General features: G+C 57.3%; 56 protein-coding genes, 1 tRNA gene and 1 pseudogene (1 of these 58 running past the window's edge). 39 read left to right on the forward strand and 19 right to left on the reverse strand.

Translation table 11 applies throughout. The features are described from left to right. Positions 1–91: 91 nt before the first annotated feature. Positions 92–424, forward strand: a pseudogene (locus C8N45_RS09820) (recombinase family protein); the annotation flags it as partial. A 155-nt stretch (positions 425–579) separates the two neighbouring features. Here the strand turns inward: C8N45_RS09820 and C8N45_RS09825 are convergent. The 5 genes from C8N45_RS09825 to C8N45_RS09845 all read right to left on the reverse strand — a co-directional run bounded on the left by C8N45_RS09825 (position 580) and on the right by C8N45_RS09845 (position 9,423). Continuing rightward, positions 580–3,837 (reverse strand): type I restriction endonuclease subunit R, encoded by a 3,258-nt coding sequence (locus C8N45_RS09825; RefSeq protein ID WP_211095464.1) that lies wholly within the window; start codon positions 3,835–3,837, stop codon positions 580–582. Then, entirely contained in the window at positions 3,834–5,258 is a 1,425-nt protein-coding gene (locus C8N45_RS09830) for a restriction endonuclease subunit S (protein WP_108386086.1), read from the reverse strand. The genes C8N45_RS09825 and C8N45_RS09830 overlap by 4 nt, the downstream gene beginning before the upstream one ends. Beyond that, positions 5,258–7,561, reverse strand: a complete 2,304-nt coding sequence (locus C8N45_RS09835; protein ID WP_108386345.1) for a type I restriction-modification system subunit M — start codon at positions 7,559–7,561, stop codon at positions 5,258–5,260. The genes C8N45_RS09830 and C8N45_RS09835 overlap by 1 nt, the downstream gene beginning before the upstream one ends. A 174-nt stretch (positions 7,562–7,735) precedes the next feature. Further along, complete coding sequence (locus C8N45_RS09840) at positions 7,736–9,265, reverse strand: DUF6538 domain-containing protein (protein ID WP_108386346.1); 1,530 nt, start codon at positions 9,263–9,265, stop codon at positions 7,736–7,738. An 83-nt stretch (positions 9,266–9,348) separates the two neighbouring features. Then, a tRNA-Thr gene (locus C8N45_RS09845) sits at positions 9,349–9,423 on the reverse strand. Between the two features lie 87 nt (positions 9,424–9,510). Between C8N45_RS09845 and C8N45_RS23215 the strand changes: the two genes are divergently transcribed. The 23 genes from C8N45_RS23215 (at position 9,511) to bluB (ending at position 27,015) form a co-directional block, all read left to right on the forward strand. After that, on the forward strand, positions 9,511–9,672 hold the full coding sequence (locus C8N45_RS23215) for a hypothetical protein (RefSeq protein ID WP_168769446.1): 162 nt from the start codon (positions 9,511–9,513) through the stop codon (positions 9,670–9,672). A 6-nt stretch (positions 9,673–9,678) separates the two neighbouring features. Beyond that, positions 9,679–10,944, forward strand: a complete 1,266-nt coding sequence (murA, locus tag C8N45_RS09850) for a UDP-N-acetylglucosamine 1-carboxyvinyltransferase (protein WP_108386087.1) — start codon at positions 9,679–9,681, stop codon at positions 10,942–10,944. Next, a complete protein-coding gene (locus C8N45_RS09855; RefSeq protein ID WP_108386088.1) occupies positions 10,941–11,420 on the forward strand; it encodes a DUF2948 family protein in 480 nt (159 codons plus the stop codon). The genes murA and C8N45_RS09855 overlap by 4 nt, the downstream gene beginning before the upstream one ends. A gap of 137 nt (positions 11,421–11,557) precedes the next feature. Then, positions 11,558–12,868 carry a histidinol dehydrogenase gene (gene hisD / locus C8N45_RS09860; protein ID WP_108386089.1) on the forward strand — a complete coding sequence of 437 codons (1,311 nt, stop codon included), beginning with the start codon at positions 11,558–11,560 and terminating at the stop codon, positions 12,866–12,868. Then, a complete protein-coding gene (locus C8N45_RS09865; protein ID WP_108386090.1) occupies positions 12,865–13,344 on the forward strand; it encodes a UPF0262 family protein in 480 nt (159 codons plus the stop codon). Before hisD ends, C8N45_RS09865 begins: the two co-directional genes overlap by 4 nt. A 2-nt stretch (positions 13,345–13,346) precedes the next feature. Continuing rightward, positions 13,347–13,826, forward strand: coding sequence for an arsenate-mycothiol transferase ArsC (locus C8N45_RS09870; protein WP_108386091.1), 480 nt, complete (start codon positions 13,347–13,349; stop codon positions 13,824–13,826). 175 nt (positions 13,827–14,001) lie between these two features. Next, positions 14,002–14,220 carry a translation initiation factor IF-1 gene (gene infA / locus C8N45_RS09875; RefSeq protein WP_007205486.1) on the forward strand — a complete coding sequence of 73 codons (219 nt, stop codon included), beginning with the start codon at positions 14,002–14,004 and terminating at the stop codon, positions 14,218–14,220. 91 nt (positions 14,221–14,311) lie between these two features. Continuing rightward, on the forward strand, positions 14,312–14,917 hold the full coding sequence (locus C8N45_RS09880; RefSeq protein WP_108386092.1) for a Maf family protein: 606 nt from the start codon (positions 14,312–14,314) through the stop codon (positions 14,915–14,917). Next, a complete protein-coding gene (locus C8N45_RS09885) occupies positions 14,914–15,948 on the forward strand; it encodes a ribonuclease E/G (protein ID WP_108386093.1) in 1,035 nt (344 codons plus the stop codon). The genes C8N45_RS09880 and C8N45_RS09885 overlap by 4 nt, the downstream gene beginning before the upstream one ends. Next, positions 15,948–16,121 (forward strand): DNA gyrase inhibitor YacG, encoded by a 174-nt coding sequence (locus C8N45_RS09890; RefSeq protein WP_108386094.1) that lies wholly within the window; start codon positions 15,948–15,950, stop codon positions 16,119–16,121. The genes C8N45_RS09885 and C8N45_RS09890 overlap by 1 nt, the downstream gene beginning before the upstream one ends. Before the next feature lie 175 nt (positions 16,122–16,296). Next, entirely contained in the window at positions 16,297–17,037 is a 741-nt protein-coding gene (fnrL, locus tag C8N45_RS09895; RefSeq protein ID WP_245882624.1) for a transcriptional regulator FnrL, read from the forward strand. Positions 17,038–17,140: 103 nt separating this feature from the next. Further along, on the forward strand, positions 17,141–18,745 hold the full coding sequence (gene ccoN / locus C8N45_RS09900) for a cytochrome-c oxidase, cbb3-type subunit I (RefSeq protein WP_181868932.1): 1,605 nt from the start codon (positions 17,141–17,143) through the stop codon (positions 18,743–18,745). A gap of 12 nt (positions 18,746–18,757) precedes the next feature. Beyond that, a complete protein-coding gene (gene ccoO / locus C8N45_RS09905) occupies positions 18,758–19,483 on the forward strand; it encodes a cytochrome-c oxidase, cbb3-type subunit II (RefSeq protein WP_108386096.1) in 726 nt (241 codons plus the stop codon). A gap of 11 nt (positions 19,484–19,494) precedes the next feature. Beyond that, positions 19,495–19,719: a cbb3-type cytochrome c oxidase subunit 3 gene (locus C8N45_RS09910; protein ID WP_108386097.1), complete on the forward strand. Its 225-nt coding sequence runs from the start codon at positions 19,495–19,497 to the stop codon at positions 19,717–19,719. Beyond that, positions 19,712–20,575, forward strand: a complete 864-nt coding sequence (gene ccoP / locus C8N45_RS09915; RefSeq protein WP_108386098.1) for a cytochrome-c oxidase, cbb3-type subunit III — start codon at positions 19,712–19,714, stop codon at positions 20,573–20,575. The genes C8N45_RS09910 and ccoP overlap by 8 nt, the downstream gene beginning before the upstream one ends. A gap of 151 nt (positions 20,576–20,726) precedes the next feature. Next, on the forward strand, positions 20,727–22,133 hold the full coding sequence (gene ccoG / locus C8N45_RS09920) for a cytochrome c oxidase accessory protein CcoG (RefSeq protein WP_108386099.1): 1,407 nt from the start codon (positions 20,727–20,729) through the stop codon (positions 22,131–22,133). Then, positions 22,133–22,582 (forward strand): FixH family protein, encoded by a 450-nt coding sequence (locus C8N45_RS09925; RefSeq protein ID WP_108386100.1) that lies wholly within the window; start codon positions 22,133–22,135, stop codon positions 22,580–22,582. Before ccoG ends, C8N45_RS09925 begins: the two co-directional genes overlap by 1 nt. Further along, positions 22,579–24,693, forward strand: coding sequence for a heavy metal translocating P-type ATPase (locus tag C8N45_RS09930; RefSeq protein WP_108386101.1), 2,115 nt, complete (start codon positions 22,579–22,581; stop codon positions 24,691–24,693). The genes C8N45_RS09925 and C8N45_RS09930 overlap by 4 nt, the downstream gene beginning before the upstream one ends. After that, the gene (gene ccoS / locus C8N45_RS09935; protein WP_108386102.1) at positions 24,694–24,831 is read left to right on the forward strand and encodes a cbb3-type cytochrome oxidase assembly protein CcoS; all 138 of its coding nucleotides are present in this window, start codon (positions 24,694–24,696) and stop codon (positions 24,829–24,831) included. It begins immediately after the preceding gene. Positions 24,832–24,928: 97 nt separating this feature from the next. Further along, positions 24,929–25,624, forward strand: coding sequence for a YrbL family protein (locus C8N45_RS09940; RefSeq protein ID WP_108386103.1), 696 nt, complete (start codon positions 24,929–24,931; stop codon positions 25,622–25,624). Between the two features lie 63 nt (positions 25,625–25,687). Next, complete coding sequence (locus C8N45_RS09945) at positions 25,688–26,032, forward strand: Lin0512 family protein (protein ID WP_108386104.1); 345 nt, start codon at positions 25,688–25,690, stop codon at positions 26,030–26,032. After that, positions 26,029–26,391 carry a Lin0512 family protein gene (locus C8N45_RS09950; RefSeq protein WP_375342467.1) on the forward strand — a complete coding sequence of 121 codons (363 nt, stop codon included), beginning with the start codon at positions 26,029–26,031 and terminating at the stop codon, positions 26,389–26,391. The genes C8N45_RS09945 and C8N45_RS09950 overlap by 4 nt, the downstream gene beginning before the upstream one ends. Then, the gene (bluB, locus tag C8N45_RS09955; protein WP_108386106.1) at positions 26,392–27,015 is read left to right on the forward strand and encodes a 5,6-dimethylbenzimidazole synthase; all 624 of its coding nucleotides are present in this window, start codon (positions 26,392–26,394) and stop codon (positions 27,013–27,015) included. A 107-nt stretch (positions 27,016–27,122) separates the two neighbouring features. Here bluB and C8N45_RS09960 read toward each other — a convergent pair whose 3' ends face one another. Further along, entirely contained in the window at positions 27,123–28,787 is a 1,665-nt protein-coding gene (locus tag C8N45_RS09960; RefSeq protein WP_108386107.1) for a thiamine pyrophosphate-binding protein, read from the reverse strand. A 100-nt stretch (positions 28,788–28,887) separates the two neighbouring features. Between C8N45_RS09960 and C8N45_RS09965 the strand changes: the two genes are divergently transcribed. Next, positions 28,888–29,418, forward strand: a complete 531-nt coding sequence (locus C8N45_RS09965) for an NADPH-dependent FMN reductase (protein ID WP_108386108.1) — start codon at positions 28,888–28,890, stop codon at positions 29,416–29,418. On the opposite strand, the gene C8N45_RS09970 is transcribed toward C8N45_RS09965, so the two are convergent. Continuing rightward, the gene (locus C8N45_RS09970) at positions 29,415–29,810 is read right to left on the reverse strand and encodes a VOC family protein (RefSeq protein WP_108386109.1); all 396 of its coding nucleotides are present in this window, start codon (positions 29,808–29,810) and stop codon (positions 29,415–29,417) included. The two genes, C8N45_RS09965 and C8N45_RS09970, sit on opposite strands and share 4 nt — an antisense overlap. A gap of 35 nt (positions 29,811–29,845) precedes the next feature. Here C8N45_RS09970 and C8N45_RS09975 point away from each other — a divergent pair, with 35 nt between their 5' ends. The 4 genes from C8N45_RS09975 to C8N45_RS09990 all read left to right on the forward strand — a co-directional run bounded on the left by C8N45_RS09975 (position 29,846) and on the right by C8N45_RS09990 (position 32,535). Then, positions 29,846–30,634 carry an HTD2 family dehydratase gene (locus C8N45_RS09975; protein WP_108386110.1) on the forward strand — a complete coding sequence of 263 codons (789 nt, stop codon included), beginning with the start codon at positions 29,846–29,848 and terminating at the stop codon, positions 30,632–30,634. 82 nt (positions 30,635–30,716) lie between these two features. Further along, complete coding sequence (gene ppk2, locus C8N45_RS09980) at positions 30,717–31,616, forward strand: polyphosphate kinase 2 (protein ID WP_108386111.1); 900 nt, start codon at positions 30,717–30,719, stop codon at positions 31,614–31,616. Between the two features lie 4 nt (positions 31,617–31,620). Beyond that, positions 31,621–31,869 carry an HP1242/YdcH family protein gene (locus C8N45_RS09985; RefSeq protein ID WP_108386112.1) on the forward strand — a complete coding sequence of 83 codons (249 nt, stop codon included), beginning with the start codon at positions 31,621–31,623 and terminating at the stop codon, positions 31,867–31,869. A gap of 42 nt (positions 31,870–31,911) precedes the next feature. Beyond that, the gene (locus tag C8N45_RS09990; protein ID WP_108386113.1) at positions 31,912–32,535 is read left to right on the forward strand and encodes a TIGR02466 family protein; all 624 of its coding nucleotides are present in this window, start codon (positions 31,912–31,914) and stop codon (positions 32,533–32,535) included. 39 nt (positions 32,536–32,574) lie between these two features. Here C8N45_RS09990 and C8N45_RS09995 read toward each other — a convergent pair whose 3' ends face one another. After that, on the reverse strand, positions 32,575–33,630 hold the full coding sequence (locus C8N45_RS09995) for a YeeE/YedE family protein (RefSeq protein ID WP_108386114.1): 1,056 nt from the start codon (positions 33,628–33,630) through the stop codon (positions 32,575–32,577). Positions 33,631–33,970: 340 nt separating this feature from the next. Between C8N45_RS09995 and C8N45_RS10000 the strand changes: the two genes are divergently transcribed. Beyond that, a complete protein-coding gene (locus tag C8N45_RS10000) occupies positions 33,971–35,131 on the forward strand; it encodes an aromatic ring-hydroxylating oxygenase subunit alpha (protein ID WP_108386348.1) in 1,161 nt (386 codons plus the stop codon). Then, positions 35,131–35,367 carry a hypothetical protein gene (locus C8N45_RS10005; RefSeq protein ID WP_108386115.1) on the forward strand — a complete coding sequence of 79 codons (237 nt, stop codon included), beginning with the start codon at positions 35,131–35,133 and terminating at the stop codon, positions 35,365–35,367. Before C8N45_RS10000 ends, C8N45_RS10005 begins: the two co-directional genes overlap by 1 nt. A gap of 2 nt (positions 35,368–35,369) precedes the next feature. Here C8N45_RS10005 and C8N45_RS10010 read toward each other — a convergent pair whose 3' ends face one another. The 6 genes from C8N45_RS10010 to C8N45_RS10035 are packed head-to-tail and all read right to left on the reverse strand — an operon-like array spanning position 35,370 to position 43,764. After that, positions 35,370–36,206, reverse strand: a complete 837-nt coding sequence (locus C8N45_RS10010; RefSeq protein ID WP_181868933.1) for an NAD-dependent epimerase/dehydratase family protein — start codon at positions 36,204–36,206, stop codon at positions 35,370–35,372. Between the two features lie 2 nt (positions 36,207–36,208). After that, positions 36,209–36,979: an HpcH/HpaI aldolase family protein gene (locus C8N45_RS10015; RefSeq protein ID WP_108386116.1), complete on the reverse strand. Its 771-nt coding sequence runs from the start codon at positions 36,977–36,979 to the stop codon at positions 36,209–36,211. After that, positions 36,979–38,178 carry an NAD(P)/FAD-dependent oxidoreductase gene (locus tag C8N45_RS10020; protein WP_108386117.1) on the reverse strand — a complete coding sequence of 400 codons (1,200 nt, stop codon included), beginning with the start codon at positions 38,176–38,178 and terminating at the stop codon, positions 36,979–36,981. Before C8N45_RS10020 ends, C8N45_RS10015 begins: the two co-directional genes overlap by 1 nt. Next, positions 38,178–39,875: a hydantoinase B/oxoprolinase family protein gene (locus C8N45_RS10025; protein ID WP_108386118.1), complete on the reverse strand. Its 1,698-nt coding sequence runs from the start codon at positions 39,873–39,875 to the stop codon at positions 38,178–38,180. Before C8N45_RS10025 ends, C8N45_RS10020 begins: the two co-directional genes overlap by 1 nt. After that, entirely contained in the window at positions 39,875–41,959 is a 2,085-nt protein-coding gene (locus tag C8N45_RS10030) for a hydantoinase/oxoprolinase family protein (RefSeq protein ID WP_108386119.1), read from the reverse strand. Before C8N45_RS10030 ends, C8N45_RS10025 begins: the two co-directional genes overlap by 1 nt. A gap of 8 nt (positions 41,960–41,967) precedes the next feature. After that, positions 41,968–43,764, reverse strand: a complete 1,797-nt coding sequence (locus tag C8N45_RS10035; RefSeq protein WP_108386350.1) for an IlvD/Edd family dehydratase — start codon at positions 43,762–43,764, stop codon at positions 41,968–41,970. Positions 43,765–44,007: 243 nt separating this feature from the next. Here C8N45_RS10035 and sseA point away from each other — a divergent pair, with 243 nt between their 5' ends. The 7 genes from sseA to C8N45_RS10070 all read left to right on the forward strand — a co-directional run bounded on the left by sseA (position 44,008) and on the right by C8N45_RS10070 (position 50,306). After that, the gene (sseA, locus tag C8N45_RS10040; RefSeq protein ID WP_108386351.1) at positions 44,008–44,874 is read left to right on the forward strand and encodes a 3-mercaptopyruvate sulfurtransferase; all 867 of its coding nucleotides are present in this window, start codon (positions 44,008–44,010) and stop codon (positions 44,872–44,874) included. Continuing rightward, a complete protein-coding gene (locus C8N45_RS10045; protein ID WP_108386120.1) occupies positions 44,874–46,058 on the forward strand; it encodes an amino acid aminotransferase in 1,185 nt (394 codons plus the stop codon). The genes sseA and C8N45_RS10045 overlap by 1 nt, the downstream gene beginning before the upstream one ends. Before the next feature lie 122 nt (positions 46,059–46,180). After that, complete coding sequence (locus tag C8N45_RS10050) at positions 46,181–47,137, forward strand: L-malyl-CoA/beta-methylmalyl-CoA lyase (RefSeq protein ID WP_108386121.1); 957 nt, start codon at positions 46,181–46,183, stop codon at positions 47,135–47,137. A 68-nt stretch (positions 47,138–47,205) separates the two neighbouring features. Continuing rightward, positions 47,206–48,168: an acetyl-CoA carboxylase carboxyltransferase subunit alpha gene (locus tag C8N45_RS10055; RefSeq protein ID WP_108386122.1), complete on the forward strand. Its 963-nt coding sequence runs from the start codon at positions 47,206–47,208 to the stop codon at positions 48,166–48,168. 256 nt (positions 48,169–48,424) lie between these two features. Further along, complete coding sequence (locus tag C8N45_RS10060; RefSeq protein ID WP_133175965.1) at positions 48,425–49,081, forward strand: hypothetical protein; 657 nt, start codon at positions 48,425–48,427, stop codon at positions 49,079–49,081. Next, positions 49,078–49,761: a hypothetical protein gene (locus C8N45_RS10065; protein WP_108386124.1), complete on the forward strand. Its 684-nt coding sequence runs from the start codon at positions 49,078–49,080 to the stop codon at positions 49,759–49,761. The genes C8N45_RS10060 and C8N45_RS10065 overlap by 4 nt, the downstream gene beginning before the upstream one ends. Next, complete coding sequence (locus tag C8N45_RS10070) at positions 49,704–50,306, forward strand: EAL domain-containing protein (protein ID WP_108386125.1); 603 nt, start codon at positions 49,704–49,706, stop codon at positions 50,304–50,306. Before C8N45_RS10065 ends, C8N45_RS10070 begins: the two co-directional genes overlap by 58 nt. A 212-nt stretch (positions 50,307–50,518) precedes the next feature. On the opposite strand, the gene C8N45_RS10075 is transcribed toward C8N45_RS10070, so the two are convergent. Genes C8N45_RS10075 through C8N45_RS10090 form a run of 4 tightly spaced genes read right to left on the reverse strand, consistent with a single transcriptional unit; the run spans position 50,519 to position 53,403 of the window. Next, positions 50,519–51,130, reverse strand: coding sequence for a pyridoxamine 5'-phosphate oxidase family protein (locus tag C8N45_RS10075; RefSeq protein ID WP_181868927.1), 612 nt, complete (start codon positions 51,128–51,130; stop codon positions 50,519–50,521). Then, positions 51,117–51,848: a lysophospholipid acyltransferase family protein gene (locus C8N45_RS10080; RefSeq protein ID WP_108386126.1), complete on the reverse strand. Its 732-nt coding sequence runs from the start codon at positions 51,846–51,848 to the stop codon at positions 51,117–51,119. The genes C8N45_RS10075 and C8N45_RS10080 overlap by 14 nt, the downstream gene beginning before the upstream one ends. Beyond that, positions 51,845–52,732, reverse strand: a complete 888-nt coding sequence (locus tag C8N45_RS10085; RefSeq protein WP_108386127.1) for a cell division protein FtsX — start codon at positions 52,730–52,732, stop codon at positions 51,845–51,847. Before C8N45_RS10085 ends, C8N45_RS10080 begins: the two co-directional genes overlap by 4 nt. Then, the gene (locus C8N45_RS10090; protein WP_108386128.1) at positions 52,729–53,403 is read right to left on the reverse strand and encodes a cell division ATP-binding protein FtsE; all 675 of its coding nucleotides are present in this window, start codon (positions 53,401–53,403) and stop codon (positions 52,729–52,731) included. Before C8N45_RS10090 ends, C8N45_RS10085 begins: the two co-directional genes overlap by 4 nt. Positions 53,404–53,571: 168 nt before the next feature. On the opposite strand from C8N45_RS10090, the gene C8N45_RS10095 reads away from it, so the two are divergent. Then, a complete protein-coding gene (locus C8N45_RS10095; RefSeq protein WP_108386353.1) occupies positions 53,572–54,435 on the forward strand; it encodes a zinc-ribbon domain-containing protein in 864 nt (287 codons plus the stop codon). A 9-nt stretch (positions 54,436–54,444) separates the two neighbouring features. Here the strand turns inward: C8N45_RS10095 and C8N45_RS10100 are convergent, their stop codons facing one another. Then, positions 54,445–56,849, reverse strand: the 3' portion of a protein-coding gene (locus tag C8N45_RS10100; RefSeq protein WP_108386129.1) for a DUF4175 domain-containing protein. The gene runs 220 nt beyond the window's last position; only the last 2,405 of its 2,625 coding nucleotides appear in the window; its start codon lies off the right edge, out of view; its stop codon occupies positions 54,445–54,447.

Below are 56,849 nucleotides of genomic sequence, written 5' to 3' on the forward strand. Positions count from 1 at the left end.
CTTTCTCATCGTCCACTCCTCAGTGGCTACGATGAGCAACAAACCCTCCCTTAGCAAATACAGCTATTTGGACCCATAGGCGCTGACGTCAGACATACTTAAGACCATAGAGGCCAAGGGCGCATCCCTTCGCATTCTCGATATGGCTATAGATACCAGCACTCCGAATGGTCGCTTGATGCTGAATATCCTTGGCAGCGTTGCGCAGTTCGAGCGGGAAATAATGCTTGAGCGGCAGCGTGAAGGGATTGCTAAAGCCAAAGCTGAAGGGAAGTACAAGGGCCGCAAACCGACTGCGAAGGCCAAAGCTGAGGACGTCTTGAAGATGCATGGCGGAGGAGCTGGAGCTACTGAGATAGCCAAACAACTCAACATTGGCAGAGCATCGGTCTATCGCATTCTCAATGAAGTCCGGCCTTCGTAGGGTCTCAGGCCAATCCCTTGCAGCCATATCCAAGGGTGTCGGCGGTCAAGCCTACCGGACCCGCGCAGAAGCGGGGACACGTGCTGTCCAATCTGGGCGATATAACAAGCTCAGGCGTTTGTCCTAGGATGTATATCTGTTTTTTCTTTGCAGATTCAGTGCTCGGCATCGTTTTGCATCATGTCGTAGATCGTATTGATGAAATCAGTGAACTTGTCCGACATTGAAAGAAGCTTCAGCATCTGTTTTTGTTGAGCTTCGTTGCTATTTAAGATCGCATCCTCAACCGCCTTTGGAAAGTCCCCCAAAAGGGCTTGTTCACGCGTATTGTTTGCGATCTGAGTGACCACCTTTTGATTCTCCTGAACTTTGTCTTTGATCGTCCGTGCATAGTTGATCATGTCATCTTCGGTCAGGCCATCGCCCGCGAATATCTCGTTGAGGCGTTCGATGATCTGGGAGAGGAACTCTTCCTGCTTGTCCCTTGCTTTACCACTCCCCAAGCCGCTCCCCGGCTGAAGACCCTCGGCAGCGTCAGAGGCAAGCCTAAGGTTTTGCTGCTTGATCTTTGACAGGCGATAATGGCTCAGCGCTACATCACCTAGGTCCAGTTCATCTTCATCAATGTTTGCTTCTCGCAGAAGTGGACCCAATTGCCGCGCGTAGAGGCTCAGTTTCTCGAGTTCCTTATCGTCGTAGTCAACGATTTGAGAAATGAACTCGTAGAACCGAACAAATGTCCCGAGGTCCTTCTTGAAAAGTTCAAGCGCGTCTTTCTCCGTTTTGCATTCCTTCAGGGTGTCATCCGTATTTGCTATCAGGACAGCATCACCGCTCTTCTTGGCTCTCTCAAACATGTCGATGGCGGACTTGTAGGCTTCAATTGCTGACCGGTAGCGCGACGTCCAGCGATCAACTGCTGGCTTGCAGATATTGGCAACGGCAGCGTTGCTCATTGTCTGCTTCAAGAAGGCCTCGCAGAACCTTTCCACCTCTGACCATGTGAAGATACCAAACGCACGAAGCTTTTCAGACAAGTCAAAAACGAGGTCAGGGTTTGACACGTCGATCAACTCGGCAGTCTGGTAGTATTCCTGAAACGCGGCCAGCACCTCCTCTGGCTCGTTGAAGAAGTCCAACACATAAGTTCCGCTGACTTCTTTGCCGGGATAGGTCCGGTTCAATCGAGACAAGGTCTGAACGCATTCGACACCGGCCAGCTTCTTATCGACGTACATCGCGCAAAGCTTGGGCTGGTCGAAGCCTGTCTGGAACTTATTGGCAACAATCATCACCTGATAGTCATCGCTATCAAATGCCTTGCGCATGTCGCGACCTTTAAGGCGCGGGTTCATGCTGGCTTCTGTGAACTTCTCCTCAAGCAGTCCCTCTGTATTCGGGTCGCCCGTGCCAAACTCGACCTCACCCGAAAAGGCCACCATCGCATGCACCTTATCATAGCCCATTTCGGTGATGTATTTATCAAACGACAGCTTGTAGCGAACAGCCTCTTTGCGGGAACTGGTGACAACCATCGCCTTCGCCTGCCCCCCTAACAAGCCCGCTATGTTGTCCTTGAAGTGTTCAACGATCACGCGCACCTTTTGGGAAATGTTGTAGTCGTGCAGCCGCACCCATTGGTTCAGCTTGACCTTGGCCTTTTTGCTATCGACCTCGGCGTCCGCTTCCTTCGCCTTCAGGGCAAGATTATAGGCCACCTTATAGCTCGTGTAGTTGCGCAACACGTCTAGGATGAAGCCCTCTTCAATCGCTTGCCGCATCGAATAAACGTGATAGGCCACTGGCAGGTTGGTTGTTGAAGGTGGCTCATCAGGGTTCAGAACGCGGCCAAATAGCTCAAGCGTCTTGGTCTTTGGGGTCGCAGTGAAGGCAAAGTAGCTCAGGTTAGTGGCCACCCGTCTTGCCGCCACAGCAGCATCCAGAATATCCTCAGAACTCAGCTCCGCGTCATCGTCGCGCCCTTCCATCATCAGCACTTCTTTGAGCTGCCGAGCGGTGGAACCGGTCTGGGAAGAGTGCGCCTCATCCGCGATGATCGCATAACTGCGCTCTTTCAGACTGGTGCTGTTCTCAATGGCCTTGAGGACGTGGGGAAAGGTCTGAATGGTGACAATGATGATAGGCTGCGAACTCTCCAAAGCAGCGGCCAGCTTTTCAGATTTGGACCCGTCGCCCTCTTCACGGTTGATGCGCCCGACGACCCCGTCCACATGCTCGAACTGGTAAATCGTTTCCTGCAGCTGATCATCGAGAACGGTGCGGTCTGTGACGATGATGACGCTATCGAATACCTTCTTGGGGCCATCATAAAGCGACGAGAGTTGATGCGCCGTCCACGCGATTGAGTTCGACTTGCCTGACCCGGCGCTGTGCTGGATTAAATACTTGTTGCCCGGTCCTTCGGCTCTGCCCGCCGCGACCAGTTTCCCGACCACATCCCATTGATGATAGCGGGGAAAGATCATCGTTTCTTTCTTGGACTTCCGGCCCTCAAAGTCTTCCTTTTCCTCGATCTGCAAATGCATGAACCGGGCCAAGATATTCAGCAGCGCATCAGGCTGAAGCACCTCTTGCCACAGATAGCTGGTGGCGTAGCTGTTCTCATCCTCGGGCACGTCGTTACCTGCCCCGCCCTCCTTGGTGCCTTTGTTGAAGGGCAGAAAGAGCGTCTCATTGCCTGCCAGACGGGTGGCCATGTGGACCTCGAACTGGCTGGCTGCGAAATGCACCAAGGCACCGCGCTTGAAGGTCAACAGCGGCTCTGGCTTTTTGGTTGCCGGGTCGATGGGCAGGCGCGTGCGCTTGTATTGTTTGATCGCGTTTTGCACGGATTGCTTAAACTCTGATTTCAGCTCGAGTGTAACCACCGGCAGGCCGTTCACGAACAACACCAGATCAATGCGCCATTTCTTGGCCTGCGTGCCCGTCTCGGCCATATGGGCGTCAGTGGCATAGGGGCTATAGACCAGCTCTGGCACGATGCGCAGGCGGTTTTGTTCATAGCGCGCCAGCGTGTCGGGGTTCAGGTCGTGTTCGGGCTTGAACTGGCACAGTTTGAACTTGGCGTTGCGGTCTTTGACACCGTGGCGCAGCACACCCAGCGTGCCAAAGGTGCGCAACTGTTTGCCCGTGGCATTGGGGTCGGCCTTGTCAAGCTGGCTGGCAACACGGGCCAACAGCTTGGCCTCAGCGTCGCTGGGATAATTCTTGCGGTGCTTTTGCCACGCAGCATCTTGGGTCTCTTTGACAAAGCCGATCAGGTCTTCGGAATAAAGCGCCAGTTTGCGGTCATATCCTGCTGGCGTGCCAAGCTGCCAACCGCTGGCCACCATCTGGGCAATCATCTCATTTTGAAAAATAACTTCTTGGGTCACGCCGTGGGAAATGCTCACGCGAGGGCCTCCTCGGGCTGGTCAATATCTTGGGGGTAACTTTCAGAGGTCCCCTCGGGAGGATGCCAATCGCGCAGATCAATCTTGCCTGTGACAGCGGCAGAGATCAGGGCGGTGCGGCGTTCTTTGAGGAGGACGATGGCGGATTGCGCTTTGGTATCCAGCAGGTAGAACTGTTCAAGTTGTTTTTTGATAAACACGACAATTTCTGTTTGCTCATTCCGCGATGGCAAGGAGAAATAATAGTTCGCAACAAAGAAGTCAGCGACCCTTTTTTGCCCCCCTGCTCCATACATTGAACCTTCTGCTGTCTTATTGAACGGTGCTGATACCAATAAAAAGTATAGGAAATGGGGCAAAATCTTGCTTGAGCAACGCATTGGAATAAGCTCTGTTGTTCCAAATGCAATCGAGTTTTTCAGGCCAGTCATGACCGCACCCTTACCATTCTCAAAGCAAGGCGTTATCTTTGCGATGCAAACATCGTTTTCCCGAACATAGGTGTATCCGCTGCGAACTTCTCTCAGTTCCCGTTCAGCACTCGTATTCAGCTCACCACGATCTCCAATCGCTTCCATCGGCAGGAACGTGACCTTGGTTTGGCCACTCCAATTTTGGAGTTCGCTTTTAGACGGATTCAGGGCCGCAACCTGCTTTACGCGCTTCACCTCCCAATGCGCAGGTACATCGCCGAGCCATTCGATGCCGGAGGGGCGCAAGGGGGCGGTGGGGTCGAGGCCCTTTGTCACCGCATGGCTGATCACCGCTTGACGCTTTTCCTCCAAAAGCGCAATCAACCGCTGCTGCTTGGCAATCAACCCATCAATCTTGGCCGTCTCATAATCCAAAAACGCCGCGATTTTGGTTTGTTCGGGGAGGGGGGGGAGTGAAAGGTGTGTTTCTGCAAGTGGTCCTAGGTTCAATGCACGAAAGGTTGCGCCACCAACACTGCTCTCCCACTGTTGAAATGTGATCGGTGAGCGAAGTGCCCAAAACATGAATCTGGCCGAAGTTTCTGTATCTATCGCAATACGGGCAGTGCCCTGAGTTAAATTTGCACCGCCTAGAGTATCGGGAACCACCATTACTTTTCCGAAACTCGGACCAATGGAGCATACAAGGTCACCACCTTGAATCTTGCTTCGCTCATAATCAGCGGCAATTTGAGGCGAAGTATGCATCAGACTTGAGAAATCTCTTATTCCCTTCTCGTCTGTCATGTCAGCAGGGCGGATATACGGAATGCCAACTTCAAGATTTGGACCTGCTTGTACGATACCATAGGTGATCTGGCGTGACTGCTGAACGGTGTGCTTCAAACGTTTGCTTTCCCACCCCTCAGGAATGTCCCCCAACCACGCCACGCCAGAGGGTTTATAGGCAGGATAGGGCCGATACTTCGCTTGTCCTGCGCCTGCCATCACACATGCACCTCTTGCAGCAGCGCCATGATCTCGGCGCTGACGGCGTCCAGTTCGGCGTCGATCTCGGCCAGATCGCGCGGCGGGGTGTAGGTATAGAAATGCCGGTTGAACGGGATTTCATAGCCAACGATGCCAATGCCGCCGTCAATCGCATCGACCTTGCCCGCGTCAATCCACGCGTCCGGCACATGGGGCGCGACCTCTGCCAAGAAATACGTCTCATTCAGCGCATTGACAGGCTGCGACGGTTCCAACGGCACGTTCTCATTGTCCCGCAGATCGCCATCCGGTTTGTATTCCATCACCTGCCCATCCACCGCAAACAGCCCGTAGAGGGGATTGGCGGCGGTGTTCTTATGGACCTTCTTGATGACCTTTTCAGCCTTGGGGTTTTTCCAACTGACCGCAGCAGTGATCTGTTTCTTGGCCGTGGCATCCAGCGCAACACCAGTGGCCTTCAGTACCTTGTCAAAGCCGTTCATGTCATCGTGCTGGTCAGTCCCAATCTCAGTCTGTAGTACCCGCGCTGTTTGCAAGATGGCCAATTGATCGCGCCAAGTCTTCGGGTCCAGCACATCCTTGATCTGTTTTTCTTTCAGCTCGGGGAACTCTGCCTTGATATGGGTGCGGATTTCAACCTCTTGCGCGGTCAACACACCGTAGTCGCTGCCATCCTCATCCCAGTCTTTGCCGTAGCTGTCGTAAATCCATTCGCTCAGCGCGGTCAGCGGTCTGGGCGCAAAGCGCAGGTTGGCGATACGGTCATCACTGAACTGATAGCTCTCGCGCAAAGGTCGCTCAATCGTCAGGCGACGATAGCCAAATTCATGGGTGGCAAAGATTTTCGCCGCAAAGGTTTTGGGCGTTTCGGCCTTTGGCGTGTCCGCCTGCCTGCCCCGATTGCTCTTGGCATCGACGGGTTTGTCCAGTGTCTTGGCCTCGACCGGTTCGAACGCACCAAAGCAGCGCGTTATTGTTGCGATGTCGCCTTCATCCATCCATTTGCGTTTGGACCCCAGCGATTTGCGCATCTTGCTATAAAGGTCGGTGCCGTTAATCAGTTGGACCTTGCCCTTGCGTGACGGGTCTTTCTTGTTCGTCAGCACCCAGACATAGGTCGAAATGCCGGTGTTGTAGAACATGTCTGTGGGTAGCGCGACGATGGCCTCAAGCAGGTCGCTTTCGAGGATATGACGTCGGATTTCGCTTTCGCCCGACCCTGCCCCACCGGTGAACAAAGGAGACCCGTTCAGGATAATCCCAATGCGCCCGCCGCCCTTGTCGGTATCCCGCAGCTTTGAGATCAGGTGCATAAGAAACAGCAACGACCCGTCAGAGACGCGGGGCAAGCCGGGACCGAAGCGACCGTCGAAGCCCTTGATCGTGTTTTCGTCCTTGATATCCTTTTCGATCTTCTTCCAGTCTACCCCAAAGGGCGGATTGGACAGCATGTAGTCAAACTGATCAGAGACCAGTTGGTCCTGAGACAGGGTGTTGCCGAGTTTGATGTTGGTGACGTCCTGCCCCTTGATCAGCATGTCAGCTTTGCAGATCGCGTAGCTTTCTGGGTTCAGTTCCTGCCCATATGCACGCATCACGGCGTCAGGGTTCAGTTGCAGCACGTATTCCATGCCAGCCGATAGAAAGCCCCCAGTGCCCGCTGTGGGGTCGTAGATGGTCCGAATGATGCCGTCTTTTGTCAGCCCGTCATCGTCTTCCATGAAGACAAGCGAGGTGGTCAAATCCACGATGTCGCGTGGGGTGAAGTGTTCACCGGCAGTCTCGTTGGAGCCTTCTGCAAAGCGGCGGATGAGCTCCTCAAACACCAGCCCCATATCATGGTTTGAAATCACCTCAGGCCTCAGGTCGGCCCCTTTGACCTGCTGTACGGCCTTGTAGAGCAAGTTTGCGTCACTCAACTGGGCAATGAACTCGCCAAACTTGAAATGCTCAAAGATTTCACGGGCGTCCCTAGAAAAGCTCTGGATGTAGCTTTCAAGATTGTCCTTGATGCCGCTGGCCCCGAGTGACGACAGGTCCATCTTTGACGTGTTGAAGAATGACAGCGTCGAGGCCCGCAATAATAGTTTTTCTTTTGCCTCTTCGGGTAGCCCTAGGTTTTCAATTCGGGCGGCTTCAGCAAGGACGTCTTCCTTGTGCGCTTCCAGCACGCATTCGAGGCGGCGAAGTAGCGTGAATGGCAGAATTATCCGACCGTACTGACTTTGCTTAAAGTCGCCACGTAACAGGTCGGCCAGTGACCAGATATAAGATGCGAGATTGTTCGTCGACTGAGACACGTTTGCTGCCCATATATAAATACATTTTCTTGTTTGGGTCATCCTAGGTCGATGCCCAATTCTTGTACAGCCGCATGCAACCATTAGTGGTTCAGCACCAAATCGGTTTCATCCCGTCAAGGCCTTTTTGCTGCCCGTGAGAGGCGTGCGAACTTCCAGCAGTCAGCTGACAAGCTATTCGATTTCGTATCTGGGTAACTTCTGGATTTCCCGCCACAGGGCTTTGACCGTCGTTTCACCGTAGTCGGTGGATGCCCGCCCGTCTTCGTGACCCTGTATTGCATCCGCGTATTCAGGCAAAATGTCAGCATCGCGTGCAATTGTTTTGAACCGGTGCCGCCAAGCGTGGTTTGGCTGTACCAAAGCGTCCTTTATGCCCGCGATCTCTCGCACCCATTGACCGACTTTCTTACCCACGCTTTGTGCGCGCTTAACGTCCACTTCACCGGGCGTTTTTGGTGAATAAAAGAGTGGCCCCGTCGGATACTCAGAGAAAACTTGGGGAAGGCCCATTTCAATCAAGTGAGGGTGAAGGGGAACAACGCGGTAATTGCCACTTTTGACGGAACCAGCTTCTGGCGTGATACGCATGCAAGGAATTTCACCCATAGAAATAAGGTCTTCTTGCCGTAACTGGGTGATCTCAGTAACTCTCGCGCCACTGTAAGCGCATATCCACGGCACCCACCGAATGGCTAACTTGTTATGCTCTCGCATCCCACCGAGGGTCTTTGGGTCCCTCAGGGTGGCTGTTAAGATTGCCTTCGCCTCAGCGTCGGTAAACCCCGAAGGCCGTAACTTTTGTCTCTTTGGGACAGTTACCTTTACGCCGTCTGCTGGGTTTTCATGTAGCCTCTTCTTGCCAGTGCCAGTGTTGAAGACCGCTTTCGCTGCAACGAGATATTTGTCTCGAACAGTCTTCGCTGAAAGCTTCTTTTCATGTTGTAGATGTTCACACCAATTGACAATATCTTCGCCTGTCACCCGTTTAGCGTCATCGTGACCCAAGAATGCCTTCAAGTTGCTGATCTTCTGTCGGAAGTCTTCCGCCGTTTTCTTCGGCTTACCATTGGCGATGTGGTCACGCTCCCAAAGCTCAAACAGAGAGGTCATGCTCACGGCCTGTACAGCGTCCTTAGGTTGCCCCTTAGGCTCTTTCATTGCGGGAAACCTGCCTGCCTTTGGGTCGGGGCTGTAGTCGCCTTCTGACCGAGCGAGCTGGAAGTCATACCACTGCCGCCAAGTCTTGCTCAGCTCTTCGCAAAGCCTCTGCCGAGTCCTCGCATCTGCAGCCAGCCCCCGCTCAGACAACAAACGATCAGCATCCTCACCAAACCACTTTAACAGGCTTTCGGGGTGATCTTCGATGCCATCAAATTTTTCAGCCATCAACTTCCATAGTGAGGACTCGCCGGGTTCATCCTCTACCATTTCGTTCAAGGAGCGGTAGTAGTCGCCCGTGATAGCGACCAGTTGCTTATGAGGGATTGTAGCAGGCGCGGCACGCAGGGACTGCCAGACCAAAGCCTGTTTGCGGCTCTCTTCGGCGTGCCGTTCTTTAGCTACTTCAGCGTTTTTTGTCCGCAGAGATCGGATGACCTCAGCCTTTCCGAATGTTCTTCGGACATCTGCTGGAGTTTTCTGGCGGAAATAGTAGACGCCACTCTTTGAATTCTTATGGGGTCGGGACATTTGCAAAACCATGACGGTGTAGGACCTCGGTGTAGAACCGAGCATCACTCAACTAACTGGTATCACTCATCTTTTTGAAATCAAACAGAAAAAGATGGTGCTGTGAGAGAGGATTGAACTCTCGACCTCACCCTTACCAAGGGTGTGCTCTGCCACTGAGCTACCACAGCATCCGTGGATCGGGGGATTAGACGCAATTGCTGTTTGGTGCAAGCCCTCTCTGGACGGTTTTTGCCTTCCACGTTAACACAGGCCCCATGACTGAGCGACAAGCACACAAGAACAAGAATACGGCCAAGACCCGCGAAGAGCGACTGAAGGCGGCGTTGAAGGCGAATATGGGCAAGCGCAAGGCGCAGGCGCGCGCCCGTGCGACTGACAATGACAAAACTGTGCCCAACAAAAATGAGAAAGAGTAGGCCCGCATGGATTCGATTATCGTCAAAGGTGGCACCCCGCTTGGTGGCAAAATTCAGATCGCGGGCGCCAAGAACGCGGCCCTGACGCTGATGCCCGCAACATTGCTGTCAGAAGAACCTGTCACACTGACCAATGTGCCCCGCCTGTCCGACATCAGGACAATGACAGAGCTTTTGCAGTCGCTGGGAGTTGAGGTGTCAGCCCTGAAAGGCGGTAATGTACAGGTTCTGTCTGCCCATGCCGCAGAGGAAACAACTGCTGACTATGAAATCGTGCGCAAGATGCGTGCGTCGAACCTTGTGCTTGGGCCCCTGCTGGCCCGGCACCACAAGGCTGTTGTATCGCTACCGGGTGGGTGCGCGATCGGGGCGCGCCCGATGGATTTGCATGTGTCCGCGCTTGAAGCAATGGGTGCGACGATCGAATTGAAGGATGGCTATCTGCACGCCGCGGCAAAAGGTGGCCTGAAGGGCGCGAAGGTGCATTTTTCGATTGCCTCTGTCGGCGCCACCGAAAATGTGATGATGGCCGCCACATTGGCCAAAGGCACGACCGTTATAGAAAACGCCGCCCGCGAACCCGAGATTGTGGACCTTGCCAAATGTTTACGCAGCATGGGCGCGCAGATTGATGGCGAAGGGACAAGCACAATCACAATTGACGGCGTTGATCGTCTGGGGTCTGCCTCGCATGCCGTTGTGACTGACCGGATCGAATTGGGCACCTATATGCTCGCCCCGGTTTTCGCTGGCGGAGAAGTCGAGTGCCTGGGGGGTCGTCTCGATCTGGTAGGCGCTTTTGCGGACAAGCTACATGACGCCGGTGTCGACCTGTCCGAAACACCGGATGGCCTGAAAGTCAGCCGCCGCAATGGCCGCGCGCAGGCCGTTGATGTCACAACCGAAGTTTTTCCGGGGTTCCCCACAGATCTGCAGGCCCAGATGATGGCGATGTTGTGCACCGCAGAGGGCACATCAGTTCTGGAAGAAAAAATCTTCGAGAATCGCTTCATGCACGCGCCGGAACTGGTGCGGATGGGGGCCAATATTGACGTGCAGGGCGGCACAGCCACGGTGCATGGTGTTGATCGCCTGAAAGGGGCCCCGGTTATGGCCACGGATCTGCGCGCGTCGGTGTCTTTGATCCTTGCCGGACTGGCAGCCGAAGGTGAAACCATTGTGAACCGTGTCTATCACCTTGATCGCGGCTATGAGCATGTCGAGGAAAAACTGGGGGCCGTCGGGGCCAAGATCGAGCGGGTGAGCGGATGACGCAGGATGCAACATTTGAAGAGGGCGCTGAAAAACCTCTGCGCCTGAAGGCGCTGGACGCCGAGGATTTGACGGTCATTGCCGCCTTGGTGCAGGATGCAGTCTTTCCGGCTGCTGAAATGCGCTGGGACCAAAAGGCGCGCCGCTTTGCCCTGTTGCTGAACCGCTTTCGCTGGGAGGACGCCCCGAAAGCCGCGACCCGCAAGCGCCCCTTTGAACGGGTGCAGGCTGTTCTGGCCATTGAGGATGTGGTTGGGGTGAAGTCGCAAGGCGTCGACAAGTCTGATCCGGACATGGTGTTTTCGCTGCTTTCGATCGCCTTTGCCCCGGATCAGGACGGTGCGGGTCGGCTGGAACTGACCTTGGCCGGCGACGGTGTTGTCGCCGTAGAGGTGGAAGCGCTGGAGGTGATCTTGCAGGACGTCACCCGGCCCTATGTCGCGCCGTCCGGGAAAGCCCCGTCACACCCGGATTAATCAAAATGAGCGGCTGCGCCGCACTTGATATTTGGTGCGCTGCGCGCGGCGGATATTTTTGGCCATAAGAAGACGGATCACCGGCATTGATGAAAAATGGTGCGCCCGCTATGTCACCGCACATAAGGAGTCACCCGATGCCACAATTCCTCGCGACCGATGATGTTGATTTCGAATCCCGTTTTGCGGCTTTACTGCGAGCAAAACGCGAAGATAGTCCCGATGTTGATGACGTCGTCGCGGATATTATTGCGGATGTGCGTGCGCGCGGTGATGCAGCGGTCATTGAATTGACAGCCAAATTCGACAAGCTGGACCTGAAACCGGACAGGCTGCGTTTTTCGCAGGCCGAGATTGCGGCGGAATGTGCAAAGGTCAGTAATGAAGACCGCGCCGCGTTGGAAATGGCCGCTGCGCGCATTCGTGCCTATCACGCGCGCCAGTTGCCTGATGATGCCATGTGGACCGATGAGACCGGGGCGGAACTTGGCTGGCGCTGGACGCCGGTTTCGGCCGCTGGTCTTTACGTGCCCGGTGGTCTTGCCTCTTATCCATCGTCGGTGTTGATGAACGCCATTCCTGCGAAGGTGGCAGGCGTGTCCCGTCTGGCGATTGTGGTGCCCACCCCCGAAGGCGTGACCAATCCGCTGGTTCTTCTGGCCGCGCAAATTGCCGGCGTGGATGAGATTTACCGTATAGGTGGCGCCCAGGCGATTGCTGCCTTGGCTTACGGCACCCAGACCATCGCGCCTGTCGATAAGATTACCGGACCGGGGAATGCATTTGTCGCAGCGGCCAAGCGCCGTGTTTTCGGCAAGGTCGGCATCGACATGATTGCGGGTCCGTCCGAGATTTTGGTGATTGCGGACAAGGACAATGACCCCGACTGGATCGCGCTTGATCTGCTCAGTCAGGCCGAACATGATGAAAGCGCACAGTCGCTTTTGATCACCGATGATGCGGATTTTGGTCGGGCCGTCACCGCTGCCGTTGACGAGCGCCTTGAAACGCTTGAGCGCCGCCATATCGCGGGCCCAAGCTGGCGTGATTTTGGCGCTGTCATCACCGTCGAAAATATGGCGCAGGCGGTTGCCTTGTCAGACCGGATCGCACCTGAACATCTTGAGATTTGCACCGCAGACGCCGAAACACTCGCACAGCAAATCCACCACGCTGGCGCCATCTTTATTGGCGGTTGGACACCAGAGGCAATCGGTGATTACATTGGAGGCCCCAACCATGTGTTGCCCACCGCCCGGTCGGCACGTTTTTCAAGTGGCCTGTCTGTCATGGATTTCATCAAGCGCACTACCTTGTCACGCATGACGCCCGCAGCCCTTGCCACCATCGGCCCTGCGGCCGAACGTCTGGCACAGTCAGAAAGCCTGCAGGCGCATGGCCTGTCGGTCCGTGCCAGATTGGATCGCCTGAACATGGGGGATATATGACCAGAATCGTCCATATCGAGATTGACGACCGCAATCTGCCACCGCCAACGCCCGAAATCGAACAAGAGCGCAAGGTCGCGATGTTTGATTTGCTGGAAGACAACAGCTTTGCCATGCCTGCCCGCGCCGACAAAGACGTGCCGACAGGCCCATTCGAACTCCATTTGTCCATTCGCGAAAAGCGGCTGGTCTTTGATGTCAGACAGGAAGATTCAAGCCCTGCGGGCGAATTTCACCTGTCTTTGGGTCCGTTCCGGCAGGTGGTAAAAGATTATTTCCAGATCTGCGAAAGCTATTTTGACGCGGTCAAGACGCTGCCCCCCAGTCAGATCGAAACCATCGACATGGCCAGACGCGGCATCCACAACGAAGGCGCGCGCATCCTGCAAGAAAGGCTTGAGGGGAAAGCGGATATTGATATCGACACCGCCCGCCGATTATTTACCCTCATCTGCGTTTTGCATTTCGGAGGTTGAGCGTGGCGGACGGCAGCAAATACGAGCCACTTCCACAATCGGTCCTGTTTTGCTGCGACCATAATGCTGTGCGGTCGCCCATGGCCGAAGGGATCATGAAAAAGCTTTATGGCACAGAATGTTATATCCAGTCTGTCGGCGTCAAGAACGACCTTGAAATCGACGGGTTTTCGATTGCTGTCTGCGCCGAGATCGGCGTTGAATTGTCGCGCCACCGGTCGCGGTCCTTTGATGAAATGGAGGATTGGGGCGATGACCTGTCGTCCTTTGATCTGGTTTTGGCTCTCTCACCCGCCAGCCAGCGCCGTGCGCTTGATCTGACCCGGTTTTATCATCTGACGGTCGAATATTGGCCCATTCTGGACCCCACCGGATTGGGCGATGCCCGCGAGGCGCGTCTGACCGCCTATCGGCAGGCGCGCGACCAGATCATGCAGCGCCTGATAGATCGTTTCGGACCTGCGCGCGCGAAAGACGTGTAGCGCGGCGGTTTGCGCCATTGCGCCCTCTGCCCCTATCCAAAGGCGCCTGCCCCCCATTTAGGTGACAAGATGGCGCATTTGATGGCCGAATACGGTCTTACCCCTTGATATTCTGTGCGCGCACGCGCATTTAGGCGACGCGCAAACAATTGCGCGGAAAAACGTAGGAGACCACATGGCCAAGGAAGAACTGCTCGAATTCCCCGGTGTCGTGAAGGAACTGCTGCCAAATGCGACATTTCGGGTCGAGTTGGAAAACGGCCATGAAATCATCGCTCATACGGCAGGCAAGATGCGCAAGAACCGTATCCGTGTTCTGGCTGGCGACAAGGTGCAAGTCGAAATGACCCCCTATGATCTGACAAAGGGTCGGATCAATTACCGTTTCAAATAATGTGAAGCGGCGAATCGCGCAGCATGCGTTTGCGTTTCGCCGCGAGACGCGCGTGCTGACCTCATTGCGTTAGCGCGCTGCACGGGACGCCATGACGACGCTTCAGCCCGATCATACACTCAAGCTTATTCTTGGTTCCGGCTCGCCACGACGGTTGGAGCTTTTGGCGCAGATTGGGCTTGCGCCCGATGATGTCCGTCCGCCGGACATAAATGAGGACGTGGGCAAAGCCGAAGTCCCGCGCGATTACGTCAACAGGATCGCGGGGGAAAAGGCCGCTGCTGTAACGATTGCCAGTGACGAGGTCGCCTTGTGCGCCGATACCACCGTGGCCCTTGGGCGCCGGATACTGGGCAAACCGCAAGACAGGGATGAGGCCGCCGCATTCCTGCGCGCCCTGTCGGGCCGTCGCCACAAGGTGATTACTGCGATTGCCGTCAAACGCGGCGATCGGGTCTGGCAGAAGGACGTGCAAACCACTGTCGCCGTCAAACGTCTGTCAGAGCAAGATGTGCAATGGTACGTTGGAACAGGTGATTGGCAAGGCAAGGCAGGCGGCTATGCCATCCAGGGCCCGGCAAGCGCCTTTATCCCGTGGATCAACGGATCGTTTCACGCCGTCATGGGGCTGCCCCTGCCTGAAACTGTGGGTTTGCTCATTGCCGCTGGCTATCCGGTATTGGGGGCTTCACAATGAAGGGTCGCATGATTGTTCTGGACCATATCGCGGGTTTTGAGGCCGCTGCCCTGCTGGTTGACGGCAAACTAGATGATCTGCTGATCGACAACAGCGACGCCCCCCGCCCCGGTGCGATCTATCGCGCCATCTGCGATCGCCCCATCAAAGGGCAAGGTGGGATGATGATGCGTCTGCCAGAGGGCGAGACAGCATTTTTGCGCCAAGGCAAGAACTTGCGCCCCGGTCAGGCGCTGCTGGTGCAGGTCACGGGCTATTCCGAACAGGGCAAAGCCGTCCCTGTCACCGACAGGGTCCTGTTCAAAAGTCGCTATGCCATTGTAACACCGGGCAAGCCTGGGCTGAATATCTCGCGACAGATCACCGACGAAGAGATCCGCGACAACCTGATGGCTGTGGCCCACGAAGTATTCGATAGCCAGCATGGTTTGATCCTGCGCTCGTCCTGCATTGGTGCGGACGAAGCCGACATTGCCGACGATATCATCGCCATGTTGGGGATGGCCGACACGGTCTTGTCTGATGCAGAGGGCACGACGCCGGAGGCCCTGACCGAAGGCGACGGCCCGCACACAGTGGCGTGGCGCGAATGGACCGCCCCCGCCACCGTGGTGACGGATGCGGGCAGCTTTGAAACCCATGGTGTGACTGACCAGATTGCCCGTTTGGGCGCCGCCCATGTCCCGTTGGGCGAAGGCAGCATGTATGTGGAGCCCACCCGCGCGCTGGTCGCGGTGGATGTGAACACCGGAAACGACACATCGCCTGCTGCCGCACTCAAGGCAAATCTGGCCGCCTGCCGCGCCTTGCCGCGAGCCTTGCGCATGCGCGGCCTCGCGGGCCAGATCACTGTTGATTTCGTGTCCATGTCCAAAGCCCACCGCAAACAGGTCGAACAGTCTTTGCGTGCAGCCTTCAAATCTGACCCGATCGAGACATCACTGGTGGGCTGGACGCCGATGGGCCTGTTCGAGATGCAGCGCAAACGGGAACGCCCGCCCTTTCCGACCGCCTTGCTGGAGGAACTATGATGAGTTGCCCCATCTGCAAACGCCACACGAAACAAGACTACCGACCGTTCTGTTCAAAGCGCTGCGCCGATATCGATTTGGCAAAATGGTTCAGTGGCAGCTATGCTATCCCGTCAGCTGAACCTGTCGAGCCTGACGCGGACCGCGACGAAAGCGACCCGCCAATTCACTGACGCACCACTCAGGATACGATTGAGGGATGTTCTGCAAAACGCCCCTGACCGGATTGCGTCTATGTGCTTGGGAGGCCTGCGAAAGCGCCAATTTGACGCGACGTGCAACCCCTTCCCACGCACCACAAATATCTATACGGTCGAAGTGTCTTTCTCTCCAAGGTTAGAACACATTATGACTTTCATGAATGCTGATGTGAAATGCAGCGAATGCCCGATCCGTCATCGCGCCGTTTGTGCGCGTTGTGACGAAGATGAACTGTCGCGTCTGGAAAAGATCAAATCCTATCGCAGTTTCAAGGCGGGCGAAACAATCCTCTGGCGCGAAGACGAACTCAGTTTTGTGGGATCGGTGGTCAACGGTGTCGCATCGCTCACCAAAACCATGGAAGACGGGCGGACACAGATGGTTGGCCTTTTGTTGCCATCAGACTTTATTGGTCGCCCGGGCCGCCCGCAGATTGCCTTTGACGTCACTGCAACAACGGACGTCACGCTGTGCTGTTTTGAACGCAAGGCCTTTGAAGAGTTGGTCCGCGACACCCCGCATATCGCCCAGCGCATGATGGAACTTGCACTTGATGAACTGGATGCGGCCCGCGACTGGATGCTTTTGCTCGGGCGCAAGACCGCCCGCGAGAAAATCGCAACATTCCTCGAGATGTTTGTCCGCCGATCCCAGCGACCAGACCACGATGGCCGCCTGAAGACCCTCAGCTTGCCGATGACGCGCGACCAGATCGCCAATTACCTTGGCCTGACACTTGAAACCGTCAGCAGACAGCTGAATGCCTTGAAAAAAGAAAAAATTATCGGGTTCACTGACCGCCGGCAAGTCGAGGTTTTTGACGTTGTTGCGTTGCACGATGCGACTGGCGACGACGCAGAATGCGATCTGATTCCGCGGCACCTTTAGGTACGAGTTGATTCAGATCAAGGTGGCGGCCAAAATACATCCCTAAACAAGCCCTGCGAACAGGAGCGTCTTAACGATGCTCTACGATTTCGAGGGCATTGTTATGAATTATATCAAACTACTCCTTCTGGGAGTAATTACTTTCGTCGCAGCACTTGCGGCGAACTGGGCCCACGACCTTGCGTATCAGATTCATGCGATTCTGATCATGGTTGTGGCCTTTTCCATGTTTATCTGGGTACTGCGCGGCACTGATACGCCGAAGGTGCTGCAATCAAACGAACATGAATATTTCGACGGGGTGATCCGGGCAGGCGTCATTGCGACAGCCTTTTGGGGCATCGCGGGATTTCTGGTCGGCACCTTCATTGCGTTCCAACTTGCGTTTCCGCAACTGAACTTTGACTGGGGGCAACCCTTTACCAACTTCGGACGGCTGCGCCCGCTGCATACAAGTGCGGTGATTTTTGCATTCGGGGGCAACGCCCTGATCGCCACATCGTTCTATGTCGTGCAGCGTACCAGCGCTGTCCGCCTTTGGGGCGGCAATCTGGGCTGGTTCGTCTTTTGGGGCTATCAGCTGTTCATCGTGCTGGCCGCGACCGGCTATCTGTTGGGGGCAACCCAATCCAAGGAATATGCGGAGCCTGAATGGTACGTTGACCTGTGGCTCACCATCGTCTGGCTGTCCTATCTGGCCGTCTATATGGGCACCATCGTCAAGCGTAAGGAAAAGCATATCTATGTGGCCAACTGGTTCTTTCTGAGCTTTATCATCACCGTTGCCATGCTGCATGTGGTCAACAACCTGTCGATCCCTGTCAGTTTCTGGGGCAGCAAATCGGTACAGGTCTTTTCCGGCGTGCAGGATGCGATGACCCAGTGGTGGTACGGCCATAACGCGGTCGGGTTCTTTCTGACGGCGGGCTTTCTCGGCATGATGTACTATTTTGTGCCCAAGCAGGCCGGTCGCCCGGTCTATAGCTACAAGCTGTCGATCATCCACTTCTGGGCGCTGATCTTTCTGTATATCTGGGCCGGTCCGCACCACCTGCACTACACCGCCCTGCCTGATTGGGCGGCCACGCTTGGCATGGTGTTCTCGATCATTCTGTGGATGCCCAGCTGGGGCGGGATGATCAACGGCCTGATGACCCTGCAAGGGGCTTGGGACAAGCTGCGCACCGATCCGATCATGCGGATGTTCGTTCTGTCGCTTGGCTTTTACGGCATGTCCACCTTTGAGGGACCGATGATGTCGATTCGCGCCGTCAACAGCCTGTCACACTACACAGACTGGACCATCGGACACGTGCATTCCGGCGCTCTGGGCTGGAACGGCATGATCACATTCGCCTGTATCTATTACCTGACACCCAAACTTTGGGGGCGCACCAAAATGTATTCCGAGTCCGCGATCAACTGGCACTTCTGGTTGGCCACACTGGGCATCGTTCTTTACGCCGCCTCTATGTGGGTCACGGGCATCATGGAAGGTCTGATGTGGCGCGAGGTCAACGACCAGGGCTTCCTTGTGAACTCTTTCGCCGACACCGTGAGTGCCAAGTTCCCGATGTATGTTGTGCGCGGTCTGGGCGGGGTTCTGTTCCTGTCGGGTGCCCTGCTGATGTGCTGGAACATGTGGATGACGATCCGCGGGGCCAAACCCGCGACCGTCACCACCCCCTACGCAACCCCAGCCGAATAAGGAGCAGGACTCATGGCATTTCTTGATAAACACGCCATTCTGGAACGCAGCCCGACCCTGCTGCTGACCTTTTCATTGCTGGTCGTGACCGTGGGCGGGATCGTCGAGATCGCACCATTGTTCTGGCTGGAAAACACCATCGAGGATGTAGAGGGCGTGCGCCCCTACTCCCCGCTGGAGCTGACGGGGCGCGATATCTACATCCGCGAGGGCTGCTATGTCTGTCATAGCCAGATGATCCGCCCGATGCGCGATGAGGTCGAGCGTTACGGCCACTACAGCCTTGCCGCCGAAAGCCAGTATGACCACCCGTTTCAATGGGGGTCAAAACGCACCGGTCCCGATCTGGCCCGCGTCGGTGGCCGCTATTCGGATGCATGGCACGTCGATCACCTGATGGACCCGCAGTCTGTTGTCCCTGAAAGCATCATGCCGAAATACGCATTTCTGGCCGATACCCCGATCGAGGCGACTTATGTTCAGGACCTGATGGAAACCCACCGTTTTGTCGGTGTGCCCTACACGGATGAACAGATTGCCTCAGCGCAGGCTGACTTCCGCGTGCAGGCCGACCCGTTTGGCGATTGGGATGCGCTGGTTGAACGTTACCCCGGTGCGGTGGTGTCGAACTTTGACGGGCAACCGGAGCTGACAGAAATGGACGCGCTGATCGCATATCTGCAAATGCTGGGCACGCTGGTCGACTTTTCGACCTTTACCCCAGACGCCAGCCGATAGGGAGAAAGACGATGGATACCTATTCCCTCTTGCGTGAAATCGCCGATAGCTGGGTTCTTCTGGGCATGTTCGGCTTCTTTCTGGGTGCCGCAATCTGGGCATTCCTGCCCAGCCAGCGGCAGGCCCGTGAAGACGCCAGCATGATCCCCTTTCGGGATGAAAAACCCAGAAAATCCTGCACGGGCACCTGTGCTGATTGCAGCGCCGCCAAATTGAAAGGTGAACTCAATGTCTGAGAAAAAAGTTGACGAGACCACCGGCGTTGAGACTACAGGTCATAGCTGGGACGGCATCGAAGAGCTGAACAATCCGCTGCCGCGCTGGTGGCTGTGGACCCTTTACGCCACGATCATCTGGGGGATTGGCTATGTCATTGCCTATCCCGCATGGCCCATGATCAGCAGCGCAACGTCCGGTGTGTTGGGCTATTCGACACGCGGTGAAGTTGCGGCCCAAATCGCCGAACACGAAGCTGAAAACGCGCAGCTTGTGGCACAATTGAACGAGGCCGATCTGGCGACACTGGCCCCCGGTGACGACTTGCATCGCTACGCCGTGTCACGCGGTGGTGCCGTCTTCAAGGCGCAATGCAGCCAGTGCCATGGGTCTGGTGCAGCGGGTGCCACCGGCTATTCCAACCTTTTGGACAATGACTGGCTTTGGGGCGGTGACATCGAAAATATCGCGCTGACAATCCGGCATGGCATTCGCAATGAAACCGATCTTGATGCGCGCTATTCGGAAATGCCCGCATATGATGAGGTGTTTGAGGACGATGAAATCGACGCTGTCGTCGAATATGTCTACAGCCTGTCTCGTTCCGAGGCCGATGCAACTTTGGCCGCTGCCGGGTCCGAGCTTTTCTTGGACAATTGCGCGGCCTGTCATGGCGACAATGCTGAAGGCAACCGCGACCTTGGCGCGCCCAACCTGGGCGATGCGATCTGGCTTTACGGCGGCGACCGTGCAGCGCTGGAATATACCGTCCGCAATGCGCGCTACGGTGTCATGCCCGCGTGGGGCCAACGCCTGAGCGACGAAGATGTTCGTGCAGTTTCTGTCTATGTTCACAGTCTTGGAGGAGGTGAATAAGACAGACGTGACCGCCCCCTGAGGCGCGGCCACCCCCCCGAAGCGGCCCTGTTCGCAAAACTCCGCCGCTTCGGGGCCCATCTTTTGACCCAGATCAAGGTCGCCTTTGCTGGCATCCGCTATCACAGGCTTGCGAACAGGATTTTTACATATGAACACCCCCAAGCTCTATGCGGCCAGAGAGCCCATTTTTCCGCGCCGCGTGTCCGGAACCTTCCGCCGTTTCAAATGGTGGATCATGATCGTCACGCTGGGCATTTACTATCTGACCCCCTGGATCAGATGGGACCGCGGCCCCAACCTGCCAGATCAGGCCGTTCTGATCGACATGGCAAACCGTCGTTTTTATTTCTTCTGGATCGAGATTTGGCCGCACGAATTCTATTTCGTGGCAGGCCTGCTGATCATGGCGGGCCTCGGTCTGTTTTTGTTCACGTCGGCGCTTGGTCGTGTCTGGTGCGGCTACACCTGCCCCCAAACGGTCTGGACCGATCTTTACATCCTTGTCGAACGCTGGATCGAAGGCGACCGTAACGCACGTGTCCGCCTGCACCGCGCCAAATGGGACTTTCATAAATGGCGGCTCCGGCTCACAAAATGGCTGGTTTGGCTGCTGATCGGGGTCGCCACCGGCGGAGCATGGGTGTTTTACTTCACCGACGCGCCAACCCTTTTCCGCGACCTGCTGAATTTCTCGGCGCATCCGGTGGCCTACATCACAATTGCCGTTCTGACGCTGACAACCTTTGTGTTTGGCGGCTTCATGCGTGAACAGGTCTGTATCTATATGTGCCCATGGCCACGGATTCAGGCCGCCATGATGGACCCTGATACACTCACCGTCGCCTATCGCGAATGGCGGGGCGAACCACGCGGCAAACAGCGGGTCGAAGGTGCTGGCGACTGCATCGATTGCATGGCCTGCGTCAACGTCTGCCCAATGGGGATTGATATCCGCGACGGTCAACAGCTCGAATGCATCACCTGTGCGTTGTGCATTGACGCCTGCGATGACGTTATGGAGCGGATCGGCAAACCGCGCGGCCTGATCGACTATCTGGCCCTGTCGGACGAACCTGCCGAGCGCGCCGGAGCAAAACCGCGCCCGATCTGGCAACATGTCCTGCGCCTGCGCACCTTGATCTACACGGCCCTTTGGGCTGCGATTGGTGCGGGACTGCTTTATGCCCTGTTCATCCGGTCGGATATTGAATTAACTGTCAGCCCTGTGCGCAACCCGACCTTTGTTGTCCAATCGGACGGGGCCATCCGCAATATCTATGACGTGCGCCTGCGCAACAAACTGGGCGAAGACCGCGAATTCCATCTCAGCCTCACAAGTGATGAAATCCTGCGGATTGAGCTGGAGGGTCGCGACGGGCAACTGCGCTTTCCCGTACCTGCCAACCAGACGATCTTGCAGCGTGTCTATGTGACAGCCCGCCCTCAAGACCCGGCGGCAAGTAGGGACCGTACTGACTTGCGGTTTTGGGTCGAAGATATCGGCAGCGGCGAACGCGCCAGCCAAGCAACAACATTCAACGGAAGGGTACAGTGATGACAGAGATCAAGGGATGGCATGTCTTTTCGGGATTTGCATTCGCATTCGGCATAATCATCGCCGTCAACCTGACGCTGGCGTTCAATGCCGTGCGCACCTTTCCCGGGCTTGAGGTCAAGAATAGCTACGTGGCCAGCCAGTCGTTTGACGCCGACCGCGCGGCGCAAATGGCACTGAACTGGCAGGTTTCGGCTGATCTGGCCGGGGGGGAGTTACGCCTTGAAATCCTGCAAGACGGAAAACCTATTGCCCCGGAAATTGAAAGCGCCACCTTCGGGCGCGCCACGTCCGTCGCGCAGGATCAAACCCCCGACTTTGTGTTTGACGGCAATCTGCTGCGCGCGCCTGTAGTGGCCAACGGGGGCAACTGGAACCTGCGCCTGAAAGCCCGCGCAGAAGACGGCACCCTGTTTCAGCAACGCATCATCGTCAGGGTGGCAAGATGACATCCGCCTGCCCTGCCTGCGCCGCTGCCCCACTGGCACAAGAGGTCGCGTCTGGACCTGCGCTTCAGTTTTCGCTGCCAACGATTCATTGCGCGGCCTGTATCGGCAAGATCGAACGCGGCTTGCGACAGATCACTGGCGTGCAGGACGTGCGGGTCAATCTGTCGTTGAAACGTCTGTCAGTGACAGGCCCGGTAAACCCCGACCGCGTGCAACAGACCCTGTCCGACCTTGGCTTTGAAGCCTACCCGCTTGACCTTGAGACCCTGAACAAGGCCCGCGACAACGTGGGCCGGGCCTTGCTGATCCGCATGGCTGTTGCGGGTTTTGCGATGATGAATGTGATGCTGTTGTCCGTGGCGGTCTGGTCCGGGGCCACAGATGCGACCCGCGACTTGTTTCACCTGATTTCGGCCTGTATCGCCTTGCCCGTGGTCGCCTATTCGGGCCAGCCGTTTTTTGCCAATGCATGGGCGGCCTTGCGGGTCCGACGGCTCAATATGGATGTGCCGATTTCGCTGGCAATCCTGCTGGCCACCGGCATGTCGCTGTTTGAAACGCTCAATGGTGGCGAACACGCTTATTTCGATGCAGCCATTTCGCTGACCTTCTTTCTTCTCATCGGTCGCTACATGGATCACCAGACGCGCAGCGCCGCGCGGTCTGCCGCCAAGGAACTAGCGGCACTTGAAGTGCACACAGCCGAACGTGTCTTGGCTGACGGCACCGAAACCGTCGCTGTTTCAGATATCGCCCTTGGCGATATTCTGTCCGTGCCATCGGGCGCGCGGGTACCCGTTGACGGCGTGCTTATGACGCAAAGCGCGCTGCTGGACCGGTCTTTCCTGACCGGCGAAAGTGCGGCAATAGCGGCAGAGGCGGGCGCCGATTTGCAGGCGGGCGAAATCAATCTTGCAGGTCCCATTCAGGTGCGCGCCACAGCAGTCGGCCAAGACACAACATTGCGCCGCATGGCCGCAATGGTGGAAACCGCCGAGAACGGGCGCAACAGCTATACCGCCCTTGCCGATCGCGCGGCACAGGTCTACGCGCCTGCGGTGCATTTGCTGGCGTTTGCCGCGTTTCTCGTCTGGGTTGCGGCAACAGGCGATATCCGCCATGCCCTGAATATCGCAATTGCGGTGCTGATCATCACCTGCCCCTGCGCACTGGGGCTGGCCGTACCAGCGGTGACAACAGCCGCTGTCAGCAGGCTATTTTCGGCAGGATTTCTGGTCAAGCATGCGACCGCATTGGAACGGCTGGCAGAAACTGACCAAATCGTTTTCGACAAAACAGGGACGTTGACCCAACCGACGGTCATCGCGCCCGACGCATTCACCGCAGACGAAAAGGCCGTTGGCCTTGCACTGGCCCAGGCATCGCATCACCCGCTGTCGCGCGCTTTTGCGGTGGCGCTGCGCGATGTGACTCCCGCAGCACTGACCGAAGTGCAGGAAATTGCAGGTCAGGGTGTCTGCGCCAACTGGCGCGGGAGCACGGTCAAACTGGGGCGCGGTGCATGGCTGGGGGCCGATTTTGACGGGCTGGGTTTGCGCATGGATAATACCCCCGCCAAACCAATCGAAGCTCCCGAAGCGGTGCGCCCCGGCGTGGCCGAAGCCCTGCAAGCCCTGAACCTGCCCGCCGAAATCCTTACCGGCGACAACGATACACCAGCCCAGCGCCTTGCCAAGGCACTGGGGCTTCCCGTCACCGCCAATGCGCGCCCCGATGATAAGCTGCGCCACCTCAAGGATCTCGCAGATCGCGGGCATCACGTGCTGATGATCGGCGACGGGCTGAATGACACCGCAGCACTGGCCAGCGCCCATGCATCCATTGCACCGGGCAAGGCGCTTGATGCCGCGCGTACAGCCGCAGATGTGATCGTGCTGACCGACAGCTTTGCGGACCTGCCGCTGATTTTGCGGGTTGCGAAAGCAACCCAGCGGCTATCGAAACAGAACTTCGCCATCGCGACGCTTTATAACTGCATCGCGGTGCCAATTGCGCTGGCAGGTTTCGCTACGCCGCTTGCGGCGGCCTTGGCAATGTCAATATCCTCGATTACGGTTTTGTTGAATTCGCAACGGATGAGGTACCTTTAGATGAATGTGCTTGTCGTGCTAATCCCGATTTCCCTGATCCTTGGTGGACTGGGGCTTGCGGCATTCCTTTGGACCGTCCGCACCGATCAATATGACGATGATCAAGGGAACGCCGCGCGGATTCTTCTGGACGACTGACTAGATTGCCAGGTGGCTGGCGGATCGGGTTTGATTTGAAATGCCGAATATCTGATGCGTTTGAACTATAGGTCATCACTGCCTATACGATGGCTCTATGTCGAATCCCCTCTTTCTTGATCCCGATGATTTTGTGGCAAGCGGCGTACAGCGCGTCATCTACTATCATCCGAAAGACAAAACGAGGCTCATCAAGATTCTCAAAGCCACTGACACAATGCCGATGCGGCGCAACTTTGGTGGCATACTCGAAAAGCTGGTACCAAGCACTCGGTTACGGCTGGTGAGCAAGGAATATACCGAATATCTGCGTATCATGCTCAGCAATCCCGCCCCTAGTTTTCACCTTCCGATCGCGCATATGTATGGCTTTATACAAACGACCATTGGGCTGGGTTGCCTTACAGAACGTGTAATGAAGCCGGACGGCGCACTTGGTGACACCCTGCTGGACAAGGTCCGTTCCGACAGCCTGTCGGACGCGGATCTGGAATTACTGAACGATATGATCCAGCGGATTTACAATCATCATATCCGTGCAAGTGACTTCAATCCAAAGAATTTCGTTTTCGGGCAACGCGACAATGGCACCGGCTTGGGCCCGAAGGAATGCGTGATGGTGGATGGTTTCGGCGACATACATGCATTGCCGGTCAGGTCCATGGCGAAATGGTCCAACCGGATCGGACTGGACGATGGCTGCAAGCGCATTTCAGCCAAGACTGGTTTGGCATGGGACAAACACACAAAGCTGTTCTCGCGCACGTCCAAAACTCCGGCTAGAACGGACTGACTGACCAGCGTTGCGCACAAACCCACCGAAATGTGTCAGCATATTTTTTGAAAGGGCCCCAAAATGCCAAAACACCGCGTTCTCACCGAATTTGGCATGGGTACCAGCCTGCGCCGCCAAGACTACACCCAAGCAGCCAGACGCGGCTTGCAGGATGCGCTTTGGCACAATTCAATCAATATGGCAGAGCTGTTCGGCTTCTCCAAAGAGGCGATGCTGATTGATGTCGAAATCGGCGTGCAGCAACCTGATCAGGTCGACACGACCACCTTGCTGGATATCTTTCCCTACGGCCAACCAAGGATCAATGTGGTCCATGGCGGGCTGGACGTGCCCCGCCCTGATGGCAAACCCACCGTCATTGCAAACGTTGCCATCAACGTATCATTCGAGATGGAGCAGGTCTGATGGAACAGCGCATCATCATCGAAATGGGCATGGGCAATGACCTGCACGGGATGGATTATCAAAAAGCAGCGCGCCGCGCCATCGAAGACGCGATCAGGCATTCGACCCTGCCCATCTTTCAAAGCATCAATCTTGACCATACGGAAATGCGGGTTCAGGTCACAGTGGGTGTGCAAGAGCCGGACAAACTGGATGCAGCGGCGCTGACCGCCGGACTGCCGCGCGGGCGCGCGACCGTGCAGGCGGTCAAAGGCGGCCTGAACATCCCTAACCACGAAACCGGCGACACGGCCGTTGTCGCCACCGCCGCAGTCGAGGCTTTTTTGCCGTCGCAAGCCGGGCGCTGGACCCAGAGTTAGGTGGAATTCGGCACCGCCCATCAAGACGTGCTTCACGATATTCTGCGGTGGCGCCGCGACGTGCGGCATTTCAAGCCTGACCCGTTGCCCCGGGCAGCGCTTGAGAAACTGCGCGCTGCAATGGACCTTGCACCCTCAGTTGGAAATGCGCGACCTTGGCGGGTGCTTCAGGTTACGACAGATTCCTTGCGTAAGGCGGTCATAGACAATTTCGAAGCCGCCAATAGAGAGGCTGCGCGTATTTACGACACGGAAAAACGTGCCGCGTATGACAAGCTGAAACTTGCAGGTTTGCGGGATGCGCCAGTGCATCTGGCGATCTTTACCGACCATCAGCCTGCCGAAGGTCACGGGCTTGGGCGCCAGACGATGCCCGAGATGCTCGATTATTCGACCGTTGCGGCCATCCACACGCTCTGGCTTGCCGCACGGGCACAGAACATCGGGGTCGGCTGGGTATCTATCCTCGACCCGTCCGCCATAGCCCGGACGCTAAATGTGCCAGAGACCTGGTCTCTGACTGCCTATCTGTGCGTTGGATATCCGCAATCAAGCGACGATACCCCGCTGCTTGAACGCAAACATTGGCAGGACCATACGGAAAGCCACTGGCAAGAGGTCTAGGACGGACGGCAGGAAAAACATGTGGTGCGCGCTAAAGCGTTTCGACTTTGACCTGAGGCGTCAACTTAAGGCGAAACGCTACAAGTCAAAGCAGATCATCCAGATTATTATTTGGCCAATGCAGCCTCTCGCACGGCTGTCAAAGTGGCACCGGTCGCCAATGCCTCCTCATCAATCTTGCATTCGATGATGGCAAATGTGCCGGACGCCTGCGCGCGCCCAAAAGCTTTGGCAAATTGCCCTGTCTCCGTAACTACTTCCCCATGTCCGCCATAGGCGCGGGCCAGCGCTGCGAAATCGGGGTTCGCCAATGCCGTTCCCGACACCCGCGCGGGATAGGTTTTTTCCTGATGCATCCGGATTGTCCCGTATCGGCCGTTATTCATGACGACGATAATGGGCGTCGCCCCGTGCTGCGCAGCCGTCGACAGTTCGTTGCAGGTCATCTGAAAACAGCCGTCACCGGCCAGACAGACGACCTGCCTGTCAGGGTGTTCCAATGATGCCGAAATCGCCGCCGGAATGCCGTAGCCCATCGACCCCGACGTTGGAGCGAGCTGCGTGCCATACTGCTGATAGACAAAATAGCGATGCAGCCACGCCGCATAGTTCCCCGCCCCATTTGTGACAATCGCATCCTCAGGCAGGTTATCCGACAGCCATTTAATGACCTGTTCCTGCTTGCAAGCTCCGGGACTTTCCTGCGGTATGATCCACCCCTCGTAATCAGCCCGCGCTTGCGTCCGCCAGCGTTCCCACTGCGGGGTCACGTCGGACGCTCCGGCCAGATCACACATCATATGGATCGCGCTGGCACCGTCGCAAGTGACCGCTTCATCTGCCCCGTAGACCCGCCCGATTTCATTTGCGTCCGCGTGAATGTGCAGAATGGTTTTCCCTGGGTTTGCGGGATCAACAAGGCTATAGCCTTGGGTCGCGATATCGCCAAACCGCGTTCCAAGCAGCAAAAGACAGTCCGCCTCACGGACCCGTTGCGCCAGCTTTGGGTTGACGCCAACATTCAAATCGCCCGCAAAATGAACCTGTCGGTTGTCAATGTAATCCTGCCTGCGAAAGCTGCTGACCACGGGAACGCCCGTCATTTCTGCAAACTGCGCCAAGCTGCGGGCCGCCTTATCGGTCCAGTGCGGCCCACCCACCACCAACAGGGGCTTCTCAGAAGCCATCAGGCGGCCGAATACCTTTGAAAACGCAGCGGGAAGGGTGGCCGGGGCCAGTGTGGTCCCGCACGCAAAATCGGGCACATCAGCTGTGGCGCTAAGCATGTTTTCCGGCAGCGCCAGCACCACAGGCCCGGGCCTGCCCGACATGGCTACCCGAAAGGCGCGGGCGATATATTCAGGCAAACGATCCGTATGATCGACCTGGGCGACCCATTTGGCCAGACCACCGAACATTGCCCGATAGTCCACTTCCTGAAATGTTTCCCGGTCGGTCTGGCGATTATCAATCTGGCCTACGAACAGGACCATCGGCGTGCTGTCCTGCATCGCCACATGGACACCCGCGCTCGCATTACATGCCCCCGGCCCTCGTGTGACAAAACACACGCCAGGCGTCCCCGTCATCTTGCCATGGGCTTCGGCCATCATCGCTGCGCCGCCCTCTTGCCTGCAAACAACATTCTGGATGCCGCTGTCATAAAGCCCGTCCAACGCCGCCAGAAAGCTTTCGCCGGGCACCGAGTATACCCGACGCACCCCAAGTTTGACCAATTGATCGCTCAGAATTTTTCCGCCATGCCTGATCATCACCACCTCTTTGATATTTGCACAGACAATGTGCTATCGTGTCGGGTTACGCAATTGGTCAAACGGGTTAGCTATAAGTCCAGTCAAGAAAGGAAGTTCAATGACAAAGTTACTGGGTATTTCCGGGTCGCTGCGCAAAGCCTCGACCAACACAATGCTGATGCGCAACGCAGCAGAGATTTTCGCAGCCGATGAATTCATCGAAGGCGACATCAATTTCCCGCTGTTCAACGGCGACGTCGAAGAAGCGTCAGGAATCCCTGCGGCTGTGCAGACACTGTCGGACCAGATTGCCGCGGCTGACGCAGTTATCATTGCCACGCCGGAATATAACAAAGCCATTTCCGGCGCGCTTAAGAACGCGCTTGATTGGGTCAGCCGCACAGAGGGCAATCCGTGGAAAGACAAACCGCTGGCCATCATGTCCGCTGCTGCGGGTCGCGCGGGCGGTGAACGCTCGCAGTTTTCGCTCCGTTTGGCCATGATGCCATTCCGCCCCCGCATATTACAGGGGCCAGAGGTGCTGGTCGCGGCGAGTTACAGCGCCTTTGACAACAACGGCAAGTTGACCGGTGAGATGTATGTCGACCTGTTGGGCGAACTGATGAGCGACTTGCGCGCCCTGACCTAGGCGCTGTTGGATATTTCGATCAGATTGCCGTCCGGGTCACGAATATAGATGGAAAGAATTGGCCCCGTGGCACCTGTTCGGGGCACAGGGCCACCCTTTATTTCCACGTGACAGGCCGCCAGATGCGTTTGCCATTCGCCCAGCGGTGCGGGTGACAAAAAGCATAGGTCAGCCGTGCCCGGGCGGGCGCATTCCGCCTTTGGTTCAAACGGACTGGCTGCGGGATGCAAATTTATTTTCTGGTCACCAAACGTCATGGCCCAGCGCACCGACCCGTCACCGGGGCGAAACGCCACCAGTGTCATGCCAAGTACATCGCGGTAGAAAGCAACCGTCGTTTCAATGTCCGACACCGTCAGCACAAGATGATCCAGTCGCGTCAATTGCGGCATTTGCACAGCCTTTGTTTTGGTCCTAGTGTCTGATCATGCAGGACAATCACAGCCGTTCCCATACCCAAACCGACAATTTTGATATCGCTCGTGCCCATGCGTTGCAGGCGACATTGGGGCATCCTGCTGACCTGCGGACAGGCGACCCTATGCCCCCATTCTTTCACCACATCTATTTCTGGCAACCACAGCCGCCCGCAGCACTGGGCCGTGACGGGCACCCTGCCAAAGGCGACTTCATCCCTGACCTTGGCCTGCCCCGGCGGATGTGGGCGGCGGGCAAGCTGGTTTTTCACTGCCAACTGCTGGCCGGGGTCAAAGCTGACCGGTCAAGCGTCATCGACAGCGTCACCCGCAAACAGGGCCGCTCGGGTCCATTGGCGTTTGTCACAGTCCGGCACGACATCAAACAGCGCGGCACGTTAGCCCTGACTGAAATACAAGAACTGGTCTACCGCGAGGACGGGGCGCGCGCCACCGCGCCCCAAGCCCCCACGAATGAAACCGATGCGCAAACAGTCACTTTCGATTCGACCCTGCTCTTTCGCTACTCTGCGCTGACCTTCAACGGCCACCGCATTCACTATGATGAACGCTACGCCCGCGAGGTCGAAGGCTATGACGGGCTGGTGGTACATGGGCCACTGCTGGCGCATCTGTTGATGGGCTTTGCCGCAGCAAAACTGGGCGCATTGTCGCAATTCAGCTACCGCGCGACGGCACCCCTGATGCATCATGAAACGGCAACCCTATGCTGGCGGGATGGGCAGGCATGGGTGCGGGGTCCGCAGGGGCGCCAATGCATGATTGCGACTGCGGCCTAGCAACATCCCCGAAAGTTGACTTGCATCAAAGCGCCGCCGCCACGATGGGCCTAGACTCGTTTTGACAAGCGAAGGAGCCCTCATGCCTGCAAATACAGCAGCATCCCCCGAAAAAGAAACTCGCACGGCCAAGATCATCGGATTTGAAAAGGGTGAATATCCTTATGCCCAAAAGCTTGGCCGCCAGAAATACGAAGCCGAGAAAGCCGCGTTGCAGGTTGAGTTGCTCAAGGTGCAGCATTGGGTACAGGAAACCCAGCAGAAGTTTATCCTGCTTTTTGAAGGACGCGACGCCGCGGGCAAGGGGGGCACGATCAAGAGGTTTACCGAACACCTCAACCCCCGTTTCGCGCGGGTGATCGCGCTGAACAAGCCAAGTGACGAAGAGAAAGGGCAATGGTTTTTTCAACGCTACATCAAGCACCTGCCAACAGCTGGCGAAATCGTGCTTTATGACCGGTCATGGTACAATCGGGCCGGGGTGGAACGGGTCATGGGCTTTTGTGAACCCGCCGATTATCTGGAATTCATGCGCCAAACGCCCGAGCTTGAGCGGATGCTGGTGCGCAGCGGCATCAAGCTGTTCAAATATTGGTTCTCTGTCACGCAAGCTGAACAGATGGCCCGGTTCAAATCCCGCGAAACCGACCCGTTGAAGCGCTGGAAACTGTCGCCGGTCGACCGCGCCAGCATGGATCGGTGGGACGATTACACCGAAGCCAAGGAAGCCATGTTCTTCTACACCGACACGGCAGACGCCCCATGGACAGTCATCCGGTCCAACGACAAAAAGCGCGCGCGGCTGAACTGCATGAAGCATTTTTTGTCACAACTCGACTATCCCGACAAAGATCCGGAGGTCGCGCAACCGCCTGATCCAAAGATCGTCCTGCATGCCAATCATATCGTGCAGAAATCCGATCATATCCTTGCTGCATCCGTGCACCCGCAAACGCGTAAAACTTTACCCAAAGGAAAATAACAAAATGTCCAATACCCCACACGAACTTGCAGATGAATTCCCAGAGCATGTGGAACGCATGCATGAATTGCGCGCAAGTGATGCCCATTTCGCGAAACTCTTTGACGCATACCACACCACAAACCGCGCGGTGCATCGGGCCGAAACGGACGTAGAACCCACATCAGACGAACATCTTGTCACGCTGCGCAAGGAACGTATGGCGCTCAAGGATCAGATTTATGCGCAGCTTTCCAAGGCAGCCGCCCAATAATCACGGCTCGCACTAACCAGCGGGCTGCGGTAAGAGGGCGCCATGACACATATCAGTTCTCTTTTCGCGACCCGCCTTTATCACGCACAACTGTCCGAGCATGGCGCGCCCATTGATCAGGCAGAGCTTGAAAACTCCTGCCTTGTCATCGCCGATGATGACGAGGCAGGGCAAGAGTGGTGCGAGGCAAATGCCTTTCCCGGCTATACCTCTTATGCGTCCTTGTCCGACTTGCCATGGCGCTTTCCAATCTTTGCCGATCTGGTCAAAGTGCTGGATGCCCACGTCGCCACTTTTGCCAAGGATGCGCAGTTTGATCTGGGCGACAAGGCGCTGAAGCTCGAAGATATCTGGATCAATATCCTACCCCCCGGTGGCATCCACACAGGGCACATTCACCCCCACAGCGTGATCAGCGGCACCACCTATGTCGCCGTTCCCGAAGGTGCCAGCGCGATCAAATTCGAGGACCCGAGGCTGGCGATGATGATGGCCGCCCCGCCGCGTCTCAAGGATGCGGACGCGTCCTTGCGCCAATTCATCTATGTCGCCCCAAAGGTCGGCGATGTGCTGTTGTGGGAAAGCTGGCTGCGCCACGAAGTGCCGATGAACATGGCCGAAGAGGATGAGCGCATTTCGATCAGCTTCAACTACAAATGGGAATAAAGCGTTCGGTGAAACGCTTTATTCCATGTTAGTCGGCCCTCAAGCGGATGCCCGCGCACCCTGAAAGCCTGTTTGCGCAAGTGCCGCCGCCGTTCCAGATGCACCTGCCACGATCGCGATCAGTGCGACAAGTGCGGCAACTGACAGTGTTGCGCCACCAGCAAGACCGGCCCCGACCGTGCAGCCACCCGCCAGCACACCGCCAGCGCCCATCAGCAGCCCGCCTGCGCTGTAGCGAAGCGTCTGGCCCGGGCTTTCAAAGGACTCAAGCCGGAGTTCGCCGCGCAACAATGCAGATGTGAACGCCCCGCCCAGTACCCCACCGATAAAGCCTGTGCCAAAGGATGCAGGAATGGCTGTCGATGCGACGGTCCAGAACAATGTCTCGGTCCATGGCAGGGTAAATGCGATGCTTTGTGTCGGCAGCGGGTCAAATTCATCCATCAACAAAACAGTTGTGGCCGCCCAGCCCACAGCGACGACAAGCCCGATCACGGCACCCAAAGCAAGATGCAGCCAACGTGCGCCCGACCGTGCCGCAAACGCGAGCAGGATCAGACCCGTCAGCGCGGCCCAAACCGCCGCCCCGCCCGGCAGATCGGCCAGCGACGCAACGGGTGCCGTCACATTGGGCGATCCGATGAATTCACGCACCGGGGCGAGAACCCCCTTGAGCATTGCGTGGGCCGTGATTGCAAATATGATTAGTACCGACAAAGCCCGCAGGTTGCCCGAAGCCCACAGTACGGTCAGCCGCGACGCACAGCCGCGCGCCAGCACCATCCCGGCCCCGAACAAGAGGCCGCCAACGATCAGCGCTGCCAAAGGCAAATCGGCAGACAGCCAACGGTGTTCGGACAGGTCCGCGAAACCAGCGACCGACAACCCCTGAACTGTCAGAATTGCGATCGCCAAGGCTGTCATCCAGACGCCAGCCGCGCTCTTGCGCTCGTCAGGGTTGCCCGCCACGGCGCGCCTGAGACAAAAGCGGGACACCTGTGCCGCCACGCCAAAGATCAGACCAACGGTAACACCCAACAGAACATGAACTGTCCGTGTCTCAAGTCCCAAGTCGTAAAGCAGTTCGAGGAGCATAGGGGCCACCTTCCATTCAAAAACACCAAAGCCGCCTATGCCCTCTGCGCTGTGCCGTCAATCCGGCGAACCAGTCAGATTGTTCCGGACAACCAGCAAGAACGCCCATTTGTGTTCCGATTGGAGTAATTATTCGGAATAATTCAGAACGCATGTGCCGCAATTTGGCACATGTGTTCTTGATTTTATGACCGTCTGAGCCCGCACTGCAGAGCGCCATATTGACGCTGTGGTACAAGGTAGGTCGTTTCTTTCCGGCACAGGGCCGCAAATCTTTCCTATTTTCTTTGTTACATGGTCCCCCATGATTCGCCGAAATACCTCTGACCAAGGCACCGTCATGAACAAAACATTCGATCTGGACTCAGTCACAGCCCCCGTCAACATCGCCAGTGGCTTGCCGAATGCGCATTACACGGACCCTGCTGTCTTTGAGGAAGAAAAACACGCTGTCCTGTTTGCGAACTGGGCCGGCGTTGGCTTTGCCAAGGATGTGCCGCAGGTCGGCGATGTAAAACCCATCAGCTTTCTAGGTATGCCGCTGTTGCTGGTCCGCGACCGTGACGGCAGCCTTGGTGTCTTTCAAAATACATGCCGTCATCGCGGTATGATCCTTGTTGCCGAACAAAGGAACATCGCCGGTGCAATCCGCTGTCCCTATCACAGTTGGTGCTATGCCCTGAACGGCGACCTGCGCGCGACCCCGCATGTGGGCGGTCCGGGGCAAAACACCCATGCAGACGTCAACCAAAAGGATCTGGGGCTGATCCGCGTCAATTCATATGTCTGGAACGACGTGGTTTTTGTGAATGTCGACGGCACCGCCCCGCCATTCGAGGAGCTACACAGCGAACTGCTGGAACGCTGGAAGGAATTTGACCAGCCGATGCATCACGGTGGCACTGTGTCCGGCTTTGCGCTCGATGTGGCGACTAACTGGAAGCTTGCCGTTGAAAACTACTGCGAAAGCTATCACCTGCCTTGGGTTCATCCGGGCCTGAACAGCTATTCCCGACTAGAGGATCACTACAACATCATCCAGCCCGGCCTCTATTCGGGTCAGGGTACCCATGTGTATCGCCAGCTTAAGTCGGATGACGGGCGCATGATGCCGGATTTCGCAGGCCTTAGCGACAAGTGGGACACTGCGGGCGAATATGTCGCCGTCTATCCCAATGTGCTGCTCGGCGTGCAGCGCGATCACACCTTTGCCATCGTGCTTGAGCCCGTCAGCCTTGAACAAACGGTTGAGCATGTGGCGATCTACTATGCCGTCAGCGAAGAGGCGTCGCCCGAACTTGACCCGCTACGCGCCGCGAATGCCGCCCAGTGGAAAGGCGTGTTCGAAGAGGATATTTTCGTCGTTGAAGGGATGCAAAAGGGCCGCCACGGTGTCCTGTTCGATGGTGGCCGCTTTTCGCCCGAAATGGATGGCCCGACCCATAATTTCCATCATTGGGTGGCGACGCAGGTCATGAAGGGCCGGACCGTCAGCAGCTAATGACCCACGATCTGGAAACCGCCTTGCTTGATGCCCATGCAAGTGGCGACAACGCCGCACTTGTGCAGCTATACACGCAGGCCGCCAATCAGGCCGCACAAGAAGGGCAAACCGACGCCAGCTGCTTTTTCCTCACCCACGCTTTTATCTTTGCACTTGAGTCAGGCGCCCCAGAGGCCGCCGCTTTGAACGCGCGGCTGGCCCATCTAGGGCGCGCCCATCTTTTATCGTTCTAAAGTCAGGTCTTTTTGGCGTCGTCGATCACGTTCATGCCCGCCAGTCCGCTTTGTCCCAGATCGACCGAAGCGAAGGGTCCACCGTGGCACATATGGCCGGGGTCCTGATTGTCGAGCGGCCCGGTTTCGGCCAACACCTGCTCCGCAAACTGTTCTGCATTGTCCTTGGGGCGATAGCCCAGAAAGCTGGCCTTGGCATTATCCACAGGTGCGCGGTCATTGTTGGACACACCATAGACGATGGAAAAGCCTGACACTGGCGTGTCGATACTGCGCTGCACAAGCTGGATCAGATCATCATAGGACAACCATGACCCAAGTGCGCGCGCGTTATTGACCTGCGCGCAGGACAGGATGCGCAGATGAACACTCTCAAGCCCGCGCTTGTCCCAATACATGGACCCCAGATCCTCTGCAAAGCACTTGGCAAGCCCGTAGAATGTATCAGGTCTGTGCCGCACTTCAGTGTCGATACATTCGTTCTTGGGATACATGCCCACCGCATGGATGGACGATGCATAGACAACCCGGCGCAAGCCGCGCTGATGGGCTGCTTCCCAGACATTATAAGCGCCGATAAAATTCGGACCCAGCAGCTGTTCAAACGGGCCTTCATCAACGAAGGCCCCGAAATGAACAACCATATCCGCGCCCTCCAGAATGCGCATCATGTCATCAAGGCTTGCCAGATCGCCCTTTTCATAACGCTCACCGGGATAAAGCGTGCCGATATCCTCCGCGATATCGGTCGAGACAAGCTCTTCGCACATCTGCGTCAGCGGTTCGCGCAGATAGGATCCCAGGCGGCCCGCAGCCCCTGTCAGAACAAGTTTTTTCATCATCATAATTCTCCTTTGACCTGGGCCAGAACCGCATCAGCAGCCCGCGCAAGCATGAGCGTATCCAATCCGCAGGCCACAAAGGTGAACCCTTTGTGCAGCAACTCGGTCGCAAATTTCGGGTCCGTCACCAATGTGCCGACAGGCATGCCCATGGCGATCAGTTTTTCGGCGGCAGGCAACACAAGTTCCCATACGGCCGGGTCAAGCGCACCGCCCGCAGCACCAATATCAGCGGCAATATCAGCAGGGCCAAAGAAAATGCCGCTGACACCATCGACTGCGGCGATCTGTTCGGCCTGCGCGATGGCATCCGCACTTTCCAGTTGCAGAATGATCGTTGTTTCCGCTTCCACCCGGTCCACATAGTCAGTGACCCGACCAAATTTATTGGCCCGTGTGACCCCCGCAACACCGCGCATGCCCTTGGGTGGATAGCGCGTGGCGGCGACCGCTTTTTTGGCTTCTTCCACCGATCCGATCATCGGGAACAGCAGCCCTTGCACACCGATATCCATCAGCCTTTTGACAACAACCGGGTCATTCCATTCGGGGCGCACAATCGCCGTTGTGTTGGATGCGGCAAAGACCTGCAACTGGTGCAGCACAGACATGTAATCATTGGCCGTATGTTCCATATCGACAACCGCCCAATCATAACCAGCGTGCGCCACGACACCGGCCGCTATCGGGCTGCACAGGCTGACCCAAAGGCCGATTTGCTTCTGCTGCGCCTTCAGCGCCTTTTCGAATTCGTTGGTTTCCATCTGCATCAGATCACGGCCCTTTCAGTGATTGGTATCTTGGCGCTGATCCGGTCAAAATGAAATGGAGTCAGATCAAGGCTGCGGTAACCGCCATAGGTCAAAAGCTCTGCCACGCCCCGGCCCATCGCGGGCGATTGTTGCAGCCCATGGCCGGAGAATCCATTGAGAAATATGAAATTACCCACCTGATCGTGCGGGCCGACAATCGCGTTCTGGTCAAAGCGGTTGTAGGCATAGTGGCCCACCCATTCCGACATCACCCTGATCGCCTCGAACTGCGGAATACGGGCGGCAATCGCGGGCCATATCTTGTCCTGCCAAAGCGCGTGATCCATCGCAAAATCGTCATAGGCCACGTCGGGGTCAATATCCGCGTGACCGCCAGCCAGATAGGTCCCGTTGCCGACCTCGCGCATATGCACGCCAGACGGGTCAATCGTAAGTGGTAATTGCTGATCCAGCGGCCTTTCGGCCTTGAATATCCATGAATGGCGTTTGCGAGGTGCAACCGGCAGGTCAATGCCGGCCATGCGGCTGGTTTCAACGGCCCGCGGGCCGGACGCGTTGATGACATGACCGCAGCCGATCATTTGACCATCCGCCAGCGTCACGCTTTCGACCTTTGTGCCTGCCGCGTTCAGGGTCATTGCCACCACTTCATTTTCGATGAACGTGACGCCCCGTTCGCGCGCGCTTCGGCGGAACCAGTCAAAGACGGTAGAGCCGTCGAAATATCCTTCGTCCACCAGATTGATCGACCCAAGCAAAATATCATCGACATTGTAGAACGGGTAAGCCGCCTTGATTCGCGCAGCCGTCATCAACTGGGTGGCGGCCCCTGCTGCATGTTGCACCTTGATATTGGCGCGTAAAATGTCCGCAAAATCCGAGCTATCAGCCAGATACATGTAGCCGAACGATTTGATCGCGAGCTCAGGCACCCTGTCATCGCCGCCCATGTAACGGCGCAGGTTTTTCACAAACTCCGCCCCGAATTGCGAAATCTGCACATTTAGCCGCTCTGAAAACTGCTGCCGGATGCAGGAATTGGTGTGGGTGGTCGATGCAAATGCATAGCTTGCGTCCCGTTCCACCACCAGCACGCGCCCGTCAAAATCAGGATTGTCCGCCAGAAACCACGCGGCAGACGCCCCCATGATTCCGCCACCCACGATGACGACGTCAAAGCTGGACGGCAGCGGCATCAAAGGTCCTCTCCTTTAGCGATGGCGGCCAGTACAGCAGCAATTTCATCAGCCGAAAGCCCATAATCGCGCGCGGCAGTTTCCGCCGAGATATAGCCGCGTGCAAGGTCCCGTTTCACAGCCGCAGGGTCGCGCGCTGCCGGGTCGCCGTAGCCGCCACCACCGGGAAAGGCCATCATCACGCGGTGGCCATGCGGCACAAATTGCTTACCCTTGCCGCGCATCGCGACACCATCGTCGCGGGCGATTGTCGTGGGGGCGCCCGCCGCGCCATCCCTGCGCCCGCGCGCCGGATGATCAACCCGGTCCAGCATAGCCTGCATGTCAAATTCATAGCCGTCCCGCGCGCTGACCTCCATGAACTGGCCCAAGCCGCCGCGCGTCTGGCCCGCACCGCCGCTGTCGGGGCGCAATTCCTTGCGCCAGATAATGACGGGGCCTGCATGTTCCGTGGCCTCGACCGGCATGGTCATGACCCCCGAAGGAAACGCCGTGGCATTCAGCCCGTCAAAGCGGGGGCGCGCACCGGAACCGCCGGAATTAAAGGTCAACACCTCGGCACGCTTGCCGCCCGCATCCGCCACAGGGCGTAGCGAGACCTGAAAATTGCACAAACATCCCGCACCCTCTGCCGGAACCACCCCCGGCACGATTTTGTCAAAGGCATCATAAACCGCGTCAGGCACGAAATGCCCGATGATGTGACGCAAGGCCACAGGTGCCGGATGCAGTGCATTGACGATGGTGTTTTCGGGAGCAGTCACCTCGAATGGGGCAAGTGACGCCGCATTATTGGGTATTTCCGGCGCAATCGCACACTTCAGCGCATAGCAGGCATAAGCTTTGGCATAGACAAACGGGCAATTGATCCCTTTTTTGTCCACGCCAGAGGTGCCTGCAAAATCCGTGATGATCCTGTCCTCACCCACTGTCACTTTGACCTTGAGCGTGATCGGGCTGTCGAACCCGTCAATCGTCATCCGACCCGATGCTGTTTCGCGCGGAAGTGCGGCGATCCGGTCAATCGTCGCGCGGCGGGAATGCTCAAGGATGAAGCCGGCGATGTCTTCCAGATCGTCCAGACCGAACTCCACCATCATATCCTGCAATCGGCGGTGTCCGATTTCGTTGCAACTGGCCAGCGCATAGACATCGCCAACGACCTGATCAGGTTCGCGGACATTGCCCCGGATCAATCGGACCAGCGTTTCATCAACGACACCGGCGCGCGCGAAATGCATGATGGGGATATAAAGCCCCTCTTCATACACGCTTTGAGCATCGGCCCCAAAACCGCGCCCGCCGATATCTACGACATGGGCAGTGCAGGCAAAAAAACCAACCAGCGCGTCCTTGTGAAATGAAGGTGTGACCATAGTGATGTCATGCAGGTGCCCGGTACCTTCCCAGGGATCATTGGTAATATAGACGTCACCCTGCGCGATGTTTTCCCGCCCGATACGCCGAATGAAATGGGCAACTGCATCGGCCATGGCGTTCACATGGCCCGGCGTGCCGGTGACAGCTTGCGCCAACATCCGTCCGTGTGTGTCATAGACACCCGCAGACAGATCACCTGCCTCGCGGACAGAGGTCGAAAAGGCCGTGCGGACAAGCGCCTGCGCCTGTTCCTCAACCACTGAAATCAGGCGGTTCCACATAACCTGGAAGGCCACATTGCCAGCACCTTTCGTCATCACTCAGCCCCTTTTGTCACGATATCAATGCAGCCGTCTGGCTGACAGACAGCAATCCGGCTTGCGGGGACAATGATGGTGGTTTCATCCTCGGTGATTGCGGCAGGGCCTTGCACATAACCGCCTGCCTTGGTTCCTGCGCGCAAGACGATGTTGGCATCGTGATAATGACCCGCAATGGGATCAAAGATCGGGCGGGTTCCTGTGGTTGCGGCGGCCTCTCCTGCGCTGGTCTGTGACACGCGGGCTACCGGATCGGGGCGGGTCGTGGCGTTCACGGACCAGACGGTGATTTCAATATCCATCCCCGCGACAGGTCGTCCGAATAGCTTGGTATATTCTTCTTCGAAACGGGTACAGAAAACGGCTGCGTTCGGGCTCATCGCTTGTGATTGCGTCAGCGGCACCGGAATTTCCCAGCCTTGACCCGCATAGCGCATGTAGACCTTGAATTCTGCCTGAATTTCCGCCTGCGCGTCACACGTGCGTACAAACCCCGTCGCCTCCGACTGGAGCGCTGACAGAACGTCGGTGATGATGTCAGGCGCGAAATCCGAAAGCGTCATATAGAGTGATCTGTTCGCTTCAAAACTGAAGGGCGCCCGCAAAAACCCGATGGCAGAGCCGACACCGGCCCCCGGCGGTACCAGCAGCCGCCTGATCCCAAGCTTTTCGCACAAACGCCCCGCGTGTAATGGAGCAGCCCCGCCAAAGGCGATCATGGTGTAATCTGAAAGGTCCTCGCCATTTTCGACCGCATGCACGCGGGCGGCGTTGGCCATGTTTTCATCAACCACTTCGGCCAATCCAAAGGCGGCGGCAACCGCATCCATTTCAAGCGGATCACCCAGATGGCGTTGCAGCGCAGACTGCGACCGGTCGCGGTCCAGCGGGATTGACCCACCCGCAAAATTATCAGGGTCAAGCTTGCCAAGGATCAGGTCTGCATCTGTCACGGCTGGGCGCGCACCGCCGCGCCCGTAGCAAGCCGGACCGGGCTCAGAGCCCGCACTTTCCGGCCCTACCCTGATCTGGCGCATCCCGTCCACCTGCGCCAATGACCCCCCGCCTGCGCCAATTTCGACCATATCGATCACCGGGATCGAAATCGGCATCCCGGACCCTTTTTTGAAGCGGTACGTGCGGGCCACTTCGAAAACGCGCGACGTTTTCGGAGTCTGGTCCTTGATCAGACAAATCTTGGCCGTGGTGCCGCCCATGTCAAACGACAGCACCTTGCCCAGACCGTAGCGGGCAGCAATGTTCGCGGCAAAGACGGCGCCGCCCGCCGGGCCGGATTCGACCAGCCGCACCGGAAACTCAGCCGCACTTTCCAGCGCGATGATCCCACCGCCCGAATGCATCAGAAAGATATCGCATTGCACGCCTTGCGCACGCAGTTGCCCCGCAAGCCTGCCAAGGTAGGATTTCATAAGCGGCTTGATATAGGCGTTGGCAACGACCGTGTTGAAACGCTCGTATTCGCGCATCTGCGGGCTGACGTCCGACGACAACGATACCATTGCACCCGGCATCCGATCGGCCAGCACATCGCGGATCATCCGTTCATGGGCCGGGTTCAGATAGGAATGGATCAGCCCGACAGCAACCGATTCAAAGCCTGCGGCGGCAATCTGGTCAACAAGGGCTGTGACCTCACCCCGGTCGAGGTCAATCATGACCTCGCCCTTGGCGTTGATCCGTTCATCCACGACAAACCGCATCTGGCGCGGCAACAGTGGTTCGGGCAGCACAAGGTTTAGGTCGTATTGCTCAAACCTGCTTTCTGTGCGCATCTCGATCACATCGCGAAAGCCCTTGGTGGTGATCAGCGCGGTCTTGGCACCGCGCCGTTCGATCAGCGCATTGGTGGCCAGCGTCGTGCCATGGATGATCTGTCCGATCTGATCCGGCGTAATGCACGCCTGCGCGCACACCTGATGCATGCCATTGATGATGGCATTTTCAGGGGCGGCATAGGTCGTCAGGACCTTGGTGGAATAGGTCGCACCCTGCGCTTCGAGCACGACATCGGTAAAGGTGCCCCCGATATCAACGCCCAACCGGATCGCGTCAGATGCCATTTGATACCCTAGTGGTTGTCACGTGGCATGTGCTTGCGCGCCACATCTTGGTATTTTGTGGCATCGCGTAGGGTCATGCCCTTGTCAAAGGGCTGCACAAGCTCGCGGAAATATTGCTGCCACGGGGTCTGGCTAACCGGGATCGGGAACCCGCCTGCCGCGACAAGCCCTTCCAACCTGCTGGCCAGCTCTTCCTCTGACACCAGAATGTTGGCCGAGAAATCATTGAGGTCGATCCGGACGCGGTCACCGGTGCGCAGCAATGCCAGTCCACCATTGTCGGGTGCTTCAGGTGCTGCATTCAGGATCGAAGGTGACCCCGAAGTTCCAGACTGCCGCCCGTCACCAATGCAGGGCAGTGCCCCAACCCCTTGCTTAAGCAGGTAAGAAGGCGGGCGCATATTCACAACCTCTGCACCACCGGGATAACCCTTGGGCCCAGCACCGCGCATCACCAGAATGCAATTTTCGTCGATCTCTTCGGCGGGATCATCAATCCGGTGATGATAGTCCTCTGGCCCGTCAAAGACGACAGCGCGCCCTTCAAAGGCGTTCGGGTCATCGGGGTTTGACAGATAGGTTTTGCGGAACGCTTCGCTGATCACGCTGGTTTTCATGATCGCACTATCAAACAGGTTCCCCTTGAGGTTCACAAAACCTGCCGATTGCATCAGCGGATCAGACACCGGCTTGATCACATCATCGTTCGACGTGCGGCGTAGCGCGCAATTGTCGGCCATTGTCTGACCATTGACGGTCAGCGCACCAGGATGCGGCAGAAGCCCCGCTTGCAACAGTTCGGCCACCACGGCGGGCACGCCGCCCGCACGGTGGTAATCCTCGCCCAGATATTTGCCCGCAGGCTGCAAGTTGACCAGCAGCGGGATATCATGGCCCAGCGCCTGCCAGTCATCATTGTCCAGCGGCACGCCCAAATGACTGGCCACCCCATTCAGGTGGATCGGCGCATTGGTCGAACCGCCAATGGCAGAATTGATCACAATCGCATTCTCAAAGGCTTCGCGGGTCATGATATCGGACGGGCGTACATCCCCCCACACCATATCCACAATGCGTTTGCCGGTCTCGTAACTGATCTGGCCGCGCTCGCGGTAGGGTGCGGGGATCGCAGCAGAGCCGGGCAGTTGCATCCCCAGCGCCTCAGCCAGCGAATTCATCGTGGTCGCCGTGCCCATCGTGTTGCAGTATCCGACAGAAGGGGCTGAGGCGGCGGCGATTTCAAGGAACTGTTCATTGTCGATCTCGCCCGCAGCCAGCCGCTCGCGCGCTTTCCAGATCACCGTGCCGGAGCCCGCGCGTTCGCCTTCGAACCAGCCGTTCAGCATCGGCCCGACAGACAGGGCGATGGCAGGGATATTGACGGTCGCTGCCGCCATCAGCAGTGCAGGCGTGGTCTTGTCGCAACCGATGGTCAGGACAACACCGTCAAGCGGGTACCCAAACAGGCTTTCGACCAGACCGAGATAGGCCAGATTGCGGTCAAGGCTGGCCGTCGGGCGCTTGCCAGTTTCCTGGATCGGGTGCACGGGGACCTCGAGCGGAACGCCACCAGCGGCGATAATCCCGTCGCGTACCCGCTTGGCCAGTTCGATATGGTGGCGATTGCAGGGGCTCAGGTCGCTGCCAGTCTGCGCAATCGCGATGATCGGCTTGCCCGACTGCAGTTCCTCGCGGGTTAGCCCGTAGTTGAGGTAACGCTCAAGATAAAGCGCGGTCATCTCCAGATTTTCGGGGTTGTTGAACCATTTGCGTGAACGCAGGTCTTCGGGGCGAATTTTGGTCACGTTATGCTCCGTCTGTCGGGACGTGGGGATTTTGTCTTTGCTGTCAAACTTTGTGCCCTGATTGTTTGGCAATGAAAAGGTCTGCCTGCGCCAAAGTCCCCGAACAGATCCCCTGCAAACCTGCCGATGGCCAAGGAAATTGCCCTTTTTGCAGCAGAAATTGGCGGGACCCGCACGCTACGACCTTGCTTTTGTGGCAGCACGCGGGCTACCCATGCGGCAATGAATGTGGAGTTTCAGGCGATGACCGCACCAACATCAGACGACCCCAAAACACTCGTCAGCGCAGCGTGGCTTGCAACCCATTTGAACGATCCGAATATGCGCATATTTGATGCCTCTTGGTATTTGCCGGACGCGGGCAGAGACGGGCGGGCCGAGTACGAAAAGGCGCATATCCCCGGTGCCCGCTACTTCGATATTGATGAAATCTCGGACCACCGGTCCGAATTGCCGCATATGGCACCGCCGATCGAAAAGTTCATGTCGCGGATGCGCACAATGGGTGTCGGCGACGGGCATCAGGTGGTTGTATATGACGGGATGGGCATGTTTTCCGCCGCGCGCGTCTGGTGGCTTTTTCGGTTGATGGGACAGCCCAACGTGGCCGTTCTGGATGGCGGTCTGCCGAAATGGATTGCCGAAGGAAACGCAACAACAACTGCACCGCCAGTGATCCGCGACCGCCACATGACGGTAGACTATCAAAAAGACATGGTCCGCGATGTGACCCAAGTGGCCCGTGCCGCCAAGCTGGGGGATTACACCATCATCGACGCCCGCGCCCCGGCCCGTTTTCGCGGCGATGCGCCTGAACCGCGCGAAGGGCTGCGTTCCGGTCATATTCCGGGATCGCGTAATGTCTTTTTTCAAGACTTGCTGAATGACGACGGCACCATGAAACCGCCCGCCGCATTGCGGGCAGTCTTTACCGATGCGGGCGTCGATCTGGACAAGCCTGCCATCACGACATGTGGCTCTGGCGTGACTGCTGCCGTCCTGTCGCTGGCGCTTGAGCGGATAGGCAAGACCGATCATTCACTCTATGATGGCTCATGGTCCGAATGGGGCATGTACGCCGACCTGCCAATAGAAACCGGAGCAGCCTGATGCTGGAAAACCTAATCGCCCAACCCGCAGACAAGATTTTGGCCCTGATGGCTGCATTCAAGGCGGACCCCCGCGACACCAAAGTTGACCTTGGCGTCGGCGTCTACAAGGACGCAACCGGCAACACCCCCGTGATGCGCGCCGTCAAAGAAGCCGAGCGGCGCATCGTTGCCGACCAGACCACCAAAGCCTATACTGGGCTTGCAGGTGACCCGGCCTTTGGCGCAGCCATGCGCGATCTGGTGCTGGGTGACAGCGTCGCGGCAGAGCGTGTCGCCGCCGTGGCCACACCGGGCGGCACCGGGGCGATCCGGCAGGCGCTGGAACTGATCAAGATGGCGTCCCCCGATGCCACCGTCTGGCTGTCCAACCCCACGTGGCCCAACCATCCATCCATTATCAGGTATCTTGGCATGAACATGGCCGAGTATCGCTATTTCGACAGCGCGACCCGTGGCGTCGATTTTGCAGGGCTGATCGAGGACCTTGGCCAGATCAAGTCTGGTGATGTCGTCCTGATCCACGGCTGTTGTCATAACCCCACAGGTGCAAACCTGCGCGCGGAACAGATCGCCGAAATCATCACGCTGATGCAGACCAAAGGGGCCATTCCCTTTATCGACATCGCCTATCAGGGCTTTGGTGACGGGCTGCAAGAGGACGCGCAGATCACCCGCCAGATCGCAAGCGCCTTCGACAATTGCCTGATCGCGGCAAGCTGTTCCAAGAATTTTGGCATCTACCGCGAGCGGACCGGCATTCTGATGGGCATCGCGAAGGATGCCGACCAGCAAAAGCTGACCCAACAGACGCTGCAATTCCTCAACCGCCAGAATTACTCTTTTCCGCCCGATCACGGTGCACGGGTTGTGACCACCATTCTCAATGACCCCGCCTTGCGCAAGGACTGGGAAGCGGAACTGGAAGAAACCCGCAACGGGATGCTGGTTTTGCGGCAACAATTGGCAGACGAATTACGCCGCCTGACCAACTCTGACCGGTTTGACTTTCTGGCCCATCACCGGGGCATGTTCAGCCTGTTGGGCACTTCCCCTGACAAGGTGGAAAAGCTGCGGGCGGACCATGGCATCTACATGGTGGGCGACAGCCGGATGAATATCGCCGGTCTGAATGCGGATACCGTGCCGATCCTTGCCAAGGCGATTGTCGCGGCTGGCATCTAACCTTGAATTGCACCCGCATCACAAATGCTGCGGGTGCGAAATGATCCTTGTGGATTTCGGCGCAACATTATAACCAGAATACCAGCAAGTCGCGCAACTAAAGAACTCCAAGGATCGTACCCATGTCTTTTCGCCTGCAACCCACGCCGCCCGCCCGTCCGAACCGCTGTCAGCTGTTTGGCCCGGGCTCAAACGTCAAACTGTTTGAGAAAATGGCCGCAAGTGCTGCGGATGTCATCAATCTTGACCTTGAAGACTCAGTTTCGCCAACTGACAAGGACACCGCCCGCAAGAACGTCATTGCGGCGATTAACGATGTTGACTGGAACACCAAGCGGCTGAGCGTCCGGATCAACAGTCTGGACACGCCCTATTGGTACCGGGATGTTGTGGATCTGCTCGAACAGGCAGGTGAACGGCTCGACCAGATCATGATCCCCAAGGTTGGCTGCGAGGGCGACATCTATGCCGTTGATGCGCTTGTTACCGCGATCGAGGCCGCAAAGGGCCGCACGAAGCGGATCGGCCTTGAAGTCATCATCGAGTCCGCGGCCGGTCTTGCCCACGTCGAAGAAATCGCCGCCGCATCACCGCGTCTGGAAGCGATGAGCCTTGGTGCGGCTGATTTTGCCGCGTCCATGGGGATGCAGACGACCGGCATCGGTGGCACGCAGGAAAACTACTATATGCAGCACGGCGAAGACCGCCACTATTCCGACCCCTGGCACTGGGCACAAACCGCTATCGTCGCCGCCTGCCGCACCCATGGGGTTTTACCCGTTGATGGACCGTTTGGTGATTTCAGCGACGATGAAGGATACCGCGCGCAGGCACGCCGTTCTGCGACGTTGGGGATGGTCGGCAAGTGGGCGATCCACCCCAAACAGATCGCGCTTGCCAACGAAGTCTTCACGCCAACGGATGCTGCCGTGACAGAAGCCCGCGAAATTCTGGCCGCCATGCAAGAGGCCACGGCACGGGGCGAAGGTGCCACCGTGTACAAAGGGCGGCTTGTTGATATTGCCTCGATCAAACAGGCGGAAGTCATTGTGCGACAGGCCGAGATGATCGCAGGCTAGCGCCCGTTGATATCGCCCGCGCCTTGCGCCATATAGCAGCAGACATTACCCAAAAGGCGCGTGCGACCATGACCCAATACCTCGAGTTCGAAAAACCGCTGGCTGAAATTGAAGGCAAGGCCGAAGAGTTGCGTGCAATGGCGCGTGAAAACGAGGAAATGGATATCGAAAAAGAGGCCGCCGCGCTTGACAAGAAGGCCGGTGACATGTTGCGCAATCTTTATGCGGACCTGTCGCCATGGCGCAAATGTCTGGTCGCGCGGCACCCCCAGCGGCCCCATTGCAAAGACTATATCGAGGCGTTGTTCACCGAATACACCCCGCTTGCAGGCGACCGGAACTTTGCCGACGACCATGCCGTCATGGGTGGCATTGCGCGGCTTGATGGCAAAGCGGTGATGGTCATTGGCCACGAAAAAGGCAATGATACAAAGTCCCGGATCGAGCGGAATTTTGGCATGGCCCGCCCCGAAGGCTATCGCAAGGCAATCCGGCTGATGGACCTTGCCGACCGCTTTGGCCTGCCCGTCGTCACGCTTGTCGACACGCCCGGCGCCTATCCCGGCAAAGGGGCCGAAGAACGCGGCCAATCCGAAGCCATCGCAAGGTCCACTGAAAAATGCCTGAACCTGCGGGTGCCCCTTATCAGCGTTGTGATCGGTGAAGGCGGATCAGGCGGGGCGGTCGCTTTTGCCACCGCCAACCGCGTCGCTATGCTGGAACATTCGATCTATTCAGTGATCAGCCCTGAAGGCTGTGCATCCATCCTGTGGAAAGACGCCGAAAAAATGCGCGAGGCAGCAGAGGCCCTGCGGCTGACGTCACAGGACCTGAGTGCGTTGGGGGTCTGTGACCGCGTGATCAGCGAACCGCTTGGCGGGGCGCACCGTAACGCAGCCGACACGATCAAAAAGGTCGGTCGTGCCATCACAGATATGCTGGCAGACCTTGAAAAGCTCTCTGCTGACGAGGTGCGCAGCCAGCGCCGCAAGAAATACCTGCAATTGGGTCAAAAGGGGCTTGCCGCGTAGAGCCGCCAAGCAATTCACGACACATAAAATCTTAACCCACATCGACTATCGTCAGGCATTCCGGTGTCTTGGGCATTATTAGGTGTGGTCGATGAAAATAGTCCGACATAGTTGCAAACATCAACCCGCCGCACCGGTGTATTCCGGGTCGTGCTGAGGCCAGCCTAACCTTGCAATTATCCTTTCACTGCGCCCCGCTTGCTAGGCTGGTCGCGCTATGCCTCTTGCCAGCTTCAAGCGCCGTTTTGATCGCCTCATGACTCTCCGACGCGTTGTTTTGCTTGGCCCGCTTCTGGGATTGGCCGTTGTCATTACCGGTGTCCTGTTTGGAATAAAACTGGCTGAACGGCAATTCGACTACATCGAAGACCGTGTGCAGCGATCGCTTGCCTATCAATATACAGCGATGACGCAGTCCATTCTGTTTGAACGCACTCACTCGTATATGATTCAACTGTCACAACTCTTTCAGAATGATGATACAAATCGCAGCATTGCGCTTCAGTTACAGCTCTTGCAGCAATCCCAACGCCGGCTCTCCGGCCTGAGCGGGGCATTGGATCCCAGAGTCGAGAAATACGATCTTGAACAAAGGCTGACTTGGCTCAAAGGGGTTATTGCAGACGCTGAGAACGCCAGCCGCGACGAACCCCTTCCACATCATCAGGCGGAATTTCGTGAAATCAGCACACTCTTTAACAAAATTGCGGGCCAGACGCGCGTGCTGGTCCAACAGGACCTTAACGCGTTGAAAGACGAAACCGTCGCTCTGATATGGCAGCTTTTTCGCATGCTGCTTGGCCTTGGCGTGGTCCTTTGCGCGGTTTCCTATGCAGTTGCGCAATTGATCTCTCGGCCGATCCTGTCACTTGCCCACACGGTTGCGGCGCTTGACCAGGGAAATTTGGAATGACCGTCCCGGTCAGGAACCGCACCGACGAGATCGGCAAAGTCGCGCATGCCATCGAGCGTTTCAAAGCCAGCCTGAAACATAATCAGGTCCTTATGCACGAGCGCGACGATCTCAATCGTAATCTGGAACGCAAAGTTGAAGAACGCACATCCGAGTTGGCGATCGAACGTGAAAGGCTGGCGCGGGCGCAGGCGGATGCAGCCCGCAAACGACACGAAATGACAGCACAACTGCGCGCCGAATTCGGTGATGTCATCAGGGCGGCCAGCGCAGGCGACTTTACCCAGCGGGTTGATGTTGCCTACGCCGACGAAAACCTTCAATCGCTCGCAAGCGACATCAATCAATTTGTCATTCAGGTTGACCAAAGTGTTTCCGCCATCGGCCAGACCATGCATGATCTGGCCGATGGCACGCTGGATGTTTCGCTTGAGCATGAGTTCAGCGGCGCATTTGCCGATTTCATGACGCTGGTGCAGGACACGGGGCGCAAAATTGGCGAACAGTCAAATCAGCTCAGCCATATCGCCCTGCATGATGCTCTGACCGATCTGCCGAACCGACGCTTTTTCGAAGATAGAATTGCCGCTTATACACGGTTGTTATCCATGGGGCCTATGCCATGGGGATTGTTAACAAAATCGACGATATCATTCTCGGTAAGTCCGCCAGGTTTCTAAATGATCTATGTGATAAAGGTGGCATTTTTGTCCCTGAACTATCCGTCAATGTCAGTCAGGAACGGCTGTGCGACCCTGCGCTGCTCGCCAGTGTTTCAAATGTAACGGGTCCGTTCGCACTTTCCTTCGAGCTACTCGAATCCATTGCCTTTGATGAAGAAAACAACCGTTTCGAATGGATGCTTGACGCACGTAAAGAACGTGGCGTGGGAATCCAGATCGATGACTTCGGCAGCGGGCGCGCCTCTATTTCGGCCTTGCTCAGTATCACACCTGAACGGCTCAAGATTGACCGGCATCTGATCATGCCGATTGTCGAAAAGGAAAGTAACAGGCAGTTGATGCGGGGCATTGTCGGTATCGCGCGGTCAATGAAGATCAAAGTCACTGCCGAGGGGATCGAAACAATGGAGCATGCCGCGATAGCGCGCGATTTGGGCTGTGATCGTCTGCAAGGCTACGCATTTGCCAAGCCATTGTGCGAAGATGATTTCCGCGCATATTGTCAAAGCTCCGACACCATCCTGACCGGCAAGCTGGCCTAGTGCGCTTTCGTCCATCGAGCTTATCAGCCTGTCACATCCAGAATATCACAGGGACACATCCAAAGCAGACCCAAAGAGGCCATTGGCAATTGCTCTTGCTGACTGTGATCGCCTTATCATTGTGGAAGGCTTCGCTCTTGCCCCGGGCCAACCTGTACCGCATCGTCGTTAGCCTGGAACCATGTGCAGACACCTTGGGTGGTGGCACGAGGCTACCACATGGTATCTTTCGCGCGCGGTGCCCATGCGTGATCATAGGCTTTGCCGTCAAATGATGATTTCTGTTCCTGCAACAGCGCACCCACGGTCGGCAAATCGACGCTCTCATCACTCACCGCCCATAGATCAGCCCGCATCAGCGCACGGGCACATTGGCTATAGATTTCGGCGACGCGCACAACAATCACACTACGCGGCGTCTTGCCTGACCGGTCGAAACGATCCAGCAGGTCAGGCGCGACCGACAGTTTTGCAGTGCCATTCAGCCGGACCACATTATCTGATCCCGGCACCATAAACAAAAGGCTGATGCGCCCGTCTGACACGATATTGCGCAATGTATCCAGTCGGTTATTGCCCCGCCAGTCAGGCAGCAACACTGTAGTGTCATCAAAAAGTTGCACAACCGGTTCATCATCCCCGCGGGGGCTGCCGTCAGTACCTTCCCGCCCGACCGTTGACACAATGCAAAACCGGGAACGCATGATCCACTTGGCATAAAGCGGGGTCACCCTGTGAGCGACCTTGATGAGTGATGCCTCTCCCGGTTCGCCGTACAGCGCCTCGAGTGCAGCGATATCCTCGATCAGATCACGGTCTTTCAAAGCCAGCTTCCTTGTTCAACCGGTCAGAGGCGGATTCGATGTCCGTTTCCAACCGTTTCATGAACTCATTCACATCCAGCCCCGGCGCAATCCTTGGCAGGAATTCGAAAACCGCTGTACCCGGCTTGCGATAGACTCCGCGCTTTGGCCAGAATACCCCGACGTTCGTTGCCACGGGCACGACCGGCTGTCCCAACTCGCGATAAAGCGCACCTGTGCCAATCTTGTAGGGCCGCTTTTCGCCAGGCGGAATCCGCGTGCCCTGCGGATAGATGATCAACTGGCCCGGCAGCGCCCGACCTGCCTTGACGTCTGCCAGCATTTGCTTGACCGCCACACCGCGTTTGCCCCGATTGACCGGGATGCAGCCGATCCGCAGGCCAAATTGGCCGATGATCGGAGCGTATTTCAGAATTGACTTCATGATGAACTTGCCACGCGGGATCGCACCATAGATCATCAGCACATCCAAGAAAGACTGGTGTTTGGCGGCCACCATGACTTCGTCTGTGGGCGGCTCTCCTCTGATCTCACATTTCAGGCCGATCATCCATGATGCTGTCCAGCCGATCCATCTGCAATATGCGTGACAGGCGGCAATCGCGCCGTTGCGCGAAATGATCGCGGCTGGCATGTACAGCACGCCGACGACCAGCATGGCGATATACATCTGCGCATTGAAAACCAGACAGCGCAGCCATTGGATTGCATATTTCATGTTTGATCCCTTAGCCTTGCCATTGCCGCCGCACGGGTCGCGACGAAGCCCACGATAGCTGCCAAAAGCGGAATGACCAGAGGCCATAGCCACCCTGCCCCTTCAAATCCAACGTTCGCCAGAAAGCCCCCTGCAGTATCCGCATCAGGCAACAGTTCAAGCGCCAATAGGCCGATAATGACGCCACCAATGGCCCCCAGGCCAGTGCGCAAGGTAAACCTGCGCACAAACGCGCGCGCGATATACACGTCCCGAGCGCCCACCAGCCGCAAGACCCGGATCACTTGCGCGTGCGCGGCAAGTGACGCATGCGCCGCCAAAACGATCATCGCGGCCATCGCGGCCACGATCAGCAAAAAGCTGAACCAACCGACCAGGCGCACACGGCTGGCCGCCTGAACAAGTGGCGCGCGCCAGCGACCGTGATCGTCCAGTACGGCGGTTGGCATCTCTCCGGTCAGGCGCGCCCGCAGTCCAGCTGCGTCGTACCCTTGGTCTTCCGCAACGATAGCGATCAGTCTTGGCACCGGAAGTTCATCCAACCCGATATCCGCGCCGAGCCACGGGGCAAGCAGGGCCGCCTGCTCGGCGTCCGATAGCACCCGGGCAGACGCAATGCCCGGCGTTGTTTCAAGCAAATTCAGCGCCGCAATGACAAGCGCATCGTCCGCCCCGACAGGCAACCGCAGCGTTGCGGCCTGTGCCAGTTCATTGGCCCACGCGTCAGCGACGCGGGCAGCAGTCAAGGTCAGCGCCACGGCCAACACGGCCAAAAATGCCATTGCCCCTGCGACGAAAACTGTCAGGCGCGCGGCGATCCCGGTCGGCGGGACAACACGATCCGACTGCGCATCACCAATCAGCAGGTCAAGCACAAGCTTCATAACTCCGCCCCTGCCTGATCCAGCAGGCCTCCGCGCAGACGCAGAACCCGCGCGCTGACCCCTGACTTGATCGTACGGATCAAGTTCAGATCATGGGTCGCAATCAGGATCGTTTTGCCCATTCTGTTCAGCTCGGTCAGCAAGGTCATCAGTCGTTGGGACATTTCCCAATCCACATTGCCTGTGGGCTCGTCCGCAATAATGAAATCAGGAGACATGATCACGGCGCGGGCCAGCGCGGCGCGCTGGCGCTCTCCGCCCGACAGTTCTTGCGGCAGTTGGTGTGCCTGTTCGGCTAACCCGACCCAATTCAACAACTCAGAAAGATTCGCCGCCGCCTCGGCCACGCGCCCCGAGACGGTCAGCGGCAACGCGATGTTCTCGGCAACCGACAAATGATCGAGAAACTGACAATCCTGATGCACGACGCCGATCCGTCGGCGGGTCAATGCCACCGCGTCGCGGTCAAGCCGGGTCGCATCCTTGCCGAACAACCTGACCTGCCCCTGTTGTGCCTGCAAATCCGCATAGCACAGGCGCAAAAGCGTTGTTTTTCCCGCTCCCGAAGGGCCAGTCAAAAAATGGAACGATCCTGGCGCAAGCTCAAGTGATAGTTGGGAAAAAAGCGGCTGGCCCCGATAGCCATATGATACATTATCAAGCTCGATCACGGCAATTCACCCCTTGCATCGTCGCCCTTTTGCCCAAATCTGTACGGGGATACAATGATGCGTCGGGGACACGGCTCGTATTTCCTTTGCTTGGGCAGTGCGCCATCGCTAGATTAACCGTAACAAAGCCAATAATAACGAGTGGCTGGCGGGCGGAAGGACAACAGGATGCGGCTTATTTGCCCCAAATGTGATGCGCAATACGATATTGCGGACGATGTGATCCCCGAAGGTGGGCGGGATGTGCAGTGTTCAAGCTGCTCGCACACATGGTTTCAGATGGACAAGCCCAAGGTCGCAGGCCGTCCGCTGATGCAGCCCCCACCGGCCAGACCCGCGCAGTCGACAGCTGGCCCGACCAGCGACGATGGCCCGGCCAGCGAAGATGGCCCGCGCCACAAGCCCATAGAATCGCCCGAGCGCAAGCCGCTTGATTCGTCGATCGCCGATATCCTGCGCGAAGAGGCAGCCCGCGAAAAGCAGGTGCGCGCCACGCAAGAAGCCGCCCCGCATCCGTCCGAGATCCAAAATCAGACCGCCAGCGAGCGGGCCGCAGAAACGCGCCGCCGCATTTCGCAAATGACCGGCCAAAGCAACCCAACACGGGCGTCGATTGCAGCTTCTTCCACCGGTGCGGTTGGCGGGACCAACATTCACGCGATGCCCAGCATCGACGAAATCAACGAAACATTGCGCAGCCGCGCGCTTGCCAGCGACACCTCGGGCCTGACCGCAACCGAGCAGGAAGAAGTCACACGCCGCCGCGGGTTCCGGCGTGGCTTTTTCCTTGTTCTGTTTGTGATGTTGATAGGACTGGCCCCCTATTATTTCGCCGAGCAGATCATCGAAAAGCTGCCGCAGACCCGCGACGCCATGACAACCTATGTGGGCTATGTGGACCAGTTTCGGCTTTGGCTGGATGATCAGATATTGAAAGGGATGGCTTTCATTGACACGCTCAGCGCCCCCTCGTCCGACGCGGTTATTGATACAGAGCCAGCTGCGCTGCCCGAGACGCCAGCAAGCGAATAAGACACCGCGCTAGAACTGGTCAAGCAACCTGCGCAGGTAGTCGCGTTCAATCTCTGGTCGTTCCTGTTCTGCCGATCTGCGGCGGATTTCGTCCAGCAATTCTTCGGCGCGACGGTTGATCTCTTCGCGGCCCAGCATATCCTGATCTGTACCAAGCTGGCCGATATTGCCCATTTCACGACCCAGCGGGTCGCGCTGTGACGGGGTTGGGCGTGCTGCTGTGTCGCCCTGTTCGGACCCTTGGCCGGGCTGTTGCTGCTGGTTTTCGGCCATCGCTTCACCCAATTGCCGCATGCCGTTGCGCAGCGCGTCCATTGCTTCGGCCTGCCGGTCAATGGCTTCGGCCAGATCGCCATCACGTAGTGCATCTTCGGCGCCTTCCATGGCACCCTCGGCACGTTCCAGCGATTGCCTGGCGATATCGCCCGCTTCGCCTTCAAGGTTGGGCAGTCCGTTGCGCTGGCGTTCTAGTTCGTCACGCAATGCCTGCTGTCGTTCAGCAAGGCTTTGTTGGTCGCCTTCACCGCCGGCACCATTGCCGCGTTCTTCACCGGTCTGGCCGTCGCGGCCAACGCCCTGTCCCTGGCCCTGCTGTCCACCTTGACCGGGTTGATCACCGTTCTGGCCCTGCTGGCCGGGCTGCTGCCCCTGTTGTCCCTGACCTTGCTGGCCCTGTTGACCGGGTTGCTGACCCTGTTGTCCTTGTTGGCCCTGTTGCCCTTGGTTGAACTGTTCTTGCAGGTCGCGGAACGCATCGTCAGAAAGCTCTTCCTGATCGCGCAGCGTTTCGGCCAGGTCCTGCATGGATTGCTGGCCCGGCGATTGCTGGCCTTCGCCACCTTCACCTTGGGTCACGCGCATGTTTTCCATCAACTCGTTGAGCTGTTCCATCAGTTCCTGCGCTTCGGCCATGCGGCCTTCCTGCATCAACTCTTCGATCCGATCCATCAGCGCCTGAAGCTCGTCTTGGGTGAACTCCATGCTTTCGCCACCGCCATCGGCCTGATCTGTACCGTCAGAAGGTTCGGATTCTTCGGCCAGCATACGCATGTAGTCGTTGGTGGCCTCGCGCAACTCCTGCATCAGCTCGGCGATTTCCTCGTCAGAGGCGCCATTGCGCATCGCCTCTGCCAGACGTTCCTGCGCACGTTCCAGCCGGGCGCGGGCGTCGGCAAGACGGCCATCTTCCAGTTGGATGGCCAAATCCCATAGGGCCTGTACCACTTCGGCCTGCTCATCGTCGTTCATTCCGATATCAAGAAAGCCATCAAGGCGACGGATGATCGTCGATAGTCGCAGATAGGTAGTTTCGTTCGAAAACAGCCCCTCGGGCAAGTGCGATACTGCGCGCAAAATCTGGTTCACACGGCGCAAATTGGCCTTCGACCACATCAGATCGCGCCTTTGTTCGATCACCGCCTTGGCGAACGGCTGGAAAAACCGGCGGCCCGGCAAGATCAGCGGCTCGGCAGCGGATTGTGCCGATTGGCCCGCCGCATCCGTGACCTGCAATTGCAGGGTAACGGGCAGGTTGGCGAGAGGATGCTGGCTTAGGTTTTCGATCAGGAACTCATCAAAATCGGACCTGTCCCCGTTAAAGGGCATTGGCAGGTCCAGCACCAATGGTTCAATCGGGTCCGGGTCAATGATCAGCCCATGTGCGCGGTCAACGGCGGCTAGATCAAGCGTGATGGTCGCTGTCCCCGCCTCGACCCCGTAATCATCCATCGCCGCGAAAGGCTGCGACATTTCGCCTTGTGCATCCGCCTCGACCGGGCCGGTGAGCTCGACAAAGGGAGCTTCATCCGCAATCGCGGTCACGTTCCAACTGATCCCGTTTTCGCCATCAATCGACAGCGCACCGGATTGCACAATCTCGAAGCTCTGCTGCGCGTCAGACGCGGCAGGCAGGTCATCGGTCCGCGCTGACACCGTTTCGGCCACTGTCAATGCACCCACTTCGCCGTAGAGACGCAAGGTGACTTTGCTGCCCTCCGGCACGCGCAGGGGGCCTGCGGGAATATCATTGAGGTACAGCGATGGCTTGCCGGTATAGGCAGGTGGTTCAACCCACCCTTCCCAGACCGGGCCCGCGATCAGGCTGGGTTCATTTCCAGTCGCCACATCGCCGACCGATCCGATCCGAAACAGCGAGCCGAACAGAAGCGCCGTGACAAAGAAAAGCAGCGCGATAAAACGCAGCCCGAACGGATCTTTGTCCGATACCCGCAAATCAGGTTCAACCACACTGGCGGATTTGGTTCGTTCCTGCATGCGCGCGACATGGGCACGCCAGACTGCCTCTGACGCAGGATCACCACTACCGACGGCTTGCGTGTCTGCGACCGCCGCAATGGGCCGTCCGGGCATGGCTGCATCGACGCGGTCCAGTGCCTCTGCCCTTGTTGGCAAAT

Origin of the sequence: Yoonia sediminilitoris, from assembly GCF_003058085.1 — a bacterium.
GTDB lineage: Bacteria > Pseudomonadota > Alphaproteobacteria > Rhodobacterales > Rhodobacteraceae > Yoonia > Yoonia sediminilitoris.

What these genes read in the sequence shown, in the direction of transcription:
- murA (WP_108386087.1), top strand. Translation starts at nt 9,679, where the DNA reads ATGGATTCGATTATCGTCAAAGGTGGCACCCCGCTTGGTGGCAAAATT.
- C8N45_RS10010 (WP_181868933.1), bottom strand. Translation starts at nt 36,206, where the DNA reads ATGAAAAAACTTGTTCTGACAGGGGCTGCGGGCCGCCTGGGATCCTAT.
- ccoN (WP_181868932.1), top strand. Translation starts at nt 17,141, where the DNA reads ATGAATTATATCAAACTACTCCTTCTGGGAGTAATTACTTTCGTCGCA.
- C8N45_RS10050 (WP_108386121.1), top strand. Translation starts at nt 46,181, where the DNA reads ATGTCTTTTCGCCTGCAACCCACGCCGCCCGCCCGTCCGAACCGCTGT.
- C8N45_RS09925 (WP_108386100.1), top strand. Translation starts at nt 22,133, where the DNA reads ATGACAGAGATCAAGGGATGGCATGTCTTTTCGGGATTTGCATTCGCA.
- C8N45_RS10030 (WP_108386119.1), bottom strand. Translation starts at nt 41,959, where the DNA reads ATGGCATCTGACGCGATCCGGTTGGGCGTTGATATCGGGGGCACCTTT.
- C8N45_RS10045 (WP_108386120.1), top strand. Translation starts at nt 44,874, where the DNA reads ATGCTGGAAAACCTAATCGCCCAACCCGCAGACAAGATTTTGGCCCTG.
- C8N45_RS09945 (WP_108386104.1), top strand. Translation starts at nt 25,688, where the DNA reads ATGCCAAAACACCGCGTTCTCACCGAATTTGGCATGGGTACCAGCCTG.
- ppk2 (WP_108386111.1), top strand. Translation starts at nt 30,717, where the DNA reads ATGCCTGCAAATACAGCAGCATCCCCCGAAAAAGAAACTCGCACGGCC.
- C8N45_RS09965 (WP_108386108.1), top strand. Translation starts at nt 28,888, where the DNA reads ATGACAAAGTTACTGGGTATTTCCGGGTCGCTGCGCAAAGCCTCGACC.
- C8N45_RS09930 (WP_108386101.1), top strand. Translation starts at nt 22,579, where the DNA reads ATGACATCCGCCTGCCCTGCCTGCGCCGCTGCCCCACTGGCACAAGAG.
- ccoP (WP_108386098.1), top strand. Translation starts at nt 19,712, where the DNA reads ATGTCTGAGAAAAAAGTTGACGAGACCACCGGCGTTGAGACTACAGGT.
- C8N45_RS10005 (WP_108386115.1), top strand. Translation starts at nt 35,131, where the DNA reads ATGACCCACGATCTGGAAACCGCCTTGCTTGATGCCCATGCAAGTGGC.
- C8N45_RS10055 (WP_108386122.1), top strand. Translation starts at nt 47,206, where the DNA reads ATGACCCAATACCTCGAGTTCGAAAAACCGCTGGCTGAAATTGAAGGC.
- C8N45_RS09995 (WP_108386114.1), bottom strand. Translation starts at nt 33,630, where the DNA reads ATGCTCCTCGAACTGCTTTACGACTTGGGACTTGAGACACGGACAGTT.
- hisD (WP_108386089.1), top strand. Translation starts at nt 11,558, where the DNA reads ATGCCACAATTCCTCGCGACCGATGATGTTGATTTCGAATCCCGTTTT.
- C8N45_RS09890 (WP_108386094.1), top strand. Translation starts at nt 15,948, where the DNA reads ATGAGTTGCCCCATCTGCAAACGCCACACGAAACAAGACTACCGACCG.
- C8N45_RS09970 (WP_108386109.1), bottom strand. Translation starts at nt 29,810, where the DNA reads ATGCCGCAATTGACGCGACTGGATCATCTTGTGCTGACGGTGTCGGAC.
- ccoG (WP_108386099.1), top strand. Translation starts at nt 20,727, where the DNA reads ATGAACACCCCCAAGCTCTATGCGGCCAGAGAGCCCATTTTTCCGCGC.
- fnrL (WP_245882624.1), top strand. Translation starts at nt 16,297, where the DNA reads ATGACTTTCATGAATGCTGATGTGAAATGCAGCGAATGCCCGATCCGT.
- C8N45_RS10065 (WP_108386124.1), top strand. Translation starts at nt 49,078, where the DNA reads ATGACCGTCCCGGTCAGGAACCGCACCGACGAGATCGGCAAAGTCGCG.
- C8N45_RS09880 (WP_108386092.1), top strand. Translation starts at nt 14,312, where the DNA reads ATGACGACGCTTCAGCCCGATCATACACTCAAGCTTATTCTTGGTTCC.
- C8N45_RS09830 (WP_108386086.1), bottom strand. Translation starts at nt 5,258, where the DNA reads ATGGCAGGCGCAGGACAAGCGAAGTATCGGCCCTATCCTGCCTATAAA.
- C8N45_RS23215 (WP_168769446.1), top strand. Translation starts at nt 9,511, where the DNA reads ATGACTGAGCGACAAGCACACAAGAACAAGAATACGGCCAAGACCCGC.
- ccoS (WP_108386102.1), top strand. Translation starts at nt 24,694, where the DNA reads ATGAATGTGCTTGTCGTGCTAATCCCGATTTCCCTGATCCTTGGTGGA.
- C8N45_RS09990 (WP_108386113.1), top strand. Translation starts at nt 31,912, where the DNA reads ATGACACATATCAGTTCTCTTTTCGCGACCCGCCTTTATCACGCACAA.
- C8N45_RS09885 (WP_108386093.1), top strand. Translation starts at nt 14,914, where the DNA reads ATGAAGGGTCGCATGATTGTTCTGGACCATATCGCGGGTTTTGAGGCC.
- C8N45_RS09910 (WP_108386097.1), top strand. Translation starts at nt 19,495, where the DNA reads ATGGATACCTATTCCCTCTTGCGTGAAATCGCCGATAGCTGGGTTCTT.
- C8N45_RS09865 (WP_108386090.1), top strand. Translation starts at nt 12,865, where the DNA reads ATGACCAGAATCGTCCATATCGAGATTGACGACCGCAATCTGCCACCG.
- sseA (WP_108386351.1), top strand. Translation starts at nt 44,008, where the DNA reads ATGACCGCACCAACATCAGACGACCCCAAAACACTCGTCAGCGCAGCG.
- C8N45_RS10070 (WP_108386125.1), top strand. Translation starts at nt 49,704, where the DNA reads ATGGGGATTGTTAACAAAATCGACGATATCATTCTCGGTAAGTCCGCC.
- C8N45_RS10000 (WP_108386348.1), top strand. Translation starts at nt 33,971, where the DNA reads ATGAACAAAACATTCGATCTGGACTCAGTCACAGCCCCCGTCAACATC.
- C8N45_RS10080 (WP_108386126.1), bottom strand. Translation starts at nt 51,848, where the DNA reads ATGAAATATGCAATCCAATGGCTGCGCTGTCTGGTTTTCAATGCGCAG.
- infA (WP_007205486.1), top strand. Translation starts at nt 14,002, where the DNA reads ATGGCCAAGGAAGAACTGCTCGAATTCCCCGGTGTCGTGAAGGAACTG.
- C8N45_RS09940 (WP_108386103.1), top strand. Translation starts at nt 24,929, where the DNA reads ATGTCGAATCCCCTCTTTCTTGATCCCGATGATTTTGTGGCAAGCGGC.
- C8N45_RS10095 (WP_108386353.1), top strand. Translation starts at nt 53,572, where the DNA reads ATGCGGCTTATTTGCCCCAAATGTGATGCGCAATACGATATTGCGGAC.
- C8N45_RS10015 (WP_108386116.1), bottom strand. Translation starts at nt 36,979, where the DNA reads ATGCAGATGGAAACCAACGAATTCGAAAAGGCGCTGAAGGCGCAGCAG.
- C8N45_RS09960 (WP_108386107.1), bottom strand. Translation starts at nt 28,787, where the DNA reads ATGATCAGGCATGGCGGAAAAATTCTGAGCGATCAATTGGTCAAACTT.
- C8N45_RS09985 (WP_108386112.1), top strand. Translation starts at nt 31,621, where the DNA reads ATGTCCAATACCCCACACGAACTTGCAGATGAATTCCCAGAGCATGTG.
- C8N45_RS09855 (WP_108386088.1), top strand. Translation starts at nt 10,941, where the DNA reads ATGACGCAGGATGCAACATTTGAAGAGGGCGCTGAAAAACCTCTGCGC.
- C8N45_RS10060 (WP_133175965.1), top strand. Translation starts at nt 48,425, where the DNA reads ATGACTCTCCGACGCGTTGTTTTGCTTGGCCCGCTTCTGGGATTGGCC.
- C8N45_RS09840 (WP_108386346.1), bottom strand. Translation starts at nt 9,265, where the DNA reads ATGGTTTTGCAAATGTCCCGACCCCATAAGAATTCAAAGAGTGGCGTC.
- C8N45_RS09975 (WP_108386110.1), top strand. Translation starts at nt 29,846, where the DNA reads ATGCAGGACAATCACAGCCGTTCCCATACCCAAACCGACAATTTTGAT.
- C8N45_RS10025 (WP_108386118.1), bottom strand. Translation starts at nt 39,875, where the DNA reads ATGACGAAAGGTGCTGGCAATGTGGCCTTCCAGGTTATGTGGAACCGC.
- ccoO (WP_108386096.1), top strand. Translation starts at nt 18,758, where the DNA reads ATGGCATTTCTTGATAAACACGCCATTCTGGAACGCAGCCCGACCCTG.
- C8N45_RS10020 (WP_108386117.1), bottom strand. Translation starts at nt 38,178, where the DNA reads ATGCCGCTGCCGTCCAGCTTTGACGTCGTCATCGTGGGTGGCGGAATC.
- C8N45_RS10085 (WP_108386127.1), bottom strand. Translation starts at nt 52,732, where the DNA reads ATGAAGCTTGTGCTTGACCTGCTGATTGGTGATGCGCAGTCGGATCGT.